This is a genomic window from Pontibacillus chungwhensis BH030062 (genome assembly GCF_000770675.1).
Taxonomy (GTDB): Bacteria; Bacillota; Bacilli; order Bacillales; family BH030062; genus Pontibacillus; species Pontibacillus chungwhensis.
The window spans coordinates 1-57,671 of record NZ_AVBG01000018.1 but is presented as its reverse complement, the minus strand read 5'-3'; the positions used below and the strand labels follow the sequence as shown (position 1 = coordinate 57,671).

The 57,671-nt window shown below is 40.7% G+C and carries 55 protein-coding genes, 2 tRNA genes, 1 rRNA gene, 1 pseudogene and 2 riboswitches (1 of these 61 running past the window's edge); of the genes and pseudogenes, 15 read left to right on the top strand and 44 right to left on the bottom strand.

Annotated features, from left to right (window positions below; translation table 11 throughout):
- The 10 genes from N780_RS17465 to N780_RS17420 all read right to left on the bottom strand — a co-directional run.
- Positions 1 to 803, bottom strand: the 5' portion of a protein-coding gene (locus N780_RS17465; protein ID WP_036787089.1) for an aldose epimerase family protein. It extends 232 nt beyond the left edge of the window; the window shows 803 of its 1,035 coding nt (coding positions 1-803); the start codon lies at positions 801 to 803; its stop codon lies beyond the left edge, outside the window.
- Positions 804 to 832: 29 nt separating this feature from the next.
- Positions 833 to 1,744 carry an ArsR/SmtB family transcription factor gene (locus N780_RS17460; RefSeq protein WP_036787086.1) on the bottom strand — a complete coding sequence of 304 codons (912 nt, stop codon included), beginning with the start codon at positions 1,742 to 1,744 and terminating at the stop codon, positions 833 to 835.
- Between the two features lie 98 nt (positions 1,745 to 1,842).
- Positions 1,843 to 3,243: an MFS transporter gene (locus N780_RS17455; protein WP_156969227.1), complete on the bottom strand. Its 1,401-nt coding sequence runs from the start codon at positions 3,241 to 3,243 to the stop codon at positions 1,843 to 1,845.
- A 17-nt stretch (positions 3,244 to 3,260) separates the two neighbouring features.
- Positions 3,261 to 5,072 carry a glycoside hydrolase family 2 protein gene (locus N780_RS17450; RefSeq protein ID WP_052115151.1) on the bottom strand — a complete coding sequence of 604 codons (1,812 nt, stop codon included), beginning with the start codon at positions 5,070 to 5,072 and terminating at the stop codon, positions 3,261 to 3,263.
- Between the two features lie 233 nt (positions 5,073 to 5,305).
- A complete protein-coding gene (locus tag N780_RS17445) occupies positions 5,306 to 6,400 on the bottom strand; it encodes a sensor histidine kinase (RefSeq protein WP_036787082.1) in 1,095 nt (364 codons plus the stop codon).
- The gene (locus N780_RS17440) at positions 6,387 to 7,070 is read right to left on the bottom strand and encodes a response regulator transcription factor (protein ID WP_036787079.1); all 684 of its coding nucleotides are present in this window, start codon (positions 7,068 to 7,070) and stop codon (positions 6,387 to 6,389) included. Before N780_RS17440 ends, N780_RS17445 begins: the two co-directional genes overlap by 14 nt.
- A gap of 37 nt (positions 7,071 to 7,107) precedes the next feature.
- A complete protein-coding gene (locus N780_RS17435) occupies positions 7,108 to 7,680 on the bottom strand; it encodes a TlpA family protein disulfide reductase (protein ID WP_332307822.1) in 573 nt (190 codons plus the stop codon).
- 10 nt (positions 7,681 to 7,690) lie between these two features.
- A complete protein-coding gene (locus N780_RS17430) occupies positions 7,691 to 8,437 on the bottom strand; it encodes a cytochrome c biogenesis CcdA family protein (protein ID WP_036787076.1) in 747 nt (248 codons plus the stop codon).
- Complete coding sequence (locus N780_RS17425) at positions 8,434 to 9,093, bottom strand: hypothetical protein (protein ID WP_198135882.1); 660 nt, start codon at positions 9,091 to 9,093, stop codon at positions 8,434 to 8,436. The genes N780_RS17430 and N780_RS17425 overlap by 4 nt, the downstream gene beginning before the upstream one ends.
- Positions 9,094 to 9,376: 283 nt before the next feature.
- Positions 9,377 to 10,027, bottom strand: coding sequence for an SDR family oxidoreductase (locus tag N780_RS17420; RefSeq protein ID WP_084599724.1), 651 nt, complete (start codon positions 10,025 to 10,027; stop codon positions 9,377 to 9,379).
- A gap of 246 nt (positions 10,028 to 10,273) precedes the next feature.
- Between N780_RS17420 and N780_RS17415 the strand changes: the two genes are divergently transcribed.
- Complete coding sequence (locus N780_RS17415) at positions 10,274 to 10,816, top strand: general stress protein (RefSeq protein WP_036787066.1); 543 nt, start codon at positions 10,274 to 10,276, stop codon at positions 10,814 to 10,816.
- 331 nt (positions 10,817 to 11,147) lie between these two features.
- Here N780_RS17415 and N780_RS17410 read toward each other — a convergent pair whose 3' ends face one another.
- From N780_RS17410 to N780_RS17390, 5 genes are all read right to left on the bottom strand, one after another.
- Positions 11,148 to 11,357: a hypothetical protein gene (locus N780_RS17410; RefSeq protein ID WP_036787063.1), complete on the bottom strand. Its 210-nt coding sequence runs from the start codon at positions 11,355 to 11,357 to the stop codon at positions 11,148 to 11,150.
- A 170-nt stretch (positions 11,358 to 11,527) separates the two neighbouring features.
- On the bottom strand, positions 11,528 to 12,037 hold the full coding sequence (locus tag N780_RS17405; RefSeq protein WP_036787057.1) for a hypothetical protein: 510 nt from the start codon (positions 12,035 to 12,037) through the stop codon (positions 11,528 to 11,530).
- A 284-nt stretch (positions 12,038 to 12,321) separates the two neighbouring features.
- The gene (locus tag N780_RS17400) at positions 12,322 to 13,146 is read right to left on the bottom strand and encodes a MetQ/NlpA family ABC transporter substrate-binding protein (protein WP_036787055.1); all 825 of its coding nucleotides are present in this window, start codon (positions 13,144 to 13,146) and stop codon (positions 12,322 to 12,324) included.
- A 17-nt stretch (positions 13,147 to 13,163) separates the two neighbouring features.
- Entirely contained in the window at positions 13,164 to 13,826 is a 663-nt protein-coding gene (locus tag N780_RS17395) for a methionine ABC transporter permease (RefSeq protein WP_036787053.1), read from the bottom strand.
- Positions 13,786 to 14,829: a methionine ABC transporter ATP-binding protein gene (locus tag N780_RS17390; protein ID WP_036787042.1), complete on the bottom strand. Its 1,044-nt coding sequence runs from the start codon at positions 14,827 to 14,829 to the stop codon at positions 13,786 to 13,788. Before N780_RS17390 ends, N780_RS17395 begins: the two co-directional genes overlap by 41 nt.
- A 112-nt stretch (positions 14,830 to 14,941) precedes the next feature.
- Positions 14,942 to 15,047: riboswitch (SAM riboswitch) on the bottom strand.
- Positions 15,048 to 15,298: 251 nt separating this feature from the next.
- Between N780_RS17390 and N780_RS17385 the strand changes: the two genes are divergently transcribed.
- Positions 15,299 to 16,060: a coiled-coil domain-containing protein gene (locus N780_RS17385; protein WP_036787040.1), complete on the top strand. Its 762-nt coding sequence runs from the start codon at positions 15,299 to 15,301 to the stop codon at positions 16,058 to 16,060.
- 74 nt (positions 16,061 to 16,134) lie between these two features.
- On the opposite strand, the gene N780_RS17380 is transcribed toward N780_RS17385, so the two are convergent.
- A complete protein-coding gene (locus N780_RS17380) occupies positions 16,135 to 16,809 on the bottom strand; it encodes a hypothetical protein (protein WP_036787038.1) in 675 nt (224 codons plus the stop codon).
- A 189-nt stretch (positions 16,810 to 16,998) separates the two neighbouring features.
- Here N780_RS17380 and N780_RS19990 point away from each other — a divergent pair, with 189 nt between their 5' ends.
- On the top strand, positions 16,999 to 17,145 hold the full coding sequence (locus N780_RS19990) for a hypothetical protein (RefSeq protein WP_156969226.1): 147 nt from the start codon (positions 16,999 to 17,001) through the stop codon (positions 17,143 to 17,145).
- A 195-nt stretch (positions 17,146 to 17,340) separates the two neighbouring features.
- Here the strand turns inward: N780_RS19990 and rlmD are convergent, their stop codons facing one another.
- Complete coding sequence (gene rlmD, locus N780_RS17375) at positions 17,341 to 18,846, bottom strand: 23S rRNA (uracil(1939)-C(5))-methyltransferase RlmD (RefSeq protein WP_036787036.1); 1,506 nt, start codon at positions 18,844 to 18,846, stop codon at positions 17,341 to 17,343.
- Between the two features lie 256 nt (positions 18,847 to 19,102).
- On the opposite strand from rlmD, the gene N780_RS17370 reads away from it, so the two are divergent.
- Entirely contained in the window at positions 19,103 to 20,020 is a 918-nt protein-coding gene (locus tag N780_RS17370) for an ABC transporter ATP-binding protein (RefSeq protein WP_036787034.1), read from the top strand.
- The gene (locus N780_RS17365; RefSeq protein WP_036787032.1) at positions 20,017 to 20,793 is read left to right on the top strand and encodes an ABC transporter permease; all 777 of its coding nucleotides are present in this window, start codon (positions 20,017 to 20,019) and stop codon (positions 20,791 to 20,793) included. The genes N780_RS17370 and N780_RS17365 overlap by 4 nt, the downstream gene beginning before the upstream one ends.
- Positions 20,794 to 20,870: 77 nt before the next feature.
- On the opposite strand, the gene adhE is transcribed toward N780_RS17365, so the two are convergent.
- Together adhE and N780_RS17355 are read right to left on the bottom strand one after the other, a co-directional pair.
- Entirely contained in the window at positions 20,871 to 23,474 is a 2,604-nt protein-coding gene (adhE, locus tag N780_RS17360; RefSeq protein WP_036787030.1) for a bifunctional acetaldehyde-CoA/alcohol dehydrogenase, read from the bottom strand.
- Between the two features lie 66 nt (positions 23,475 to 23,540).
- A complete protein-coding gene (locus tag N780_RS17355; protein ID WP_036787028.1) occupies positions 23,541 to 23,768 on the bottom strand; it encodes a hypothetical protein in 228 nt (75 codons plus the stop codon).
- 543 nt (positions 23,769 to 24,311) lie between these two features.
- Here N780_RS17355 and N780_RS20220 point away from each other — a divergent pair.
- The 4 genes and pseudogenes from N780_RS20220 to N780_RS19615 all read left to right on the top strand — a co-directional run.
- A pseudogene (locus tag N780_RS20220) lies at positions 24,312 to 24,398 on the top strand (protein YhfH); the annotation flags it as partial.
- A 68-nt stretch (positions 24,399 to 24,466) separates the two neighbouring features.
- Complete coding sequence (gene aceB, locus N780_RS17350; protein WP_438942513.1) at positions 24,467 to 26,059, top strand: malate synthase A; 1,593 nt, start codon at positions 24,467 to 24,469, stop codon at positions 26,057 to 26,059.
- A 14-nt stretch (positions 26,060 to 26,073) separates the two neighbouring features.
- A complete protein-coding gene (gene aceA / locus N780_RS17345) occupies positions 26,074 to 27,351 on the top strand; it encodes an isocitrate lyase (RefSeq protein WP_036787025.1) in 1,278 nt (425 codons plus the stop codon).
- A gap of 128 nt (positions 27,352 to 27,479) precedes the next feature.
- A complete protein-coding gene (locus N780_RS19615; protein ID WP_084599722.1) occupies positions 27,480 to 27,638 on the top strand; it encodes a DUF1540 domain-containing protein in 159 nt (52 codons plus the stop codon).
- Between the two features lie 387 nt (positions 27,639 to 28,025).
- Here the strand turns inward: N780_RS19615 and N780_RS17340 are convergent, their stop codons facing one another.
- From N780_RS17340 to N780_RS17305, 8 genes are all read right to left on the bottom strand, one after another.
- Complete coding sequence (locus N780_RS17340) at positions 28,026 to 28,394, bottom strand: hypothetical protein (RefSeq protein ID WP_036787023.1); 369 nt, start codon at positions 28,392 to 28,394, stop codon at positions 28,026 to 28,028.
- A gap of 81 nt (positions 28,395 to 28,475) precedes the next feature.
- On the bottom strand, positions 28,476 to 29,327 hold the full coding sequence (locus N780_RS17335) for a DegV family protein (protein WP_036787020.1): 852 nt from the start codon (positions 29,325 to 29,327) through the stop codon (positions 28,476 to 28,478).
- A 461-nt stretch (positions 29,328 to 29,788) separates the two neighbouring features.
- Complete coding sequence (locus N780_RS17330; RefSeq protein ID WP_036787018.1) at positions 29,789 to 30,727, bottom strand: nucleoside hydrolase; 939 nt, start codon at positions 30,725 to 30,727, stop codon at positions 29,789 to 29,791.
- A gap of 74 nt (positions 30,728 to 30,801) precedes the next feature.
- Positions 30,802 to 30,902, bottom strand: a riboswitch (purine riboswitch).
- A 136-nt stretch (positions 30,903 to 31,038) separates the two neighbouring features.
- Complete coding sequence (locus N780_RS17325) at positions 31,039 to 32,463, bottom strand: PTS transporter subunit EIIC (RefSeq protein WP_052115150.1); 1,425 nt, start codon at positions 32,461 to 32,463, stop codon at positions 31,039 to 31,041.
- 20 nt (positions 32,464 to 32,483) lie between these two features.
- Positions 32,484 to 33,371, bottom strand: coding sequence for an N-acetylmuramic acid 6-phosphate etherase (gene murQ / locus N780_RS17320; RefSeq protein WP_036787015.1), 888 nt, complete (start codon positions 33,369 to 33,371; stop codon positions 32,484 to 32,486).
- On the bottom strand, positions 33,368 to 34,234 hold the full coding sequence (locus tag N780_RS17315) for a MurR/RpiR family transcriptional regulator (protein ID WP_036787010.1): 867 nt from the start codon (positions 34,232 to 34,234) through the stop codon (positions 33,368 to 33,370). Before N780_RS17315 ends, murQ begins: the two co-directional genes overlap by 4 nt.
- A gap of 317 nt (positions 34,235 to 34,551) precedes the next feature.
- Positions 34,552 to 34,905, bottom strand: a complete 354-nt coding sequence (locus N780_RS17310; RefSeq protein ID WP_036787007.1) for a DUF488 domain-containing protein — start codon at positions 34,903 to 34,905, stop codon at positions 34,552 to 34,554.
- A gap of 92 nt (positions 34,906 to 34,997) precedes the next feature.
- Complete coding sequence (locus N780_RS17305) at positions 34,998 to 36,929, bottom strand: fructose-1,6-bisphosphatase (protein WP_036787006.1); 1,932 nt, start codon at positions 36,927 to 36,929, stop codon at positions 34,998 to 35,000.
- Between the two features lie 228 nt (positions 36,930 to 37,157).
- Here N780_RS17305 and N780_RS20375 point away from each other — a divergent pair, with 228 nt between their 5' ends.
- A complete protein-coding gene (locus N780_RS20375) occupies positions 37,158 to 37,499 on the top strand; it encodes a TIGR04104 family putative zinc finger protein (protein WP_084599720.1) in 342 nt (113 codons plus the stop codon).
- A gap of 90 nt (positions 37,500 to 37,589) precedes the next feature.
- Here N780_RS20375 and N780_RS17295 read toward each other — a convergent pair whose 3' ends face one another.
- The 3 genes from N780_RS17295 to N780_RS17285 all read right to left on the bottom strand — a co-directional run bounded on the left by N780_RS17295 (position 37,590) and on the right by N780_RS17285 (position 40,987).
- Positions 37,590 to 38,804, bottom strand: a complete 1,215-nt coding sequence (locus N780_RS17295) for a Bcr/CflA family efflux MFS transporter (RefSeq protein ID WP_036787112.1) — start codon at positions 38,802 to 38,804, stop codon at positions 37,590 to 37,592.
- A gap of 412 nt (positions 38,805 to 39,216) precedes the next feature.
- Positions 39,217 to 39,696 carry a Pycsar system effector family protein gene (locus N780_RS17290; RefSeq protein WP_036787000.1) on the bottom strand — a complete coding sequence of 160 codons (480 nt, stop codon included), beginning with the start codon at positions 39,694 to 39,696 and terminating at the stop codon, positions 39,217 to 39,219.
- A gap of 1 nt (position 39,697) precedes the next feature.
- Positions 39,698 to 40,987, bottom strand: a complete 1,290-nt coding sequence (locus N780_RS17285) for an adenylate/guanylate cyclase domain-containing protein (RefSeq protein ID WP_036786998.1) — start codon at positions 40,985 to 40,987, stop codon at positions 39,698 to 39,700.
- A gap of 646 nt (positions 40,988 to 41,633) precedes the next feature.
- Between N780_RS17285 and N780_RS17280 the strand changes: the two genes are divergently transcribed.
- A complete protein-coding gene (locus N780_RS17280) occupies positions 41,634 to 42,731 on the top strand; it encodes a beta family protein (RefSeq protein WP_036786996.1) in 1,098 nt (365 codons plus the stop codon).
- On the opposite strand, the gene N780_RS17275 is transcribed toward N780_RS17280, so the two are convergent.
- From N780_RS17275 to groES, 4 genes are all read right to left on the bottom strand, one after another.
- Positions 42,661 to 43,254, bottom strand: a complete 594-nt coding sequence (locus tag N780_RS17275; RefSeq protein WP_036786993.1) for a sce7726 family protein — start codon at positions 43,252 to 43,254, stop codon at positions 42,661 to 42,663. The genes N780_RS17280 and N780_RS17275 overlap by 71 nt on opposite strands.
- A gap of 491 nt (positions 43,255 to 43,745) precedes the next feature.
- Positions 43,746 to 45,023, bottom strand: a complete 1,278-nt coding sequence (locus tag N780_RS17270) for an AlbA family DNA-binding domain-containing protein (RefSeq protein WP_036786990.1) — start codon at positions 45,021 to 45,023, stop codon at positions 43,746 to 43,748.
- Between the two features lie 732 nt (positions 45,024 to 45,755).
- Positions 45,756 to 47,390, bottom strand: a complete 1,635-nt coding sequence (groL, locus tag N780_RS17265) for a chaperonin GroEL (RefSeq protein WP_036786987.1) — start codon at positions 47,388 to 47,390, stop codon at positions 45,756 to 45,758.
- 60 nt (positions 47,391 to 47,450) lie between these two features.
- Entirely contained in the window at positions 47,451 to 47,735 is a 285-nt protein-coding gene (gene groES, locus N780_RS17260; RefSeq protein ID WP_036786984.1) for a co-chaperone GroES, read from the bottom strand.
- Positions 47,736 to 48,014: 279 nt separating this feature from the next.
- On the opposite strand from groES, the gene N780_RS17255 reads away from it, so the two are divergent.
- The 3 genes from N780_RS17255 (at position 48,015) to N780_RS17245 (ending at position 49,435) form a co-directional block, all read left to right on the top strand.
- Complete coding sequence (locus tag N780_RS17255; protein ID WP_036786982.1) at positions 48,015 to 48,713, top strand: CPBP family intramembrane glutamic endopeptidase; 699 nt, start codon at positions 48,015 to 48,017, stop codon at positions 48,711 to 48,713.
- Between the two features lie 7 nt (positions 48,714 to 48,720).
- Positions 48,721 to 48,921: a YdiK family protein gene (locus N780_RS17250; protein ID WP_198135881.1), complete on the top strand. Its 201-nt coding sequence runs from the start codon at positions 48,721 to 48,723 to the stop codon at positions 48,919 to 48,921.
- Between the two features lie 109 nt (positions 48,922 to 49,030).
- Positions 49,031 to 49,435 carry a hypothetical protein gene (locus tag N780_RS17245; protein ID WP_036786979.1) on the top strand — a complete coding sequence of 135 codons (405 nt, stop codon included), beginning with the start codon at positions 49,031 to 49,033 and terminating at the stop codon, positions 49,433 to 49,435.
- Between the two features lie 59 nt (positions 49,436 to 49,494).
- On the opposite strand, the gene N780_RS17240 is transcribed toward N780_RS17245, so the two are convergent.
- From N780_RS17240 to N780_RS17230, 3 genes are all read right to left on the bottom strand, one after another.
- On the bottom strand, positions 49,495 to 50,907 hold the full coding sequence (locus N780_RS17240) for an MDR family MFS transporter (protein ID WP_036786976.1): 1,413 nt from the start codon (positions 50,905 to 50,907) through the stop codon (positions 49,495 to 49,497).
- A gap of 105 nt (positions 50,908 to 51,012) precedes the next feature.
- Positions 51,013 to 51,690: a redox-sensing transcriptional repressor Rex gene (locus N780_RS17235; protein WP_036786973.1), complete on the bottom strand. Its 678-nt coding sequence runs from the start codon at positions 51,688 to 51,690 to the stop codon at positions 51,013 to 51,015.
- 147 nt (positions 51,691 to 51,837) lie between these two features.
- A complete protein-coding gene (locus N780_RS17230) occupies positions 51,838 to 51,978 on the bottom strand; it encodes a hypothetical protein (protein WP_198135880.1) in 141 nt (46 codons plus the stop codon).
- A 37-nt stretch (positions 51,979 to 52,015) separates the two neighbouring features.
- On the opposite strand from N780_RS17230, the gene N780_RS17225 reads away from it, so the two are divergent.
- Complete coding sequence (locus N780_RS17225) at positions 52,016 to 53,950, top strand: ABC-F family ATP-binding cassette domain-containing protein (RefSeq protein WP_036786968.1); 1,935 nt, start codon at positions 52,016 to 52,018, stop codon at positions 53,948 to 53,950.
- A 336-nt stretch (positions 53,951 to 54,286) separates the two neighbouring features.
- Here N780_RS17225 and tsaD read toward each other — a convergent pair whose 3' ends face one another.
- The 7 genes from tsaD to rrf all read right to left on the bottom strand — a co-directional run bounded on the left by tsaD (position 54,287) and on the right by rrf (position 57,583).
- On the bottom strand, positions 54,287 to 55,321 hold the full coding sequence (tsaD, locus tag N780_RS17220; protein ID WP_036786960.1) for a tRNA (adenosine(37)-N6)-threonylcarbamoyltransferase complex transferase subunit TsaD: 1,035 nt from the start codon (positions 55,319 to 55,321) through the stop codon (positions 54,287 to 54,289).
- Positions 55,321 to 55,743: a ribosomal protein S18-alanine N-acetyltransferase gene (gene rimI, locus N780_RS17215; RefSeq protein WP_188655570.1), complete on the bottom strand. Its 423-nt coding sequence runs from the start codon at positions 55,741 to 55,743 to the stop codon at positions 55,321 to 55,323. Before rimI ends, tsaD begins: the two co-directional genes overlap by 1 nt.
- 16 nt (positions 55,744 to 55,759) lie before the next feature.
- Positions 55,760 to 56,470 carry a tRNA (adenosine(37)-N6)-threonylcarbamoyltransferase complex dimerization subunit type 1 TsaB gene (gene tsaB, locus N780_RS17210; RefSeq protein ID WP_036786953.1) on the bottom strand — a complete coding sequence of 237 codons (711 nt, stop codon included), beginning with the start codon at positions 56,468 to 56,470 and terminating at the stop codon, positions 55,760 to 55,762.
- Positions 56,467 to 56,925 carry a tRNA (adenosine(37)-N6)-threonylcarbamoyltransferase complex ATPase subunit type 1 TsaE gene (gene tsaE / locus N780_RS17205; RefSeq protein ID WP_036786949.1) on the bottom strand — a complete coding sequence of 153 codons (459 nt, stop codon included), beginning with the start codon at positions 56,923 to 56,925 and terminating at the stop codon, positions 56,467 to 56,469. Before tsaE ends, tsaB begins: the two co-directional genes overlap by 4 nt.
- Positions 56,926 to 57,147: 222 nt before the next feature.
- Positions 57,148 to 57,224 (bottom strand) — tRNA-Asp (locus tag N780_RS17200).
- A gap of 146 nt (positions 57,225 to 57,370) precedes the next feature.
- Positions 57,371 to 57,447: transfer RNA gene (locus N780_RS17195), tRNA-Met, on the bottom strand.
- A 20-nt stretch (positions 57,448 to 57,467) separates the two neighbouring features.
- Positions 57,468 to 57,583: ribosomal RNA gene (rrf, locus tag N780_RS17190) — 5S ribosomal RNA — on the bottom strand.
- Positions 57,584 to 57,671 lie beyond the last annotated feature (88 nt).

The following is a 57,671-nucleotide window of genomic DNA, read 5'->3' as shown; positions in this document are numbered from 1 at the left end:
CTCTCCTCATCTTTAACAACAACACTCTCTTCCTTGTCATGGTTAAAGAGAAACGAATGGTCAAATCCTAAATTGGCTAAATCCAACTGCGGATGAGTGGAACCAAGCCTGTCTCGTAAGAGGGTTTCCTCTCTTAAATCAAAAGGAGTCCCTTGAACTGACTCAACCTTTCCTGTTGGGATTAGGGTTGAATCTAGCTCGACAAACTGATTACTGTCGAATTGAATGGTGTGATCATGGATGGTTCTTTTGGCATCTCCACTTAAGTTAAAATAGCTATGGTTTGTTAGGGTCAGAGCCGTGTCTTGATCACTCTTTGCTCTGTACGAAATGGTAAACTGGTTATCATTATTTAATTGATAGGTTACTTGAATAGAAAGATTCCCAGGATAGCCACCTTCTAAATGAGGACTTTCATAAGTAAGATTCACCCCTACCTTATCCTCTTCCTGGAACGGAGATAGTTCCCACAGTTTCGTATGAAAGCCTTGTCCGCCTCCATGTAATGAATTCTTTCCTTCATTCTCATGTAAATAATAATCTTCGCCATTTATAGAAAACGATGCTCCATCCACTCGTCCGGCTATTCTCCCTATTAGAGCCCCAAGATAATTTGGGTCATGGATATAATCTTCATAATTCTCATAAGCCAGAACAACATTTTCTGTATGCCCATTTTGATCAGGGACGTTGATCTCTGTAATCGTTCCCCCATAGTTTAGAAAACTGACCGACATACCAGCGTCGTTCGTCAACGTAACCTCTTTCCAATCGTTTACTGTCACATGTTCTGTAATGTTCATTGATGAACACCTCCAAATCCTTGTCCTCGTTATGCGTATTTAATATTCATCTTAATTCCTTGCTCATAATGACCAAATTTCTCTCCGAATAAATTCATGCCGCCTTTATTGGTTGCGTCTTCTTTAATGCCTAGCTTAAACGCAATGTATGGAAGATCACTCAGCTCTAAATCATGAATCGTAATGTCCGAGACTTTTTCATTATCAATAAAACTACCTTCTTCATTGACTTTCCATTGTTTAAGTAAGCCGTATTGGGTTAAATTCGTACGCCACCACTGCGGGGTGAGTTTTCCTCTTTCACCACCAAAATCACCAGGCGAAGTCCACGTCCCAATTTCTTTATGATTGACTGAAGCTGTAATATCCGATGGCCAATCCAATTTGAAATTCGGCGCTTCTGAACAGAGCTCTGCACTAAACACGATTTCCTTAGCTGTATAACCATGTGGAATTCGATTCGGCAGCCTATATTCCACGTAACCATCTTTAAAATAAAGTAACTGTGCATGTTTACGCTCAGGTTCATAGAAAGAACGAGGATCATCTTGAACCCCAATGTAATCCTTCTCACCCACTACTCCGCAGTGTGGCTGGGCATAGCAGTCCAAATAATCCCCTATATTCATATCCAGTGTAATTTCATGCTCATTGAATTGCCCTTCTTTATTAAATAAGTCAATAACAATTCGATCATAGTTCATGGCACTTACTTTTTGTGTACCCCTTCCAGGTACGAGCTCGGTAATAATCAGTTCCACTTCTTCTAGTTTATTGACGTGAGAAGCCGTCGTAGAGAAAGGAAGATCAAGCTTCTCGGCTAACTCGTTCACATTATGTGGCTTTTCACTTAATAAATTTAATATCTTCACTCGTGTAGGATTGGATAATGCCTTATTAATAGGGAGCATATTTTCAAAGTTTAATGGTAGTTTCTTCATGAAAGAAGCCTCCGTGTATCCATAGTTTCCCTTAGTATAACAAAATCTTTCTTCTCAAAATAAATGCTCCCTATTATTTTCTTTAGGCTACACCTTGATTACTTCTGTGGGTAGACTTGAGGATATTTCTTTCGAACACGTAATTTCTCAACAATATCTTTGTACTCTGTTTCTGTGTAAGAATAGAAGTACATAATGATCAACCGAATAAGTGAACCAAGAGCAGGAAGCAGGGCAATGACGAAGAATAGCATGTCCATTGTAAATTCGCTCTGAGCCTGATTCGACTGATAATTTATTGCTGTTAAGATCAAACCTGTTGCACCACCAGATACGGCAACCGACAACTTCCCTGTAAATGTCTGGCCTGAGAAGACAACCGCTTCGTTTCTTTTTCCTGTCTTATACTCTGTATACTCAATCGTTTCAGCTAGCATTCCAGAGATGAGTGGTCCAGTACTTGTATACAGAAGCATCGTAACCCCTATGAAGATGAGTGATACAACAACGCTGCCATACCCAACAGAGAACCAAACAATTCGAACAAGAATGTCCACCGCTACAATCACCATCAGAATATGCTTTTTCTTATACTGTTTCGTTAGCTTAGGGATAATGAAGAACCCGATACAGCTGGCGAAACTAATAATACCAAACATTGTCATAAGTGAAGCGCTTCCAAGATTGTACGTAAAAAAGTAAATATTTAAAGCTTGCGTGATATTCATAAACACATTGCAGAAGAACACAACTAAGATCGCAAACATCGGTTTATTCGCTTTTAGCGCGCGCAGTCCATCCGAGAATTTCACTTTCGACTTAGGCGGCTCCACACGTTCTTTTGTATTTTTGAAACCATTTAACATAATAGGTAACGCAATGGCCATTAAAGCAATCGTAGCCAGAAGGTAACCCTGACCTGTATCTCCTCCACCGAGCCATTTTGTAAGAGGAATGAAGATTGTTGGTGATAAAGCAATCCCTGTGAATACTCCCATATTGGCAAACGTAATTAATTTAGTACGCTGCTGCGTATCCTGACTCATTACCGAGGACAGTGACCAAAATGGTACGTCAGATGCTGTATACACCATCCCCCACAAAATATACGTACCTCCAGCGTAAATCAGCTTAGCTGTCATACTTAAGCCATCTAATGGCAAGAAACAAGCAATGGTAGATAGAACAATTAAATAAGGCATGTATTTTAGATACGGTCTAAATTTCCCGTGCTTTGATTTTAGCGTATCCATAAGGGAAGCCATCATCGGGTCATTAATGGCGTCCCATGTTCTTGCGATTAGAAAGATGACACTCGCTGCTGCTGCCGAGATCCCTAAAATATCTGTATAGAAGAACAGAATGTACGTACCAATTAATCCAAAGCTTATACACTGAGCAAATCCATACCCAAAGTAAGAAGCGATCTCCTTGGTACGAATATCTTCTTTTAATTCCCCATCCGTCGGTTCTACATGTTGCTCTTTAGCAGTCTCCACTTTGTACTCCCCCTTAGTTATTCAAAGATAAACCCATCCGCTTTCATACCAGCTACGATTTGATAAATGCGTTTTGTATCGAATTTCTCTTCATGATTATGATCTAACAAACCATTAACCTCTTGTTCAACATCCGTAAGTTGTGTATAACAAAAGCCTTGGATTGATGGTGAATCCATAATTGATTTCATTAACTGTTTAAAGCGGTCTAGTGCTTCTTCCTCGTTCTGTGGTCTTGTACCATAACCCCAATCGTCTTCAGTCCCAGAACCATATGCAATCCCGCCGAACTCACTCATCACAATGGGCTGCCCACTATATTCATATCCATTAGCAAAGTTTTGTTTTCGACTTGTTTTAGAAGGGCTTCCATTTACGTAATCCTCTTTGTTACGATAAGCCAAAGCTAAGTCTTCTGCATTTGAGTTGTAGTCGTGAATCGTCAAGATATCAGTCAGCGTATGTTCCCACCCATCATTTCCGACAACAAGTCGTGAAGAGTCTAACGCTTTTGTCTGATAATAGAGAGCGTTTACAAAAGATTGCTGATCCTTACGGTGATAGATTTCATTTACTCCCCATGACTCATTCATTACGGTATAGACGATAACTGAAGGATGGTTACGATGTTTCATCACCATTTCTCGAGTTTCGTTCATCATCGCTTCCATAGAACGATCAGTAAATTTAAAGAAGCTTGGCATCTCAGCCCACACGACTAGCCCGAGTTGATCACATAAATACATGTATCGCCTGTCCCCAATCGTTTGATGTCGCCTCACTCCGTTAAATCCCATTTCCTTTACTTTCGTTAAATCCGCTTTCATATCTTCGTAACTAGCGGTCATCAAAGAATCTTTGTAGTATCCCTGATCTAAAATGAGTTTCTGATAAAACGCCTCATCATTTAATAGAATGGCATCTCCCTTAGCTTCAATGCTACGCATACCAAAATAGCTGTTAACTACATCTAAGACATGCTCATCACTCTTAAGTGTAAACGTAATATCGTACAACTGCGGATTGCTCGGACTCCAATAAAATACGCGAAAGTCTGCTTCATCTGATTCAACATTAACGGTCATGCTGATGTTCTGTTGATTGGGCTTCACCCATGCCCCTGTTGTATTGATCCATTCCCCTTTGAAATACACGTTCGCTTCCAAGTAAGCGATCTTTCTATGCCGAGGAAGCTTTACGCCTAATTGAAGACTTGATTGTGTTAAATTTGGCGTCATGTTCACATCTTGGATATAGACTGGTGAAACCTCTTCCATCCATACCGGTTGCCAGATACCAGTTGTGCGGGTATACCAGCATAAGAAGTTCGTTGATTTCCAGGACTGTTTCCCGAGCACCTGCTCAACGCTGTTGCGATCTTCTACACGAACCGTAATTGTATTCTCACCCGATTGAACCGCTGTCCCAATAGAAAAGCTAAAAGGAGTGTGCCCCCCCGTATGCTCGCCTACAAATTGGCCGTTCACCCATACTTTCGTATAGTAGTCCACTGCCTCAAAGTGCAGAAGAAGCTCATTTTGATTATCCTTTTCCCAATGAAATGTGCGTTTGTACCACACTACTTCATAAGGTTCCTTCGAATGGATACCAGACTTTTTACTTTGATAAGCATAAGGCACTTGAATCTGTTGAGAGAACGGCTGTGCGGAACCTTCCCAACCTTCCATTTCTCCAACTTCCTCAGCATCAAATGCAAATTCCCACTCTCCATTTAAGTCGTACCATTGATCCCTCTTAAATTGTGGTCTTGGATACTCCGTTCCTGTACTATTCTTCTGTTCGATGCGAGATAAAGAGCTCACAACCATAACCACCGCTCCCGTTCTGTTTTTAGTAAGGGCTTTCATTTGTTATGAATTATTATTACATATAAACACGTTTTATTACAACTAAAAATGTAATAAAAATAAAAGTTTTCTTAACAATCGAACGAATAAAGAAACAAAAAGAGCCCCCAACCATTGATGCTAGTGGTGAGAACTCTCCTTGATCAAACGTTTGATTAAATTATTCAGACCTTTAAATAAAAAAGAGCATTGGTTTATTCCAGTGCTCCTTTAACAGGTAAATGAAACCAAAAAGTATGTTCGCTTCCTTCTGATTCCACTCCGATTTGACCTCCATGACGTTCTACTATTTCTCTTGCAATGGCAAGACCAAGACCGGTGCCACCAGTTTCCCTGCTTCTTGAAGGATCTGCGCGATAGAACCGCTCAAAAATTTTCTCCCGATCCTCTTCTGCTATCCCCGTTCCAGGTCCCTTAATAGATACTTGATAGGTATCTTGGTTCAGCTTTCCCTTTACTAAGAGAGGCGCACCTCCCACGTAATAGCGTAGTGCGTTATCTAGTAGGTTATTAAGAACTTGCTGGATACCTTCTTGATCCATATACAGTTCTTGAGCTTCCACCTCTACATCACACTCTACACCACGCTGCTCCATTGTTCTTTGAAAAATCGAGATACAAGATCGGATCACGGTTTCAATATTTACTCTCTCCGCCTTAGCCAGGCGTTGATGGGATACGTGATCCCACTCCTTCAATTGATCCAACTGTTGAACCATATTGGTAAGGCGATTTGACTCTTCATATAGACTTTCATATAATTCCTGGTTCCCTTCTAACACACCGGACTTAAGAGCATTTAAATAGCCACTTATATTCGATAAAGGAGTACGAAGTTCATGAGAGAGGTCCGTGACAATTTTCTTTCTCTCTCTTTCATTCTCTTCTAATTGATTGACCAACTCATTGTAATGACCTATAAATTCATCCAGTTCATGGCGGTTACCCGATGAAACGGGTTTAGGGTACTTCCCTTCTTTCAGGGCTTTCGTCGTTTCAATTAAATCTCTTATAGGTTGAAGCAATTTTCTGGTGAATACATAATTTAAAAGGCTTCCTAGAATAATGGCACACAAGCTAAAGATCAATAGATACTGAAATAGAGTTTGCCTAAATTGCGACTGGCGAACAGCACCCGTGTCCATATTGGCAACAAGAAAACAAGCAGTATTATAAATAGACCACCCACTAATCCCTACGAAAATGGCAATAATGATTACATTTATAATTGTCATACGCAGGAGGAAACCTTTTTGTAAACGAGATAAAATCCATTTACTCAGTGACAAATTTATACCCCATTCCCCGTACAGTTTGAATCCGCTTGGGATCTGTTGGGTCTGTTTCAATCTTCTCCCGCAGCTTCTTAACGTGAGCATCTATCGTGCGATCTAAAACGTTCTGCTCTGCTAGAGGATATAGATTCTGTAAGAGCTGATCTCTTGATAACACCATATCGGGATTAACCATAAAGTAATACAATAAGTTAAATTCGTATTTAGTAAGACTTATCGCTTTCTCATATAAGAGCACTTCTCCCTTTCGAGGCTTTATACACAGCCCGTCATACACGACCTTGTGGCAAAATTGACCTGTCCGACGAAGAACCGCTTCAACATGAGCAACTAACTCATCCGGATCAAAGGGCTTTGTGATATAATCATCTGCTCCCATACGAAGACCTGTGATCTTATCACTTGTTTTGGCTTTAGCCGAAAGCATCACAATCGATACTTCATTTCTCTCTTGTTCGCGAATCCATTCACAAAATTCCTCTCCACTCACCCCTGGAAGCATTAAATCTAAGATGACCAAGCAAGGATGATGCGTTAAGAAAACTTGTTTAGCCTCTTCTCCATCAGAGGCTTCAACGGTTTCATAGCCTTCCTTATGCAAATAGAGCGCCACAAGTTGTCGGATCATTTTATCGTCTTCTACTATTAAAATCGTCCGTTTCATATTCATCACCACTTCATAGTATATATCACGGGATTCTTTAGTTCATGCTCTCGAATTGCTGTACCATTCTCTCATAATTCATAGCCCCTAACGACTTGTGGCGAATAATTCCTTTTGAATCAATCATATAGGTAGTCGGTATGGGTCTGATTTGATACAAAGTAGAAATATCATTTTCTCTGTCTAATAAAATAGGGAAACTTAATTCATATTCATTTTTAAAGGCATTTACATCGTCCACTTTTGCTTCTGTTGCCGTTAAGTTAACAGCAAGAATTGTAATATCTTTATTTTCATGAAACTTCTGCATATCCGGCATTTCAGCTCTACATGGAGGGCACCATGTAGCCCAGAAATTTAACATCACCCGCTCACCTTTATAGTTCGATAAAGATGTCTTCTCTCCTTGCAATGTTTCTACTTCAAAATCAGGAGCTTGTTGACCTACTTCTAATCCTTCTTCTACACTTTCTACTGATTCGCCTTGTATTTCTGTACTTTGACCTTCATCCTTGGAAACTGGCGACTGTTCCTTACTTGTAAAGTCATAAATAGCCCAACCAAACATTCCTACAACGATCGCAACGATCATAATTCGCTTTATATTCATACGCTCACTCCTAACCTAAGTTTGAAAACCAAGTTCCATCTAAGAGTTGCAACAAGTAGTTTGAGAGGCTCGCCATTTTACCAGAGAACAGCAAGGCCCCCATACTAATCATCACACTGCCTCCAATCTTCATTAAACGCCCACTGTACTTCACGAGCCACTTTGTTGAACCTAGGAAGAAAGACAGCACAAGAAACGGAACAGAAAATCCGATTACGTACATAAACGTATACAGAGCCCCCTGTGTAGGATCTGATCCGGCCACAACTAATATAGAGGCGAAAATCGGTCCTATACACGGTGTCCACCCAGCCGCAAATCCAATCCCTACAAATACAGTACCTAAGTAACCTGCAGGCTTTTTAGCAATTTGCAATCTCTTCTCATTCATAAATAAAGGGATTTTGATCCATCCTGTAATCAGGAAACCCATTAGAATAATGAAAATCCCCGCCAACCGTTGTAACAAAAGGCCTGAATTTCCAGTTAACAATCCTTGAATCCATTGGCCTAACAACGATACACCAATACCAAGTCCCATAAAGATTAACGACACACCCAGCAAAAAGAATAACGAATGAAGAAGTAAAGTTTTCCTTACAGCAAGGGAAGAAGAATCCTTCAATTCTTTCACACTAACCCCTGTAATGTATGACAAATAAGCTGGAAATAATGGCAGCGTACACGGAGACAAGAAAGAGAGTACCCCTGCCGCAAAGGCTAGCCAAACCGTAAGTTCTGATACAGAAGCCGTCATGTTCTCACCTTCTTTCCATAAAGTAATGAAACAAAAATAAAACTCATAAGAATCCAAACCCACAGATCTACTTTGTAATGGAAGAGAAACGTTTCACCCAAGATCAAAGTCAGCATAAACTTCCCTGCAATAAACGCTCCGAACATCCCATACCACCAACTTTGCTGCGATCTTGCAGTAAGTGAAACCACCTGCCAAATAACAAGCACGCCTGCTAATACTAATTCTCCTACATAAACCGTTCCAGAAGACGTCCATATGACCGCCATAAAGTAATAGACAAACAGAGAATAATTCACAATCAGAACCAGAGATTTACTAATTGCCAACTCTCCTACTCGGTGACGATACCTCCACATACTTAAGATAAAAGTTAACAATAAACCAATATATAACGCTTGATGATTACTAGGATATATAAGAATAGAAATCGGGTCTTTCCAAAATGCTTCCCATTTTAAAAGGACCTTTCCAACCCATATGAAGATTAGTAACCATACGAAAAGATCGCTAATCCCACTAAGAGCTTTGCGCGTCTCTGATTTAGAAAATGGGCTAGTCATCATGAACAGTAAAACACCACTTACAAGAGAAATCGCAAGAGCAAAAAGGTAAAACGAAATGACAAACGGACCTACTACCATCGCATGGATCATCCTCCTTCCTTTTTAAACCAGAATTATTAAAAACAGAATACAAGATGAATATGAAAATTTGATGAAAGTGAGGGTACTATTTAGGAAGGATAAATGAATTTCTCTCAAGTCTTGATCAAACGTTTGATCAAGACTCAAAAAGCTTATTAAAAGGCCACTACAATGGATGAGCAGTTGAAGTAGGTCAAAAAAAATAAACCTCTCAAGGAATCGACCTTGAAAGGTTTATAAAGGGATCTCTTCATTTGTTTTACACTTAAACATTTTGCCCAATAAAAGGTTATTACAGATCCTTCACTGCATCATGAACTGACTTAGGTCCGCCGACAATTTGAAATTCCTTGCCGATTGTGGACTCCTGTTGCAGACTCGCCAAAATAACGCTCGCTACGTCTTCACGTGGAATCTCGCCTCTTTCCACTTTCTCAGAAGCTTCAATTTGTCCAGTTCCTTCATCATTTGTCAGCATGCCTGGGTGGATAATTGTATAATCAAGATCCGTTCTTCTTAACCAGTCATCCGCATAGTGCTTCGCGGCTACATAAGGGGAGAAGGAAGATGGAGCTTCCTGGATCGCCTCACGCGTTGTATCGAATGAGCTAATCATCACGTAACGCTTCACTCCTGCTGATTTAGCCGCTTCAATTGTTTTCACAGCACCGTCTAAATCAATCAGCATCGTTTTATCAGGTCCTGTATTTGGCCCAGAACCAGCAGTGAACACAACTGCGTCTACACCTTCTGTTGCTTTTGTAATTTCGTCAGGACTTCCTTCTAAATCGACAACAACCGGTTCAGCACCTAGATCCTTAAAGTAAGATGCTTGCTCTTCTTTTCGAATCATAGCCTTCGCTTGAAGACCTTCTGTATCTTGAATTTTCTTTACAAGATGTTTCCCAACTTGTCCATTTGCACCAACTACTAGTACTTTCACTATGTTTCATCCTTTCTTGACTAACTCTTTTATTTATACCCTAATTGCTTCAATTGGCTCACACTTTTATATAACCGAAACGATGAGAAAGGAAACGAATGAATGTTCTTTCCGCTTTCCTCTCTCTATATGTAGAATCTTTTTTTATGTTTACCTATATGTTTTATTTTGCTCATTTAAGGGGTCATCTACCAATTTTTCGGGTATAGAATATTATCAGAAGACAAACTAGGAGGATGATCTCGTATGGATACTAAGATTATAGGCGGCGTTTTCTCAGAACTAAACCATGCCGAGAACGCCATATCAGAGTTGCAACACCTTGGGTATGATTCAAACGACATTTCTGTTTTCGCAAAAGAAAAGGAAAATGTGAAGAGATTGGAAGAGGAAAAAAATTCACCATCCTCATCTAGTCATGATGAAATAGCGGATGGCGCCGGAAGTGCAACTGAACTAGGAGCTATTTCAGGAAGGTCTTTAGGTGGGATCGGGGGACTGCTTACAAATATAGGACTGGTGCCGGTACCTGGTAAAGGAACATTAACTTCAGCGGGGCCGATTGCATTCAATTCTGGCGAAGAATCAGATGCAGGCGGGGAAGGAGTTACACATTCCCTTCATAAAGCTGGCATACCTAAAGAAGATGCTCAGCAGTACGAATCTTATGTAAAGGATGGTAAAATCATTGTACTTGTAGAAGCGATTGGGAATATGCAGCATGATGTCTATCGAACCTTCTTGACGAACCATTCTGAAAATCGAGCCATGTATCCTGATTCTTATTAAGTCATTGCTTTAGCACAGTTCTGCAATCTTTTGGATATGGGGGGCGATATATGGTCAACACCCATGCCTATTCCCTCACATTACGTCTATTCCGGTAATATTTCCCCGGAAATTGTTGGACTTACTCTCCTCATTCGACATCTTGCTTGTTTTCGGGAAGCACTAGTTATGAACAGCTATACCAACAATCTTGCCTAACTCATTATAGAGGACGAAGAAAAAGCGTCATTCCATTTAATGGCGCTTTTTCTACTATGTATATTTAATTGTACTCCCTCTTTCATAGGTGTAGCTTCTGTTCTAACCAACTTAAATGCCCCCCTTAACTTCTTTAATTCATTTCACAGCTCTTACACTTTGTTTCTTCTTCCATAGCGGCATTAAATAACACCTTATATACTTTTTGCTTATCCTTTTCAATCTCCTCCCCGCATAAAACGCAGTTATTTCGATCTTTCCAACCAGGTCCAATAAAACGCAGAAATAAAACGAGTCCCACAGCTAACATCGTCCCACCATATAGTAGGAAAACCCACAACATCTTCGCCTCACCACTCTATAGTTTAGGAGCAAAATGAATTTTGCACTTCATTCAACGGAGCTTTACTTTTTGTATATCTGCCAAAAGCCCCAAACAATCCCTGATAAAATGCCACCAAACAGGATAAACATCCCTACAAAAGCTATTACGTCAAGCAAGCCTCCACCTCCTTATATTATAAAGATCGTCACAACAAGGAAAAGCATAGTTCCAAAGAAAGACATTCCAATCTTCTTCTCACCACTAATGGTATTCCCTTTAACTTTTTGAACAGTAGCTAACACCAAAAGGTTTACTAACAAGAGAAAGTAATAAAGGATAAGGTAGAGACTTAGGCGATAACGTTGCAGTAAATCCCTAAAAGGGTCCATCATGAATCCGGTTATGTATAAAACCAGAGATAAAACCAAGAAAATTATCAAAATTAATGGAGCCTTATCCCAAAAGCGTGATGTAAAAATGGTCGGATTCTTCTTTAATTCCAGACGTATTATAAGACTGAATATCCCTACTATTAGAGCAAGGAATAGAATCGTTAGGATAGCGGGAAGCAAGCTATGAGCATGTGAGGAAATCATAGGCACAGCAATCACCTGGTTGAATTGTTCCGCTACGAATGCCAGCATTCCTAACATGCCAATGAGAATGGTTTGCCACAGCGTCCAGCGTGAGAACAGCAATCTTTCTTCCCCCTTACGTAAATGAATTGGTCTCCCTTCTTATATACGTTCATACACCTCATTCTGTTTCATAGATTTACCATATAAGTAGAGAGAATCCTCATAACTACCAAACGACTTGAAAAGAAGACCACCTTCCCTTTGCAGATAAGAATCTTGTTATTCCTCACAGAAACATCCCACATATTGCCTACCGACCACTCATCAACCGTAACGAACCCAACACTTTAACAAAGCCTATAAAAAAGACTACTCTCCATCTGGAAAGTAGTCTTCTAAAGCCTTTACTCTTCTTTCATCCACGCTGGCTTACCAAACCCTTGAAACTCTTCATCAATAATCTTCTCGAACTCATCAGATTCAATGACTTCTTTAATATCCTTCACAAATTGAGAATCTAAATCTTCCGTTTTAACCGCTACCCGGTTCCGATACTGATCAGGCATGTCTTCAAGAGCGAGTGCGTTTAATAAATCCATCTCCGCTGCAAGGGCATAGTTACCAGGGACAAGTGATAAGTCTTCACTATCGACAAGGCGTGGAAGCTGAGCCGCTTCTACTTCTACAAATTCAAGTTCTTTAGGATTTTCTTTAATATCTCTTAAAGAGGCACGAAGAGGATCAACATCTTCTTTAATCTTCACTAATCCCTCATCCTCTAAGATAATTAAGGCACGTGCTAAGTTAGTCGGATCATTTGGAAGCGCCATGGTACTTCCCTTCTCAATACTCTCAATATCTTCAAACTTATTCGAATAGATCCCCATTGGAGCTGTAGGAACAATAATCACTTCAGATAAATCCAAATCATGTTCTTTTGCAAAAGATTCTAAGTAAATGCCGTGCTGAAAAAGGTTCGCATCAAGATCTCCACTGGCTAATGCTTTATTAGGCTGTACATAGTCTGTGAATTCTTTGTTTTTCACTTCATACCCTTTCTCTTCAAGAAGTGGAGCGATGGCTTTTGTTACCATATCGCTGTATGGACCAGAAGTTGCCCCGAATTGAATCGTCTCTTTTCCAGAGGCATCTGCATTTTCATCTCCTCCACAAGCTGCTAACACGGTAAGGGTTAATAGGGCTATACCTAGTGTGAATAATTTTTTCATTGTAATCGTCTCCTTTATTAGCTCTTTTTCACTGACTTTGCTGTAAAATCTCCAACGTACTGAATAACCTGGACCATAACAATTAAGAGAATGACGGTTGTGAACATGACAAAGTTGTCATAACGATAGTATCCATATCGGATCGCTAAATCACCAATACCACCGCCTCCGATTGTTCCAGCCATGGCTGAATAGCCTACAAGACTAATAGCAGTAATCGTCAAACCACTGATTAGACCTGACTTAATCTCAGGGAAAATAATATCTTTAATAATGAGCCATGGCGATGCCCCGCAAGAAATAGCCGCTTCGATCACACCCCGGTCAATATCTCTAGCTGATGACTCTACAATTCGCGCATAAAAAGGGATCGCAGCTACGGATAAAGAAACAGATGCTGCCACTGGCCCTGTTGTCGTTCCTAATAATAGATCGGTAAACGGAAACAAAAAGACTAATAGAATGATAAACGGAACAGAACGGACAAGGTTTACAATGACACCAGTTATACTCTTCACCCATTTATTCTCAAGGAACAAATCGCGATCCGTTACAAATAAAAGCAACCCAAGCGGTAATCCTACTACAAATGAAACCACTAACCCGATTCCTACCATAATTAACGTATCGAGAAAGGACTTACTCAGCTCTGGCCATAGTGTAATCAGTTGATCGATCATTCTCTATCACCTCCACTTCTCCTAATGTTGCTCGCAGGCTTGCTAGTGCCCGGTTAATTTCCTGGTTATCCCCCTTTAATTCCATGACAAAGGTTCCAAGGGGCTTCTCCTGAATATAGTCGATCTTTCCATGAAGAATATTGCCTCGTATCCTGTGCTCTTGAAGCAAGTCAGATACAACCGCTTCTCCAGCCAAATCCCCAGTAAATTTTAAAAGAACGATGGTTCCCTCGCTCTTCTTAAGGAGTGCCTCAGGAATCGTAAAATCGATGACCGTCTTAATGAACCGTTCTGTTAACTCATTCTTTGGGTTTGCAAAGATATCGTATGTATCGCCTTCTTCGACCACCCTGCCCTGCTCCATAACTGCACATCGGTCACAGATTTCTTTAACGACTTCCATCTCATGTGTAATCAACACGATCGTTAACCCAAGTTCCTGGTTAATTTTCTTCAGCAGCTGAAGAATGGATTGTGTTGTGTTTGGATCAAGAGCGGAAGTAGCCTCATCACATAACAGCACTTTCGGATTATTGGCGAGGGCTCTTGCAATACTCACGCGTTGTTTTTGCCCTCCACTTAGTTGAGCGGGATACTGGTTCGCTTTATCAGATAATCCCACAAGTTCGAGCAATTCTTCCGCCCGTTGCTTACGCTCTATGCGCCCCACTCCTGCAGCTTTTAATGCAAAGCCTACATTTTCTACAACAGTTTTAGCCATTGTAAGGTGGAACCCTTGAAAGATCATACCGATAGATTGGCGTGCCTTTCGTAATTCTTTTGATGACAGAGACATGAGATCGATTCCATCTATCGTCACCTTCCCGCTTGTAGGGCGCTCAAGAATGTTCAGGCAACGCAAAAGCGTGCTCTTTCCCGCTCCGCTATACCCAACGATCCCAAACACCTCTCCTTGATTGATATCTAAGGATACATCGTCTACACCGATAACTGTTCCTTCTTTCGATGCGTATGTCTTACTCAACTGTTGTATGGAAATCATCGATCTCCCCCCGTTTCTAAACTGTTGTTCGTTACGTGCCAAAAACTCTTGTAAAAATAAAAAAACCCTTTTCCATTCGGAAGAGAGTTTCGCCAAATTAAGACCTGCAAAACCCTTATCTCCCAGAATGTGTTTCATTCTGCCGGAATTAGCACCACTCCATCAGGAAGGTTGCTGTGACGTCAACGGGCCTCTCCCTCGGTCACTCTTGATAAGAATTGAAATCGGTTATTCAGTTATACTTTATCACTTTAACGCATGTTATTGCTTTTGTAAACAATATTCTGAACTTTCCTTTAAAGAACTTTCCTTCAAACTAGAATGTTTAAGAACAGCTGCTTCTAACTCACTCTTACAAGCACTATGCATTCCTTCATTGAATACTGCCGTAACAAATTAAAGTTATATACATAAGATGTGTTAGGGATAATAGGCTAGTGCTTGAAGTGAGGGGAAGGGGAACTTCAGAATGAATAAAAAACCCGGAAATACGAACATGCCGTCCAAAGGGATACCTACACATGAGCAAATAGAGACAACAAGGTGTTCTAAAGACATAGCAGACACTAAGAACGCTCTATCAAATGAATTGAACCTTTCGGAAGATGCGCTTGTCTTTCAGCAAATCGCCTTTTACTACGAACAGCAATTAGATGACTTAGGTGGCCAACAAATTCAACTCACAGAAGCTATTACTCATATTAGGGATAACCTTGAATTGATCGAAAAGCAAATAGGTGCAATAAATGATGCATTAAGAATAAATAACGAAACCTCCATTCTAGAAAGCACCCAACAACAAAAGGTCGAAATTACAAATCAAATAGAACGCTTAGGAACTTCATTAATTAATGTTATTAAGCAAGAAAGCGAGAATATGGCTCAATTTATGATAACAGCTCTCGAACAATTAACAGCCAGAGTGGAAGAACAATCGAGAGACAGTCAAGTGCTCGTACAAAGTACTACTCAAAAAAAAGAAAATTTAGAAATAGCATCAACGAAATATGAAGAAAGTAATATGAACATAGAAGATTTGTATAAAGAGATTATACTTGCAGGTAATGAGTTAAAAAAGCATAACGAAACCTTTCTGGAAATGAAAGAAGCAATAAAAGAACAATCACAGCAACTTATTGAGATTCTAACCGAATCCAATCAAAAAAGAGAGCAAAAAAAAGCCACCAGGCAACTCCCTATACACCAGAAAATTTATAAAGGGAACATGTAATCTAGTAAAAGCCATAATAATTTATGTAGGGATCCCATAGTTCTATAAGAGCTATGGGATCGTTTTTTAAATTCTTAACGTGCAGGGATGCATTTTTGAATTACTGAATCATTGATTTCGAAAGTAGCTTTAAAGCGCACAAATCTGTCTTTACAACGGCCTTCATCTGAGCTGAAAGTAGTAATCTTTTCGAAGTTCTTACATTTGTGAAGAGTCGCTTTTTCACTTCCACCCTTTACTCTGATTAGGTCACAAACATCACTACTATTTACAGTACCACCGTTAAACAAACCGTTTAAACAGTCACAGATATCTTGCAAGCGATCGACATCATTGTTTGGATCAAAGTAGACGGCATTGTCGAAACATACAGTGTCATTGCATACGATGGCTGTTGAATTTGTAGTTCCTGTATTTTCAGAACATACAGCCGGATCATTGAAACGCGTTTCGATTTGATATGGCATACAGCCTTTTATAACTAGAGCAGGTGTTACAATCGTTCGGTCTGCAGCACCACTACAGGATAGAACAACTTCACATTGTTCGACGACACAACATAAACATGTTGGATCATAAGAAATGCGTGGGTCATCAGTGCTGAAATCATTGTTAAAGAACGATGGCACTTGTTTCACACAACATGCATCTACTTCCATACTACAGTCACACGGGTCGCTAAGAGGGGTTAGGTTGTTCCCCTTAACCTCCGCATCACTAACCTCTTTTGTTACTTTTTCTTCACTCACTATTATCATCCTTTCTATTTGAATTCTCTATAACCTATTCAAATGGGCAGGAAAGAGTTTGAGCCAACAACCTAAAGTTAGAAAAAAAGAGGTTTTCCCCTAATAAATGGGTTGTATCATTAAGAAAGAACTTATTAAGAAGCATATACAATTGGAAACTGACTTAACGAAGAAAAGGAGAATGATATAGTGGTTAAAAGAAGGAAATTACCAAAAAGAAAGTGCAGCAAATGTTCTAAAAAGAATAAAATCATTGGAAGCAAGCAGACAGAAGACCAAGCACCAAAAGCTCAAAAGACAGATCAAATACATGATCAGAAGCATGATAAAGAGTAATCATCCCAAAAACTGTGATTTATGCTTTAATGATCTAATCCACCACTCTTTCTCACTAATTGCCCCCCTCATAGTGCATAGCCTCTAAATTCTATCCACAAAAAACTACCTCCATTCAAAACAAGGAGGTAGTCTTCTTATAATATCTTGAAATTATAGCTTACCTAAAAAAATGAAATCTCATCGGTTTCCTGCTTAATCTTTCCGTACTAATTTCACAACTGACTCTACATGGTAAGTTTGTGGAAACATATCTACTGGCTGAATGCCATCAACCTGATACCCGTTCTTCACCAAGTACTTCAAATCACGAGCCTGCGTCTCCGGATTACACGATACATACACAACGCGCTTTGGCTTAAGCTTCGCCACACTTGATAAGAATGCTTCGTCACTGCCGCTTCTTGGCGGGTCCATAATAACGACATCTGCTTTCTCACCCTTTGAAGCCATGTTCACCATAAACTCACCAGCATCTCCTTGGTAGAAACGGGCATTCTTCACTCCGTTACGTTTAGAGTTGCGGATCGCGTCACGAACGGCATCTTTATTAAGCTCAACGCCAATAACGTTTCCAGCTTTCTGACTGGCAATAAGGCCGATTGTACCAATTCCGCAGTAGGCGTCGATTACAGTTTCATTTCCTGTAAGCTCTGCCATTTCTATGGCTTTCCCATACAATTTCTCCGTTTGAACCGGGTTGATTTGATAGAACGATTTAGCCGAGATCTCGAACTCCATTCCACCAAGTGTATCCGTAATCGTTCCTTTACCAAACAGAACTTTCTCCTGATCACCAAGAACCATAGACGTTTTCTTGTTGTTTACGTTCATAAGAAGAGTTGTAATTTCAGGATGAGCTTTTCGTAAAGCTTTCACGAAATTGTTCTTCCCCTTAAATTCAGATGAAGCCGTAACAAGGACAACCATAATTTCACCGCTGACCTTGCCGACCTTAATGAGCACGTGACGAAGAAAGCCTTGTCCCGTGTCTTCATTATAAGGCTGCATCTTCGAATGTTTGAGATAGTCTTTTATCGTATTCACAATCTCGTCCGCTTTTGGATCATGAATCAAACAACGATCCATTGGAATAATCTCATGGCTATTCTGAGCATACAGGCCACCAATCACCTGTCGATTCTGGTTAAGACCAAATGTCGTATGACTCTTGTTTCGATAATCATACGGGTGATCCATTGTCATAATCGGAAGTGGCTTGCCAAATGGTTTCATGAGCTTATCGATCGTTTTTTGCTTGAAGCGATCTTGAGCGTTATTGGTCATATGTTGGAGCTGACAGCCTCCACACTGATAGTAATACGGGCATGGTGGCTCCACGCGTTCTTTCGCCGCGCTGATGACCCGCTTTACTTCCGCATTTACATAGGGACCTTGTCTTGTTACAAGGACTTCAGCCTTCTCACCAGGTAAAAGATGCGGAACTTCAAGCTCTTTCCCTTCCCACTGGGCAATACCTTTGCCCTCTGAAGTCAGACCAGAACAGGTCACTTCAGCCGTTACAGCCTTGCTGCCGCCTCGTTGACGTTTATCAGATGCATGACGCTTGCCTTTTGATTTGCTGTCTCCACGATTTCCTCGCGTTGCTTGTTTCTTTCCGTACGGTTTCTCAGAACTATTGGGTTTATTTCTGGTTTTATTACCAGACTTCTTATATCCGTTATTCTTTCGTTTATTCATAGGCACTTCCCAACTTTTCTTCTTCTTCTTTGACACTCCATTATATACTACAGAGGGTGAACAGTAAAACTAGTAAAACTCTCCCCTTTGGGAATGGTTCCCCTACCACGCCAGTATTTTCTTTTCATCCACCATCCCCTATTCCATATAATGTGAGATTGTGGTACGGTAAGTTCTGTGTTCCTATAAATGGAATGAAACCTTTTATTTACCATAAACGTAAAGGGATACAGTATCTAACAAAGGAGCTGATTGTTTGTCATCTAAACCACTTGTAGTTAAAAATCTATCAAAATCGTTTAAGAAAAAAACGATTATTGATGACCTTTCCTTCGAACTTGATAAAGGAAAAATTTATGGATTCCTCGGACCAAACGGTGCCGGAAAAACAACGACAATTCGCATGCTTGTAAGTCTTCTTCACGCTGACAAAGGAGAAATTATCGTTAATGGTCATAACTTAAAAACAGAGCGGAGCAAAGCTCTCTCAAGTATTGGAGCTGTAGTTGAAAATCCAGAGATGTATAACCTAATGTCAGGCACACAGAACATGCAACATTTCAGCCGTATGCACACGCCAAAGATTTCACAAGACCGAATTAACGAGCTAGTGAATTTTGTAGAGTTGTCAGGAGCTATTGATGATAAAGTGAAGACATATTCACTGGGTATGAAGCAAAGGCTCGGGATTGCACAGGCCCTGCTTCATAAACCATCTATCCTTATTCTTGATGAGCCAACAAATGGGCTGGATCCAAAAGGCATTCGGGAGTTGCGTAGTTATCTAAGAACCTTGGCAGATGACGAAGGAGTCACTGTACTTGTTTCTACTCACCTTTTGTCAGAAGCGGAAATGATGTGTGATGAAGTGTTGATCATCCAAGACGGGAAGTTCGTAAAACAATTCTCTATGAATGAAAAGACTGAATCGGAAGAACAAAGAGTAAAGGCTTTATTCCGTGCTACTTCCAACAAGGAACTCATCCCTGTGCTCGAGAAATACGGTACAGTAGAAGAAGATAAGAAGTACATAACTCTTTCAGAAATTGAACAAGATCAAATTCCGACCATTATTAAAGAAGCTTCAGACCAAGGAATTCTTTTGTACGAAGTCATCCTAAAAGATACCCTTGAAGACCAATTCCTAGAACTGACAGGAGGCGAAAAAGCATGAGCTCTTTAATGTATAACGAACTGTTAAAGACCTGGTATCGAAACGGCGTCAAATGGTTTCTTATCATTGTGTTGGGATTATACCTTATTATATCGGTTTCCCTACGCATCTTTTTGAACGAAGGGGCGCTTCCATCAGCTGAGTCGTTCCTGATTACTTCTCAGATGCTTATAAATGGAACATTTCTGTTATTTTACGGTGTCATTATAACAACCTCGTCTATTACGAGCGAATTTCATAAGGGGACAATTAAGCAACTGGCGATCCGACCTATCTCAAGGCTGTCTCTCCTTGGATCTAAACTAGTGAGCGGCTTTCTGGCTACCCTTATGCTAATGGTAGTCTTTAACATTATCATTTACCTTGTGTCTGTACTGCTATTTGATGCATCATCTGCTTCTGAGAACCTTTTAGTAACAGCTGCTTTAGCTTGTTTATATCAAATTCCTGTTTACGTGTTTTACCTCTGTTTATCCGTCATTATCGGGACTTTGTTTAAAAGCACAACTGTGGCGGTTGTCCTGTTCTTTGTAATCGATACAGCGGGTGGCATGGTGACGGGTCTCTTCCAATTACTAGATTGGAATGCAAGCTACTTTATCTACCCGAACCTAACGCTTGAGGTTTACAGCGACAATGAAATTATTAGCAATCAGGCCATGGTAATGGGCGGTGGAGAAGGACTCTTGTTTTCTCTTACCATCATTGCCGTTTACTCTCTCATATTAGCCGTTATCGGTTTTTATAGATTTCAAAAGCAAGATATCGCTTGATTTAGATAGGAAAGCAAAGAACCTTAAGGTTAAACACCTTAAGGTTCTTTTTTTAATAGATTTATCAAATTTACTAGCTATACTCCTTTGTACGCCTTACGATAAACCTCAGCTAATTCTGTCACAAGCGGTAATTTAGGGTTCGCTGTTGTACATTGATCTTCAAACGCACGGTCTGCTAACAAATCCAGTTTAGCTTCGAATTCTTTGGCATCGACTCCGTTCTCAGCTATGCTCATTGGAATATTTAATTCCTGTGCCAAACGAATAATGGCTTGAACTAAACTCTCAACACCCTCTTCTGTTGTGCGTGCTGGCAACCCTAGCATGCGAGCGATTTCGGCATAACGGATATCAGCTTTGAAGTGCTCATACTTAGGAAATGCTGTGAATTTATTTGGTTTTGTTGCATTGTAACGGATTACGTGTGGCATAAGGATGGCATTAGAACGACCGTGAGCAATGTGGAACTCAGCGCCTAATTTATGTGCCAAACTGTGGTTAATACCTAAGAATGCATTGGCAAAAGCCATGCCGGCAATCGTTGACGCGTTATGCATTTTCTCACGAGCTTCTTCATCCTTATCGCCGTTGCGATAAGCTCTTGGTAGATACTCAAACACCAGTTGGATCGCTTTCATCGCAAGACCGTCTGTATAATCATTGGCCATATTAGACACGTAAGCTTCAATGGCATGAGTCAGGACATCCATACCTGTATCTGCTGTAACGACTTTTGGTACGGTCATGACAAACTGTGGGTCGATAATCGCTACATCAGGTGTTAACTCATAATCAGCTAATGGATATTTCACATTCTCTTCTTTATCTGTAATAACAGAGAAGGATGTCACCTCTGAACCTGTTCCAGAAGTCGTGGGAATGGCTACAAATTGAGCTTGCAATCCTAGTTCAGGGTATTTGAACACACGTTTACGAATGTCTAAGAATTTCTGTTTCAATCCGTTGAAATCTGTATCAGGTCGTTCGTAGAATAGCCACATTCCTTTAGCAGCATCCATTGCGGATCCTCCACCTAACGCGATAATCACGTCTGGCTGGAACTGCTTCATCATTTCAGCCCCGCGCATCACGGTTTCACTGGATGGATCCGGTTCTACATCAGAGAAGATTTCACAGTGTACGTAATCTGGGCGTTTCCGTAAGTAGTGCAAAATTTTATCAACATACCCAAGCTTCACCATGCCCTCATCCGTAACGATAAAGGCTCTTGAAATCTTAGGCATTTTCGCTAAATACTGAATGGAGTTCTTCTCAAAATAGATTTTCGGCGGAATTTTAAACCACTGCATGTTATTTGTTCGTTTCGCCATTTTCTTAACGTTGATTAAGTGAACAGATCCTACATTCGTAGACACTGAGTTCCCACCATATGTTCCGCATCCTAGTGTCAGGGAAGGCATGTAAGCATTATAAATATCCCCAATAGCACCTTGAGAAGATGGCGCATTTACAATGAGGCGGCCTGCTTTCATGCGTAGACCAAAGGCATCAATGACCTGCTGATCTTCTGTATGGATCACGGCAGAGTGACCTAATCCACCAAACTCAAGCATTTCTTCTGCTCGTTTGAATCCTTCTTCAGCAGAGTTCGCTCTATAACAAGCAAGCACTGGGCTAAGCTTTTCCCTAGATAGTGGATAATTAGGGCCGACACCTTTTAACTCGGCTACTAGAATTTTAGTATCTTTCGGAACGGTGATCCCTGCCATTTGAGCGATTTCAAAGGCTGGCTTCCCTACAATATCTGCGTTAACGGCACAAGAATGCTCATTGATCACAAGCTTTTCGACTTTTGCTCGCTCTTCTGGGTTTAAGAAGTAGCATTTGTTATCGATCATTTCTCGTTTAACGTCTTCATAGATTTCTTTATCAATTATCACCGCTTGTTCAGAGGCACAAATCATTCCATTATCAAACGTTTTAGATAGGATTAAATCGTTCACAGACCGTTTTAGATTCGCTGTCTTTTCAATATAACAAGGAACGTTACCAGGACCCACTCCAAGAGCTGGCTTCCCTGAGCTGTAGGCTGACTTCACCATACCTGCTCCACCCGTTGCTAGAATAAGAGAAATGCCGTCATGAGTCATCAGTTTCTGAGTTGCTTCTAATGAAGGAGTCTCAATCCATTGAACACAGTGTTCTGGCGCCCCCGCGCGAACTGCTGCATCTCTTACTACTCTGGCTGCTTCTGTACTACATTTCTGAGCAGACGGATGGAAAGCGAAGATAATCGGATTCCCCGTTTTAATCGACGTAATCGCTTTAAACATTGTTGTAGAAGTTGGATTGGTAACAGGTGTAACCCCCGCGATGACTCCAACTGGTTCTGCAATTTCCACCATACCTTCTTCGCTTAAATCATTGATAACGCCGACCGTTTTATCGTACTTAATATTGTGATAGATATATTCCGTTGAGAACAAGTTCTTGATGATTTTATCTTCATAAACGCCACGCTTCGTTTCTTCTACCGCTAACTTAGCAAGAGGCATATGCTGATCCAATCCAGCAAGAGCCATTTCCTTCACAATAAAATCAATCTGTTCCTGATTTAGTTCCTTCATTCCCACTAAAGCCTTTTTCCCATTAGCCACTAACGCATCAACCATCTTTGAAGCCTTTTCGAGTTTTAATTGCTTTTCCTCAACTGCCATTATAAACCCTCCCATAACTTTGTGAAGTATTTCACATAATTATTTATAAAAAGCTAGGCTATTTTCTTAAGCACAAACTGGGTTACGCGGAATTTTAACAAAAGAAATATCTTTATACATACGTGCGTTTTGTTTAATCATCACAACATTATTTGTGGTCCAGATAAATGATGGTATATCTTGCCCATCCTCCAACATCATTGCTTTAAACTCATCGCCTAAACTTTCTTCAAACAACTCAAGCGTATAGGTCTCTGTATCAGTGGTGAAGTCTTGCCATTTGCAGAGGATCATGGTTATCACTCCTTGTTTTCTTTGGTTGAGTACATCATATCACCTGACAACGCTTACAGTTTGTGAAATATTTCACAAATTTGTGAACATATGCAACTTGGGAGTTTAAGGCCGTTACGTTTGTAAGAACTTGGGGTGTCTGGGGAACGACTCGCTTTCCGCGGCCCCACACGACGTGGGGTCGTTCGACGTTGTCACAGGACGTGACGGTTTTAGTCGAACTTCCTCTTTCTTTTTAGAGCCTCCTCGGGAAACCCACCCTGCGGGGTCTCGTCAACCTCTTTCTCCCGCAGGAGTCTCCCCGTTCCCCAGACACCCCTGGCTATAGTTTTACGAACGGCCTCGCATTTTAAGAGTTGCGAAAGTCGCATAGTTTCCGCATCGGGCAAAGAGAACGAGACCTTTTAAAAAAAATAAAAATAAAAGTTACACAACCAAGCCCTCTTGCGTAAACTGTACCATAACAGTTAACAAAATTAATTTTTGTTATATAAAAGGAGCGAAAAAATAATGAAAAAGTCAGATCAAAAAGCTACAGTTTCGTGCCCCCAGTGTGGAACAGAGGTTAAATCACAGGTTTATACGTACATGATGGAATGCGATCGTTGTTTATCTAAAAAAGATGAGTAGCAGAATACAGCACCTGTTTTATATCAGTAATTAGGCTATTTTCATCCTATAAAAAAGGTGGCGTTTACGTGGAAATGAAAACGAATAACTGGGTGGTGGAAGGAGACGTTTCTCCTTCCTTCGCTGAAGTTTTGACCCCAGATGCTTTAGCTTTCTTAGAACAGCTTCATCATCGCTTTAACACGAGAAGATTGGAGTTGTTAACAGAGCGGAAAAAGCTTCAACAACAATTAGACCAAGGAGCGAAACCATCTTTCCTTAAAGATTCTGCCTCTATCAGAGAAACAGAGTGGCGCATCGCTCCCCTCCCTCATGATTTGCAGGATCGTCGAGTTGAAATAACAGGACCAGTTGATCGAAAAATGGTCATTAACGGACTGAATTCTGGTGCCAAGGTCTTTATGGCGGATTTTGAAGATGCCAATTCGCCAACTTGGGCCAATACAATACAAGGACAAATTAACTTAAGAGACGCCATTCGAGGAACGATCTCTTTCCAAAATGACAAAGGCAAAGTCTATGAATTAAAAGAAGACACGGCCACACTAATGGTTCGCCCAAGAGGCTGGCATCTTGAAGAGAAGAATATGACCTTAAATGGTGAAGCCGCTTCAGCTAGCTTAGTCGATTTTGGACTTTATTTCTTTCATAATGCGAAGCAGCTCATAGAGAAGGGTTCTGGACCTTACTTTTACTTGCCGAAACTTGAGAACCATCTAGAAGCAAGACTTTGGAATGATGTCTTCTTATTTTCGCAAAAGGCATTAAATATTCCGGCCGGAACCATTAAGGCAACCGTCTTATTAGAAACGATTCTGGCCGCCTTTGAAATGGATGAAATTCTGTATGAACTGAAAGAGCATTCGGCTGGTTTGAACTGCGGAAGATGGGACTACATTTTTAGTTATCTGAAGAAATTTCGAAATGACCCAGCCGTTATCCTCCCTGACCGCTCTGAAGTGACGATGACGAGTCCGTTTATGAGAGCCTACTCTCTCCTAACGATCCAGACTTGCCACAGAAGAGGTGCGCCAGCGATTGGAGGAATGGCAGCCCAAATTCCAGTTAAGAACGACGACCTGCGAAACAAGGAAGCTTTTGAAAAAGTGAGAGCTGATAAACAAAGAGAAGTAACGGACGGCCATGATGGTACATGGGTAGCTCACCCCGCGATGGTGAAAACCGCTATGGATGTCTTTAACGAGCACATGCGAACACCGAATCAAATCAACCGATTAATTACGGATCTCGAGATTACAGAAGAGGACTTACTCGAAATACCTGAAGGAACGATAACAGAAGCAGGCGTGCGAACGAATATTAACGTCGGTATTCAATACTTGGCATCTTGGCTAGACGGCCGAGGCGCAGCACCCATTCATAACCTGATGGAAGACGCTGCAACTGCAGAGATTTCCCGTGCTCAGGTGTGGCAGTGGATTCGTCACCCTAAAGGAATTTTAGACGACGGAAGAAAGGTCACGTTTCAATTAGTGGAGCAATGGAAGCAGGAAGAATTACTAGCTATTCAACAAGAGGTTGGACCAGAAGCTTTTAAGAACGGTTCGTATAAGCTGGCCGAAACCTTATTTGAGACATTTATACGTGATGACGATTTTGCGGAGTTCTTAACACTTCAAGCTTATAAACACTTATCTTAAGGGGGATTTCGGAGATGACAAACGAACGTATAGAAAAACTATTGAAAGATTGGAAAGATGAAAGCCGCTACCGTCATGTGACACGTCCATATGAAGCTGAGGACGTCATTAAGTTAAGAGGGTCAATGGATATTGAGTACACGCTCGCTGATCAAGGGGCGAAGAAACTTTGGCGTCTATTACATGAAGAAAACTACGTTCACGCACTAGGTGCTCTGACTGGTAATCAAGCGATGCAGCAAGTGAAAGCTGGACTGAAGGCCATCTATCTGAGCGGTTGGCAAGTGGCCGCGGATGCGAATCTATCCGGCCATATGTACCCAGATCAGAGCCTTTATCCGGCCAATAGTGTGCCTCAAGTGGTGAAGCGCATTAACCAGGCGCTTCAACGAGCGGATCAAATTCATCATATGGAAGGCAACCATGATATTGACTGGTTCGCTCCGATTGTGGCAGATGCAGAAGCGGGCTTTGGAGGCCAGCTCAATGTATTTGAACTCATGAAAGGCATGATTGAAGCTGGTGCCTCAGCTGTTCATTTCGAAGATCAGCTTTCTTCTGAGAAGAAATGCGGGCATCTAGGCGGAAAAGTATTGCTCCCTACTCAGACAGCTGTCAGGAACTTAATTTCAGCACGCTTTGCCGCAGATGTGATGGGGGTTCCGACGGTCATTATCGCCCGCACAGACGCTAATGCCGCCGACTTAATAACAAGCGATATCGACCCAGCCGATGCACCTTTCCTTACGGGTGAACGAACAGCTGAAGGATTTTATAAGACACGTGCCGGCCTCGATCAAGCCATTGCACGCGGACTTTCCTATGCGCCTTATGCTGATTTAGTATGGTGTGAAACCTCTGAACCTAATCTAGAAGAAGCGAAGCAATTTGCAGAAGCTATTCATGAAAAGTATCCTGGTAAAATACTTGCTTACAACTGCTCCCCTTCTTTCAACTGGAAGAAGAAATTAAGTGATGAAACGATCGCTCACTTTCAACAAGAGCTAAGCAAAATGGGCTACAAGTTCCAATTCGTCACACTAGCCGGTTTCCACGCCCTCAATCACAGCATGTTCGAGCTATCAAGACAATACAAAGAGAGAGGTATGGAAGCATACTCTGAACTGCAGGAAGCTGAATTCGCGAGCGAGAAAGACGGCTACTCCGCAACGCGCCACCAGCGTGAAGTGGGCACAGGGTATTTTGATGAAGTGGCTCAGGTGATTTCTGGGGGGACGTCTTCTACTGTGGCATTAAAAGGGTCTACGGAGGAAGAACAGTTCAAAAATTAGAACATAAATGTAAAGCAATTTTCTATACCAAAAGCCTCCCTTACTTAAGGAAGGCTTTTTTAAGTACATATATTAACACGTGTAAAAGCATCTTTATGAAGAAAACTACGGTTTAGGAGGTGATTGAATTGGCTTTAGACGTACTATGTGAAGTGAAGAACTGTGTCCATAATGAAGGTGGAGAAAAATGTGGTGCAACCTCCATTTTCATCATTAGTGAAACCGGCAAAACCGCTTCTTCTCAACAAGAAACGGATTGCAAAACTTTTGAACCGATAGAAGCATAATTAAGCACCCGGGCCATGGGGACAGGTCCATCGTCCCTCTTTGACATTTCGCTAGACTAAATCTTAAAAAGGTAAGAGATCAAGGCAATCGATGACATTTTGCTAGTGTTTTGGTCTCAAACAGTCAGAAACAAGCCCCATCTGGGACGTTTTCTTTGATTATAGGAGACAAAACGTAAGGGAAACACTTGATCTATTACCTTTCGACCTCCCCACACCTAAAAAAGGTCACACAAGCCTTAAACAAAATAGATCCCTCTCTTGTTAAGGAACTCTGTAACGCAATAAACCCTTACTTGATCAAACATTTAATCAAGTAAGGGTTTTTGTAATAAGGCACTACAGGACAAGGAGCAAAGCCCCCCCTCTTCCTAGAAGCTTGAAAAGTTATATAACAGTCAGCCATTCAAGTATGATTATGATTAGAAAAATGAGAAGTTGAGGAATTACAGCTTTGATTAATTCTTGGTGTTTAATGAAAGAAACGATAAAAACTGATAGTACATTCAAACAAAGAATTCCTAATGGTATAAAGGCTGCAATACCCGTTAAGACAACTAAATTGTAAAAAGTTAAAACTTCTACTACACCCACAGCCAATAGAATCATCCCACCTTGTAAGGACATGACTCTAAAAGATCCTATTAACAGAGGGCTAGCCTTTAATGTCTTTAATTCATCCACCTGCATTTTTTCGCCATAAATGACATGAACTATACTCATCATAATAAGGATCACACCTACGACCAGCTTCATCACAACTCCCCCAAGCATTTAAAAAAGAGGATCGTCTCTTCTTGGTATATACACCGTCGTGTTTATGACGTCTCCCTCATACTATTTCTCTAACCCTGCTACTCCAAATCCCCCGGGTCCTGAATGAGTCGAAATCATACCGCCCGCTTGGATCCATCTTATATTCTGGAAGCCGTTTTCTTTAGCCACCTCATCCATCCGCTCTTTGATCTTTTCATCAAGTCCTACAGAGTAGATAAAATAAAGCTGCTCTCGATCGATGTTGAATTCCTTTAAATAATCCCTTAAGAGCTTTTCAGTAGCTCCACTCATCTTCCCGCGATACTTCTTTGTAGACATAAGCTTTCCATCCTTCAACTCTATGCATGGCTTTATCTTCAAAAGGGTTCCAATCAAAGAAGCCATATTGCTGACTCGTCCTCCCGCTTTAAGAAACTCAAGACTGCCTGGTATGAAAGCGAGCCTTGATTTAGGAACAATTGTCTCTATTCTTTCAACTAACTGTTCCGCTTCAATGTCAGGTTCTTTCTCTAAAACGTTAGCGGCATACATTACAATCGCAGCTAAACCTCCCGTAACGTTCAAGGCATCAATGAGATAAATGTCTTCAAATTCTTCCGCAGCAATGACCGCATTTTGGAAAGAGGAAGACGCTTTTGAAGTATAACCAACATGCACAATGATGCAATCCGGATATTCCTCTCTTATACGATTAAAGAACTCTTGGTATTCATGAGCATTTGTTGAGGTCGTAGAGGGGATCTTCTTCGTGCGTTCGTAATAGTCGTAAATATCCTGGACCGGCAGATGACCGTCTAAATAATCGTTGCCATCCATTATGATATGCATGGGAACGACTTGAACATTGTACTTTTCAGCTAAATCCCCTGGTAAGTCGGCACCACTTTCGGTTGATAAGATGATCCTTCTCATTCTTTGTCCCCCTTGGAGTTAAGTACTGGTTCACTTTTCCTACGTTATGTATTTATTATACATGAGATAACCCAATCCGTGGGCCAGGGGTGTGGGCCATAGGGACAGGTACATCGTCCCTCTCTGACATTACGCTAGATTTAAAGCTTAAAAAGGTAAGAGATCAAGGTAATCGATGACATTTTGCTAATGTTTTGGTCTCAAACAGTCACAGACATGCCCCTTCTGTGACGTTTTCTTTGATCACACGAATCAAAACGTAAGAGAAACACGTGATCTATGACCTTTTAACCTCTCCACACCTCCAAAAGGTCGCAGAAGCCTTAAACAGAATAAATCCCTCCTGTTAAAGACCTCCTTAACGCAAAAAACCCTTACTTGATCAAACGTTTGATCAAGTAAGGGTTTTATAAATGACACTATGGAACAAGAAGCACAGCACCTCTCTTCCTGCTTTTTAATTAACCTTGTCTTGATAACTCTGTCACGTAATCAAAGAACGAATCACGGTTCACTTCATACACAAGATTCACCTCGCGGCCGTCCTCAGACAACTCCGTTCTTCCCTGGCTCACCCCAGAGTCGTGGACGATGCTCTTCACCGTTTTTTTCTTCACGAGCCCTTCATTGCCGACCGTCGCTGTCGTCAACACGTCCCACAAAAAGTAAGTTGAGTTTGTCTGATTATGGACAAGCGGTGGAACCATCGCATAGCACTGACCGAGAAAATCAATTCCCAGATCTTCACGCTGTGATGCCCAGTTTTGACGAACGTCTAGCGTCAACGGAACCATGTTCGTGCTCTCGAGAGCGACCAAGTCGATAACGATCGAGCTGTCCCAGACGCGCTTCGCCGCTTCAGGATCCCAGAAAGCGTTCCATTCCGCTGTTCCATCGTGCTCGGGTTCTTCAACGTTTCCAACCTCAAGGAAGGTCCCGCCCATCCAGATGAGCTTCTCGATCTTATCTTCAATATCCGGTGCTTTAGTCAGTGCGCGGGCAAGATCCGTAAGCGGTCCGATAAATACAAGCGTCGTCGGGTCATCCGTTTTACGGAGCGTCTCGATCAAATGCTCGTGAGACGGAACTGAGGCAAGCGGTGCATCAATGCTCCCTTTTTCATTCAAAAGCGGCAGCGCGTCCACATAGAACGCATGCATGCGCCAGTCCTTCGGAAACGCGTTGACCCCGCGCGAGTTCGATGCCGCGACCTCGACCGACTTCCCATGTCCGAACCGGTCGATGATCTTACGGCTCGCATAAGCAGCAGGCTCCAAATAGCAATCGGCAGGAATAACGCCCACCCCTGTCAGGTTCACATCATCCATCTGTAATAAAAGGAAAAGCGACACAAGATCATCGACTCCACCATCATGGTTTAAATATACATTCTTCATCATCGATCTCCACCTCTCGTTTGTATGCACGATAAAAAAAAGACCTCTTTCCCATAATAAAAAAGGAAAGAGGTCGCCCCGCGCGATTCTCTCCTTATAGTCCAGCTTTCTCGGCAGCTGGGTAGAAACGTGTGGGCCATCTTTCCACATATATATAAGGAATGCTGATTTAGTTGCCTTCATTCTAGCATAGGGGGTAACTGGAGGCAACACAATTCGACAAAAAGCGCGCGGGGGAAGGAGGATAAAGATCATAGTTCTATCCAGACAAAAAAATGACCTCACCTAATCAGGCAAGATCATTTTTTATCTCATTATGCTGCTTTTTCTTGATTATAAAGCTTGTTGACCATTTCTTTCTTAAATCCGAATAGATAGGTTAGCCCGAAGCCACCGATGTAAGAAATCAACAATCCAATAATGTAAGTTACATACTTCCCGTCAGATATAAGAGGGAGTAACGCTACACCAGATGGACCCACAGTTATAGCTCCAATATTCGTAAGGGCTAAAAATGCTCCGCCAAAGCCTGCTCCGAGACAAGCTGTCAGGAATGGACGCCCAAGTGGTAGGGATACACCGTAAATGAGTGGCTCCCCTATCCCAAGAACTCCTACAGGCAAGGCATTTGCAATGGTTTTGCGTAAGCGTTCATCTTTTGTCTTAAGATAGATGGCTACAGCCGCTCCGACTTGTCCACCACCAGCCATAGCTAGAACCGGAAGCAATGTAGTTGCGCCGATACTTTCTATTAATTCAAGATGCACGGGGATTAATCCCTGGTGTAAGCCAAGAGTAACAAGTGGCAAGAAGGTCGCTGCTAGTACAAAGCCACCAACAACTCCACCTACTTCAAGCATAACGTCTACCAAGAACCATGTAATACCACTCATGACAAATCCTGCGATTGGCTGAATAACAGCAACAGTAATTAAGGAACCAACCAGAATCGTTATGAGAGGCGTAACAAGTAAATCGAGACTATCATGGATGCGTCTTCTAATAAACAATTCTATTTTTACGAAAATATAAGCTGAAATGATAACACCTAGTAGACCACCTAGTCCGGTACTAACCTTTAAATCTAGTCCTAATAATTGCAACGTGCCAATATCACTTAAGACTGGGGCATAAATAATGAGACCAGCTATCCCGCCAAGAACGAGGGTACCCCGAAACTCTCTAGCTGTATTAATACCCACAAATATTCCTAAGCTTCCGAATAGTAATCCACCAATTGATTGTAATAGAATGTACCAATCAGATTCTAGAATAGCAGGGTTTAAGACTCCTGCTTCAGGATTGGCGAGGTTCAAAATTAAATTGGCTATACCTAAAATGAGTCCAGAAGCAACAAAACCAGGGATAAGCGGAATAAAGATATTACCGATGTGACGAAGTACTTGCTGCACTTTCGTCGTTTGCTTCGCCTTGTACGAAGCCTTTGTATCCGATGCTACATCAAATTCATCTTGATCGACTTCTCCGCCATCAATCCCTGTTAAATCACCAAACTCATACGCAACTTTGGTTACCTTACCTGGGCCAAGCACAATCTGGATGGTCTCATCTTCCACAACACCCATGACTCCATCCAACTGTTTAAGCTGTTCGGTGTTGATGCGGGAATGATCTTTCGCATTCACACGTAGTCTGGTTATACAATTTGCAAAACTAGTAACATTGTCTTTTCCGCCTAAATGCTCAAGTATTTTACCGGCAAGCTCACGATTGTTCATATCCTTCCCCTACCTTTCTATTAGTTGATTGCGTGGCGCACAAACCCTTTTGCAGCTTCTAAGCTAGCTTCTGCCTCAACTTTATCGCATTGCTTCTCGATCATCACAATCGCGACTTTCGGCTTGCTGCCGGAGCGTTTCAAGTATTCCTCGGCTGTTTCATAAGGGACCCCTGTTGCTAATGCGATGATGTTCTTCGCACGCTCTACTAATTTATGATTGGTTAATTGCACATCTACCATGAGGTTGCCGTACACCTTGCCGATGCCGACCATTGCCCCCGTTGAAATCATATTCACTACTAACTTCTGGGCAGTTCCTGACTTCAATCGAGTCGACCCCGTAATCACCTCAGGCCCGACCATCACTTCAATAGAAACATCTGCATATTGACTAATTTCTGCACCTTTATTACAACTAACAGCTACTGAATGAGCACCGATGGCTTTTGCATAAGCAAGCCCCCCTTTTACATAAGGAGTTCTGCCACTTGCTGCTAATCCAACTACCGTATCGTTTTCAGTCAAACCAAGCTCCTTTAAATCTTCTGCAGCAAGTTCGTCGTTATCCTCCGCTCCTTCTACAGCTTTCATAATGGCGCGTTCACCACCAGCAATTAATCCCCGTACTTTTTCAAAGCTTGTCCCAAAGGTTGGTGGACATTCCACTGCATCTAGAATACCTAGACGCCCACTAGTTCCAGCCCCTATATAGATAAGGCGACCTCCTGACTGAAAGGAGTTCACCACAAGGTTAACGGCCTGTTCAATAGAGCTTATTTCTTGTTCAACAGCTTGAGGGACTTTATGGTCTTCTTCGTTCATTACTTTCAAGAAATCGTGGGTATTCATATCATCTAAATTCATCGTGTGTTGGTTACGTGTCTCTGTGGTAAGATTCTGTATCAAGAGTTTCTTCCTCCTTTTTCACCGCTCTGTTGGATGATTTCATGGGTTCTTCTTAAATGGAGTAGCGCCTCATCATATTCTTCATGGGCACAGGCGGTATATAAAATATCAATGACATTAAGCGTTGCCATCCTCGATGTCATAGCAGCACTACGAAACTCGTCTTCCTTCGCCGCTACAAACAACACCGCATCTGCCAATGAACTAATCGCCGTGTCAGCGTACTTCGTAATCGCAATGACCTTTGCTCCTTGACTTTTAGCTACTTTAATACAGTCAATGACCTGCTTCGTTTCACCTGAGTAGGAGATGGCTACTGCTACATCGTTCGCTCTCAGATTCACAGCCGATACCCGCTGCATGTGAAAGTCACTATAGGCTGTACACACCTTGTTTATGCGCATAAATTTTTGCACGGCGTCTGAGGCAATGAGATAACTAGAGCCTACTCCGTATAAATCAATTTTTTCTGCGTCGACCAGGAGTCGGTATGCTTTGGTCAGCTCTTCTTTATCAAGTAGCTGTAAGCTCTCATACAACGATTGAACATTGTTGTTTGTAATAACCGACATGATATTTTCAAGAGAAGCTCCTGGTTCTAATGGCTCTTTCTCTAAATCATGTAAGCTAATGATCGACAAATCACCGGCTAATTTCAGCTTAAAATCCTTAAATCCTTCGTATCCGATCGACTTACAATACCTCAGCACAGCTGCAGGACTCGAATAACAATTAGCTGCAACTTGCTGAACCGACATCGATACAATTTCTTCAGGATGTTGTAATATGTACTGGGCTACGACTTTCTCTGTTTGCTTTACCGCTCCAATGGACTCTCTGACTCTATATAAAACTCCATTCAAAATGCTACACCTCAATTGAGATCAGATTGTTTAAGCGCTTACATAAAGTATAACGCTATTGAAATATTAAATCGATAATATCACAATTTCTGAAATAAAATTTCAGATTTAGAAATAACATGAAGCGCGGGGACGGTTTTAACGCTTCCTATTCGTAACGGGATGCAGGAAAAGCTTGTACGCGTAAACGGTTTTAATTACAAGGGTCAAAAAGAACAAAAAGAGGGACCTCAACAGGTTGTTCACCTATTGAGATCCCTCTTTTATAACTCCTATTGTTGAACGTTTAGTAGAAGAGCAAGATCCGTCCGCTTCCTTTACTTCTCGATCATTTCTTTCAAAACTACTGCGTGATTATGCTCTTTATCTTTAGCACCGAACAGTAAAACGACCCTACTATCAGAGGCTATTTCCTTTAGCTCATTCAACTTATGGCTCGCCTCGGAATTCTCATTGATCTCTCTCTGATAGGATTCTTTAAATGTTTGGAACTTATCAGGATCATGATTAAACCATTTGCGTAAAGAAGAACTAGGCGCGATCTCTTTGATCCATTCATCTAAATGTGCCGCTTCTTTAGATATCCCTCTCGGCCATACTCGATCTATGAGCACCCGGTGGCCACCTAAGATTTCGTCTTCTTCATAGATCCTTCTCAATACTACAGACATGCCCATCACCTCAGCTTTAAGTTTTGAGAATACATTATGATCGTCTACTACCTATTTCCCCTTCCCCATGGCACTAGCAAACCTTAAGAACATTAACTCATATAACGATACTCCAAAAGACTCTTTAAAATCGAAATTTCCTGCTGTAATTCTTCCCCAACATTCGTTTCGAGCACCTTCTTCCGCTCTAGTTCTTTATCAACTAACCTTCTTACAGACAATACATCTGTCCCATTTTCTAAGACATCTTCTTTGGAGGTGAACTGTTTATGAGCAACAATCTGCATACCGTATGAATTGAAAAGTAAGGTATAACCGGCGATCCCTGTCGTGGACTGATAAGCCTTTGAGAACCCACCATCAATGACAATCATTTTCCCATCTGCCTTCACAGGATTTTCCCCTTCAATTTCCTTAACAGGGGTATGTCCATTAATGATATGGCCTTGATCAGGGTCTAATCCGAAGTCTGTTAAGATGTCGCGGCAAACTTCTTGCTTCTCACGTAAATAGTAGTAAGGATTTTTGATCTCTTTATGGGTTTGTTTGTCCTTAATAAAGTACCTTTCAAAGGTGGTCATTTCTTTTTTACCGAAGAGGGAAGAATATTTCCCAGCCCACAAATACCATATGATATCGGTTGCCAGGTCATCTGTTTCTTCAACATGGGCGAAAGCATGCCTGACATACCCCTCAAAGACATCTAATAACTCTCGACCCGCATAGGTTTTATCCCCGATTTTCATTCCGACCATATTCCCTTTTTCATCTAACGGAATGCAGCCGTGAATGAGTAAATTGCCGTTATACTTCAAATACAGACTGCCTTTTTTCATGAGGAAGTTCATATGTCTTGCCAACTTTTCTGAATGCTGGACAGAAAACAGAAGCTTATCGATCACTTCGATCTCTTCCTCTAACAACGCTGCAGGCTGTTTTGGATCAACGGTTGCAAAACACGTATTCTCGAGAGGGTACGTTTGGCCACGGAGCGTAATTTCATCAGAATCATAATCAACCTTCTCAAGTAAAAGCCTGTCTTCCATTTGAAAATCTGGTCGTCTCTTAATAATCGGGCTTTCTAGTTTAAATTGAATGATCGCAATGGCTTGATGGATTTTTGTAATTTGGATTTGTTCAAAATTAGACATGTCTTCATCATGTTGTAGTTTAGGTCTAAAAGCCGGATTATCTTCGTAATATTTCTCTGCAAGATTAACAAGAGGCCTAAGATTGATGCCGTACGCGTCCTCAATAATATCCAGGTTCGCGTATCGGGCACAAATACGAATGATGTTAGCAAGGCACACCTTTGACCCAGCAAAAGCACCAATCCACAGTACATCGTGGTTTCCCCACTGAATATCAACGGAATGATTATCAATGAGTGTATCCATAATCTTATCCGGCTCAGGACCGCGATCATAGATATCCCCCACTACATGAAGGTGGTCAACAACAAGTCTTTGAACCGTATACGCAAGGCCAACGATCAACTTCTCCGCTTGTCCAAGAGAAATAATCTGTTGAACCATTTTCGTATAGTATTGTTCCTTATTGAAATGATCCCCCGTTTTATACAACAACTCTTCAATAATAAAGGCAAATTGCTTTGGTAATGCATTATGTAATTTCGTACGTGTGTACTTGGAGGAAACGTAGGGGAGCAGGCGAATCATATAGTCGATGATTTCGGTGTACCATTGATTTAACTCTTGTGCATTGTTCATACGAACCTTGATTAACTTCACTTTATCTTCCGGATAATAGACTAATGAGGAGAATTCATTGATTTCTTGATCCGATAACTCATCCCCGAACATATCCATGATCTTTTCTTTCACCTTCCCAGCACCATTTCGTAACACATGCTGAAAGGCGTGGTATTCCCCGTGCAAGTCACTAACAAAATGCTCTGTCCCCTTTGGTAGATGTAAAATCGCTTCACGGTTTGTGATCGCTGTTACTATTTCTTCCTCGCTATCATACCGTTGCGCTAATAAATCTAATAGTTTCGAATCCAAATTACCCAATCCCCCTTCAGTCCTGTTCTATTTCGATCAATCACCAAAAATTCCGTTAATTGATTCTATTATAAACCAGGATTCATGTTTCCTGATAGATTCTATAGTTACAGTTTCAATCACTTATAAGTGCGGGGATGGTCTAGCGCTTTCTATTTACCAGAGAACAACCGCTTCCTAGCGAATGTAAAGGAACAAGACCTTGAAACTTATTCCATATTCAATCGTATGTATAGTGAGAAAGAAAATTTCGATAAGGAGTACATGTATATGCCGATATGTAATAATTGCGGAAATAAATGGTCATGGAGCACTTCCCTAAAGATGGGATTCCAATTTCAAAGAGGGGTTACTTGTAAATTCTGTGGTGAAAAGCAGTACCAAACTCAAGCTAGTATGTGGAAGACTTCCCTTTATAGCATGATCCCTATATTACTATTACCCGTTGTTATCTTACTGAATTTGTCGGTCTTGCTATCTCTCACTATTTTCCTTATACCACAATTAATTGTTATCGCAATGTATCCTTATACACTTGAGTTATCCACTGAGCAAGAGCCTCTTTGGTAAGCTTAATGAACGTGAAGCGCGGGGACGGTTCTAGTGCTCCCTATTTACAAAAGCCCCGCTTCATCCAACCGGACGAGCAGAGCTTTCATGTTATCCCGCGTATGCTTTTCGTGCGTCTTTCTTCGTCAACGTTAAGAACAACGTAGCACCGATCGATGCCGTCGTAAATAGAATAGCTCCCATTGGGACAGCCGTCGTCTCATCAAGACCGACCAGTGGCGAAACAACCGCGCCAAACAATAGTGGCAGCATGCCGAGCACAGCACTGGCACTCCCTGCTCGGTGGCCTTGATGCTCCATTGCTAAAGTGAACGTACTGGTCAACACCATCCCCATCGCTGTCATATAGATGAAGATCGGCACGACAATGGAATACAGTGGTCCTTCGAGAATCGTCATCACTAATAGAACCCCCGTCGCACTAACCGCAATCAGTACAGCACTTCTTAGCAAGCTTCTCTCGTGAAAAATGCCGCCAAGACGGCCGACTAGAAAACTACCCGTAATAATCGCAAGGCCGTTCACTCCAAACAAGAAACTGAACGCCTGAGGAGATACGTCATAGATTCCCTGATAAACAAATGGCGTTCCAGAAACGTAAGCGAAACTCCCGCCGTGGACAAACCCGATCGTTAAGGCGTATCCGATGAAAGATCGGTCCTTCACCAGACGACCAATGGTCCGAACCGATTCCTTCACGGAGCTCGGGATCCTGTTTTCTACCGGAAGCGTCTCAGGTAATTTGCCTACTACGGTGAACACGATGGCGAACCCTACGATACTTAGGAAGAGGAAGATCGTCTCCCATGTGGCGAACGGTAACAGCAAAATCGCCCCACCTGTGATCGGGGCAATCATCGGAGCCGTCGCATTGATCACCATCAGTAAGGCGAAGAACTTCGTCAATTCCCTTCCTGTAAATACGTCTCGTACGACCGCCTTGGAAAGGACGACACCAGCAGAAGCCGTAAACCCTTGGATAAAACGAGCGATGACGAGTACATAGATATTCGGCGCAAGCGCACAAGCAAAGGACGCCACCGCGAAGAGGGATAGGAAGATGATTAACGGTTTCTTTCTCCCTTTGGAATCACTGATGGGGCCAACGACAATTTGACCGACAGCTAGTCCGATCAGACAGGTCGTTAAGCTGAGCTGCACGAGTGACGCACTCGTTTCTAAATCGGATGCAATCCCCGGAAAGCTGGGGAGATACATATCGATGTTGAGTGGTCCTAGTATTCCAAGCATTCCTAGTAAAAACGCTAGCCCTATTCTTTCTTTCCCTGTTGGATTATGTAAAATGATGAACACCTTCTTCTTCTGGTTGTTGAACTATGAGTTTAACTTCATTCATTCTGGAAGTCTACCCCTGGGCTTTTCTATCAATCAGAAAGTAATCTTTAGTAGAAAAGACAACGTGCCTGCCCCCACTACGCTAACGCAGAGGGACAGGCACCAAGGTAAATTCAATAAATCATAGCATGATATTCTATGGGCTTTTGTAGAAGCGCGGGGACGGTTCGAGTGCTTCCTATTTACAAAAGCGACTCCAACTTGTAACTAAAAAATCCAACATAAGTCTAATAGTAAAAAAAAGAGAGTTCTCATATTGTTAGAACTTTAGAGGAAGCACAGGAACCGTCCCCGTGCTTCCGCCGGAAAACTTGTTTTCAAGATAACAGTAAATATTTATAAAATCTCTTTTAATAAAATACTAGCAATTTAATACTAACCATAACACTCCAGAAACCACTAGGCCAGATAAACCAATAAAAGTTATAATAAATGCTTGGCGTAAAACATTATATTTACTTGTTGCTGTCTTAGCAAGAAAATAGTTTTGTTCTATTAGCTTTTGTAACAGGTTCTTCTCGTGGATTTCTATTACTTCATTAACATAAGCATCCTTTTCCCATGAACTAACATTCCCCCAAAATATTAAACCTTTTTCATTTTTGTTAGAAGTTCTAGGGAGGATTACCCTCGCCGCAAAAATAACCCCCAATATTAATAAGCCACATGATATTAAAGTTGATATATATACTGGCATTAATGAAATATTACCTATATTAGTAAATAGAACCCTAATAATAAGACCATTAATTGTGACAATGGCAAGAGACTTAGCATCAGCAAATTTTATATAATCACTGATGTAAGTATTATGATGTTTTGCAAAATCAACCTTATCCATTCTAAGCTTTCTCCTTTACCCCTATTATTTTCATACTATTCTTGTCATCATTAACATATATACCGAATTGACTTCTTCCTATAAGACTTCCATGTGAATTATAAAGCCTACATTCCATTAAGTGATGGACATTGAAACCAATAGGTCTATAACATGTGTATTGATCTTCATATTCATCAACATAGTATTCTAATACATTTGCTTTAGTTGCCTCATAACCTCGATTAATGACTTTCCATTTAATTTTACTAGGTTTTATGAACTTTAAGTTACCTTTCAGTACTAATTGAAATCCTGCATATAATTCTTTTTTTATAGCATAAGAGTTTTGTTTGTAATCATTTACAGGACCATTTTCTTCACCATACTTACAGATTATTTCGAAGTCGTCAGGAGCACTGAAAGATAATTTACTATCATTATAATAGGAATTAAACGTTTTAAGATACGTTTCCCATTTAAATATCTTCATTTTATAATAAGTATTTAGTCTAGAATCTTCCAAAATATATCTCTTCGTAACATCTTGTCCATCTTGTTGAATCACTTTGTCTTTCAAAAACTCATCAGGCAAATCTAAGTATTTGAAAATATTTTCTCCAAGTAGTATCTGGTTTTTTGGTGCCTTATTCTGCAATTTTGCTGCTAAGTCCGTATGTAAGCTAGTTGTAGTTACCTCACCAGCACCATCTAAACCATACGTTGACCACAACACCTGATTATCGTCCCCAATATCTATTCCTATTCGAATCTTCAAGGGTGGCAAATCATTCTCTTCAAAAAAACCCGATAGAGAATTTTTATTATATGCTTGCATAACTGCTGAAGCATTTAAAGCATTAATTATTGCATCACTTTTTTGCATCTGCTGATGACCAAAAAATGCAAAAACTGCATCACCTTGTAACCTATGGATGTGACCGTCAAATGCTTGAAATATTTCTGAGGCAGTAGTTAAAATTGCATTCTTATATAGCCTTACTTTTTCTAATGGAAACTTAAGCCCTAATTTAGTTGAACCAGAAATGTCTAAAAAGACAGAGCAAATGTATTGATGGGACGGAAGCTTTTCCATATCTAAGAAGTCGGGATGAGTACCAATGTGCGTAGAAAACATCTCCCCTTCTTTACCAAACAAACTCCTCAATTTATAAACTTGAGGTCTTACACTTTCTAACTCACCGCTTTCCGCTAATTTCTCGAATTTGGAATAAAAAGACTTTTGCATATAATCTTTTGATAATACTTCAGTAGCAAACAGATTATCGAAAATTTGTGTTAGTTGACTCATGATACCCCTCCATAATTGCTTTTCACTATCTCTTTCTTTTTTTACTTGCCACAACTTCTTCACTATTAGTTGTTATTTCCAAATATTAGATACATTTATTGTACGACAAATACTAGAACTAACCAAAGAAAATAGTCCAAGAAGCGCAGGGAAGGTTCTATCGCTTCCTATTCACAAAAAACAACCGCTTATTGAAAATATGAAAAATACCTCACACGGAAACGTTTTATATCTAGTAGATATAACGAAAAAATACCACGGGGACGGGTTCACTGGCACTTCTAATCATGTGTCAAGGGACCAGTCCCCCGTGGTACTTTCAACTCCACCTTGTAACTAAATAGCTCATTCTAATTCGAATAGGAAAGAAAAAAAGGGTTCTGAATAGCTTGCCCAACTATTGAGAACCCTCTTCTATCACTCATATTGTCAGAAATTTAGAGGAAGCACAAGAACCGTCCCGGCGCTTCCTTCTTAAACCTACACTTCTTGCCCACTTTGGTAGACGGCCATCAAATCCTGTACCGATGAAATATTTTCTAATGGATTTTCAGTAAGCACTAGAAAATCTATTATTACTTTTTGAAACTTTTTCCAAATATAAACGTATACACTAGTGATTACAATATAGAATAGGAGGAGTAACATGCAAAAATCAGAATATGTTCCTGTAATTAGATGGAAAAGGGGGGAACAATCCGCAATAAAAGAACTAGAGAAAAATATCAAAGATAATATTTCACCTATTATTGAGATACCACCTATTGATTGGGACTTTGATAAAGAAGAATTTAAGAAATCAATAGACCAACATTTATCTAATTTCGCAAAACAAATTGAAGAATGTTGGAATGAAAATACTCTATACATTGATGCTTTGCAAATTTGTTTAGATGATGAAGAAACAATGGAAAGTGGTACACATCCATTAAAATTTATTTTCGATCATTTGGAGGGCATTAATATAAAAGCCATTCCGGTTACTAGTCCTTCTAGAGGAGAAAATTATCAAAGTGCCATCCATGAGATTATTAATGAATATAAAACTGGTGTCTGTTTAAGACTTAGAGATGAAGATTTCGATGAAATTGAGGACTTGCTTTTAACAACCAGAGGGTTTCCGTGTGATACTAATGAAATAGACTTAATTATAGATTATGAATTTATTGAACCTAAGCATGAAAAAAGAACAAGTAAGTTAGTCCTCGGTTCTCTTCAATCAATTCCTGACATTAATAGTTGGAGAAATCTTATTTTTATTGCTACCTCAATGCCTGATAACCTCTCAGCAATCAGCACTGGGACGGATGGATCTATTCCAAGAATTGAATGGTCAATTTATAATAAACTACTAAAAGCTTCGCTACCAAGATACCCTACATTCGGAGATTACATCATCCAAAATCCAAATTATAATCAAATAGATCCTAGAGTTATTCAAATGGCGGCTAGTATTAGATATACATCCAAAAGTGAATTTTTAATTTTTAGAGGTTTTTCTGTCAGAAGCCCAAAGCATGGGAAATGGGGACAAGCAAAAACACTTTGCGAAAGAGTAATTAAGTCACCTCAATTCTCAGGTGAAAATTTTTCTTATGGTGATAAATATATTCACGAATGCGCTCTAGGAAATACTTCCACTGGGAACGCTAAGACCTGGAGGAAAATAGGTACTAATCATCACTTAACGCTAGTTTTTCAACAGTTCGCCAATTCTCCCGGTGTTTTAGCTTCTGACAAATAATATCTTTTAACTCCTTATCATCTAAAGACTCACATAACTTTATATATATTTCTTCTCTAGGCTTGCTAAGATAACCCTTTTGCAAGCCTTTATTTTTTAATATATCTAAAGCTTCTTCCCTCCACAAAAAATAACAAATAGATTCTGTACTTAATGAAGGGTTTTGTTTACCTTTTCTAATAGTCCTTAAATGATATTTATTATTAAAATAAGTAACTAGCTTAATGCCCCACCACTTTGGAATAATACCTCGAATTTTGTTTAAATGAGTTCGCTGAATTACTAGAGTAACAGTGTCAAAAACTTTATTATAGTCTTCCATTTGTGAGATTAATCTATCTAGCGTATCGCTCTCGCTCTTAATTTCATAACCGTGTAAATTTCCGTTTACAACTGCAACATCAACCCTTGACTGCCCATGTAGTACACCCAGTTCATTGATAATACGACTATCATCAGAATGCTTTTCATGCAAATAATTAAATAGTATTTTTCGGATATCCTGATCTTTTAACTTCTTCAATCGCTGCCACCCTCTTTAGTAACATATTACCTAGTAAATTAGATAATAATAAAAATGTTAGCATTTTGCTTCGCTATAAAATGCATGCCCCAGTACTGTAAGGGGCACGGGGAAAGGTTCACTGTCCCTAATTCGAGAAGCAAAGGGACGATGTACCTTTCCCAAGAAAATTTTATTATCAAGGTTATATAATGAAGAAAATGAAAGTTTCTAATCATATTCATATTACTATTTGAAATAAAACTATTCAATAACACTTTACAAAGCAACAGGTTACCTTATATACCTTCCCTAATACAGAAATATTATTTGATCGTGCATGAAGCGCGGGGACGGTTCTAGCGCTTCTTCAAAAAAATAAATCCAACTAAAAAAGAAGCACGGGAACTAGTGTTAATATTGCTAACAAAAAGAGGAGATTACATAAAAATGGATCTCTTCTTTTATATTCGGTTTATTCAACTAACGCTCCCTTTTCTTGAATATAGAGGTTATTTTACTCTCTCTGAAAAATACAAGTAGTCAATTAATGTTAGAGTATAGCGAAATAGATAATTATATGCAGACTTCTTAAAAGGGTAAGTCTTATTAAAAATATTAACTAGTGATTCTTGCACTTGCTCAAATTCAATATTATTTGGATTTATATTAGATAAAGCTTCAAGAAGTGTTCTTGCTTCCTCTTCATCATAATAATTAATTTCTTGCTTATTATAGAATTTTTCCAAAACATCGCTTCGTAAGTGAGCACGGGAACCCGTAGTAAGACTATACTTCCCCTTATATTTCCGAGCTGTATTGTCCTCTTCTACTCGCTGCAGCATCATCTTATATCCAATCGTATGAGACCTAAGTTGGTCTAGTCGTTTTTTTACCGCTTTTTTTGTACTCCCTAGCTTACTTATTAAGAACCAAATTGGAAAAGTATCTGTTCTCCCATATACAATCGTTTTAATAAATTGGATTGGGTCAGCTATATCAGTTAAGTTTAAAAAAGCTTTAAATATATCCTCAGTTTGAATTACATAGGGCTGTTTTATTATTTGTGCACTTGAGTCAATTTCACCTTTTAACTTTAAAGCTGGTGCTCCACCTTTCTCTAAAGAATACTCATCAACTATTTTTAATTCAGACAATAACTCTTCATCTATTAGAACCTTATTACCGGTAAATTGAATTTCACCATCATCAAGATTCATAAAGCCTACTTTGTCTATTCCAACCTCTGCTATATTATTAAGAAGAGTTATCCACTTCTCTCTTTCGCTTTTAACTCTTTCATCTATTATTTGTCTTAGTTCACCCGCTCCGATTTTTGCTGATTTTGAATTATATCTATAATAAACATCATTTTCCTTCATTGAATGGCTGTCCTTGATGCAAACGACAGGTTTATAAGCTGATTCAAAAATTTGTATAATCCCTAAAGTCTTTCCGCTTGTTTCATAAGTTCTTCTTGTAAACTTTATCTGCTGATTAAAATTATCATTTATCCCATTACTAATATCTGCATCGTCTATTGATTCAAAATTTCTAACTCCTACTATAGTACGCGGTGAATCACTTACACCAAATATTAATAAGCCTCCATTATTGTTAGCGAATGAAGCCATAGTTCTGAGGTACTTAGATTTAACTTTTTTATCGTTCCACTCAAATGTTTCTTTAAATTCAACCTTATAGCTCTCGCGTCTATTTAATACATCATCTTCAACATGTGAAAAAAATTCATCCAAAAACTCTTCTGAGATTCCTTCATGAAGAATCAAAAGCCCCCACCTCCCTACAATTTATCTTGCTTAGTGAATTACCTCCGCACCTCAAAAATTATGTAATAACCTTACTCTTCCATTATTCTACAAAAAAGGGTATAGTCCCTTTATTTTAGCATTGTCTAAGTCCAATATCTCAAAACCGAGTATTCCACAAACATAATCCTTACTTAATTACTCGTTATTTAGATAAAATATCCTCCCAAGGATCAGGATTGGATGGCTATTTCGTGAGATTAGATAATCTATGAGGGCATAGATTTCGGAGCGTCAGTGAATTTCATCAACTACCTGACCTAGTTTCAGGTAATAAAGAGCATCCACCATTAGAGAAGACATTCATCTGTACATCAGTGCCATTGTCTTTCGGTAGCCTAATGAATTTCTACCATAATACTTTTTAAATCCATCGCTTCTAGTACAAGGCAGAATGTTTAAGGGCTAGTTTCGCGTATTGACCAATTGAATTCTTGATATTGTCTTTGTATAGAAGCTCGGGGATGTTTCGGGTGCTTCCTATTTACAATAGAAACACCGCTTCGTGACAATATGAAGGAAACACCCACACTCAAACGTCTTGTAGCTAGAGAATAATCGAGATTAATAAATACAAAAGAGGCTCCTCAAAAGTTTATTCAACTAATGAGAAGCCTCTTTGCATATCATAATGTTAGTATTTTGTTAGGAAAATCATTCAAAGCCCTTATCTACCAAGGCGTTGAGCGGTTATTACATCATGCCGCCCATTCCACCCATGCCACCCATATCTGGCATACCGCCACCAGAGTTATCTTCTTCAGGGTGATCGGCTACAACCGCTTCTGTAGTCAGGAACATAGCCGCTACAGATGCTGCGTTTTGTAGTGCGGAGCGTGTAACTTTTGTTGGGTCCACGATACCTGTGTCGACCATGTTTACCCACTCGCCTGTTGCTGCGTTGAAACCAACGCCAACGGCTTCGCCTTTAAGACGCTCGATGATAACAGAGCCTTCAAGACCTGCGTTGTGAGCGATTTGGCGTACTGGCTCTTCAAGTGCACGAAGTAAGATCTTCGCACCTGTTTCTTCGTCTCCAGTAAGGTCAAGTGCAGCTACTTTCTTGTAGATGTTTACAAGTGCTGTACCACCACCGGCTACGATGCCTTCTTCTACTGCTGCGCGTGTAGAGTTTAGGGCGTCTTCAATACGAAGTTTACGCTCTTTAAGCTCTGTTTCTGTAGCGGCACCAACTTTGATGACTGCTACACCGCCAGCTAGTTTCGCAAGGCGCTCTTGAAGTTTCTCTTTATCGAATTCAGAAGTTGTTTCTTCTAATTGAGAACGGATTTGGCTTACGCGGCCTGAGATTTGTTCAGGGTTGCCAGCACCTTCAACGATTGTTGTGTTCTCTTTCGTAACAACAACTTTGTTCGCACGACCTAATTGATCGATTGTTGTGTTCTTAAGATCTAGACCTAGGTCCTCTGTAATAACCTGTCCGCCTGTAATGGTTGCGATGTCTTCAAGCATTGCTTTACGACGATCACCGAAACCAGGTGCTTTAACAGATACAGCGTTGAATGTACCACGAAGTTTGTTCACAACAAGTGTTGCAAGTGCTTCGCCTTCAACGTCTTCAGAGATCATTAGAAGTGGACGGCTTTGTTGGACCACTTGCTCAAGTACAGGAAGAACTTCCTGAATGTTTGTGATCTTCTTATCTGTGATTAGGATGTAAGGATTCTCAAGAACCGCTTCCATCTTGTCTTGGTCAGAGACCATGTAAGGAGATGCATATCCGCGGTCGAACTGCATACCTTCAACAACTTCCATCTCTGTGTTGAAGCCTTTAGATTCTTCAATTGTGATAACACCATCGTTACCAACGCGCTCCATAGCTTCTGCGATTAGTTGACCTACTTCTTCGTCCGCTGAAGAAATCGCCGCTACTTGTGCGATGGAATCTTTACCTTCAATTGGTTTAGAGATTTGTTGAAGTTCTTTAACGGCTAATTCTGTCGCTTTCTCGATACCGCGACGAACGCCAACTGGATTCGCACCAGAAGCTACGTTTTTAAGACCTTCACGGATCATCGCTTGTGCTAGAACCGTTGCCGTTGTTGTACCGTCACCAGCGATTTCGTTTGTTTTAGAAGCTACTTCAGATACAAGCTGCGCGCCCATATTCTCGAAGTGATCTTCTAATTCAATTTCTTTCGCGATTGTTACACCGTCATTTGTAATAAGTGGAGAACCGAACTTTTTCTCAAGAACCACGTTACGTCCTTTTGGTCCAAGAGTTACTTTAACTGCATCAGCAAGGCGGTCTACACCGCGAAGCATCGAACGACGTGCATCTTCACTAAACTTAATATCTTTAGCCATGAATAAATACCCTCCTAAAAGATTCTTGTAAGCGTTTATGATTGTCCAACATTAATTGTATTAGTTAACGACTGCTAAAATGTCACTCTCACGTAAAATTAAGTATTCTTTACCTTCGTACTTCACTTCAGTACCAGCAAATTTTGAGAAGATGATGTGGTCGCTAGTGGCTACCTCTAGTGCAACCTTTTCACCATTATCCGTCACACGACCAGAACCTACCGCAACAACTTTACCTTCTTGAGGCTTCTCCTTCGCAGAGTCAGGAAGAACAATACCGCTCGCGGTCTTTTCTTCTTGTTGTACTACCTCAATTACAATACGATCACCTAATGGCTTTAACAAATCAGACACCCTCCTCAAATGGTTTAAAACTATGCTTGTTTTGATTTATTAGCACTCTCTTAACTTGAGTGCTAACACAATTATTATAATAATGAATCTCCAGGTATTTTGCAAGCGAAAACATTTAATTTCTTCATAAAAATTTCCTCACAGAAACTCGCTCACTCCCCCAGCCCATTATGACTCATCTTTTCCGATTTAAACGTTTCTTTCCACTTCTTTAAATGTGTTACAATACGTAAGATAAAGGTATAAATTCTCAAAAGGAGTCGTTGCCGAATGCCAAGGCGCTATTGGTATGTCATCTTAACATATACGCTTGTCCAATTATCAGGTGGGTTGGTAGGCCAGTTCATTCTTTCACTGGACCTTGAGAACCCTCAAACCTGGCTGATCACCTGGACGATCTCTTCCTTTATTGCCGGCCTTCTCATTATTACATGGCTCTTAAAGCCAGATATACAGAAGGACCTGCGTCAGGATTACGATATGGGTATCGGGTCTTACATCAAGTGGGGGCTACTTGGAATCTTACTTGCTTTCCTAAGTCAGTACGCAGCTACTGTCATTGAGTCTCTTGTCTTTGGTGTTGATCCTATATCAGAGAACACGCAAAACTTATCGGCTCTTGCGAAAGCAACACCGATCTTCATTCTCATCATTGCCATTGTGGCACCGATCTTAGAGGAGATTATATTCCGAAAGATTCTATTCGGAACATTACGTAAATATACGAACTTCCTCATTTCTGCGCTCGTATCTGGCAGTATCTTTGGAATCGTGCACGGCGAACCAGAGCACTTACTGAAATATGCCATGATGGGCTTAGTCTTTGCCTACTTATATGAGAAAACAAAGCGCATTATCGTACCGATCATTACGCACGCAACTATGAATTCCCTCGTCATTATTGCCCAGATGACAATAGACGTAGAACAACTGGAGCAAAACGTACAGACAATCCTGTTTGGAGGTTAATCCTATTATGAAAACTTCGCCATTCTTTATGGCATTCCTCTATTTTATTATGGGGATTTTATTTACGTATATCGCCATACTTAGTGTAGAAGAGACAATTTGGAACTTGATTACGCTCGTTTGCTCTTTCGTTGCGACAGTAAATTTCGCCGTCGCGATTCGACTTTTTATGCTGTTTCTAAAAATGAACAAAAGCAACAAAAAATAAGCGGCTCCCCATACGGGGATAGCCGCTTATTTTTATGTCACCATGTTCAGATCATCCATTATCTGCTATTATATGTTAAGGTATAATTTGTAAAAAAGGTGATGATGATATGAAAAATCTATTACGTAGCACCCTGAGCTCTTTACTTATAGGGCTTGGATTCCTTACAGGCATCTTTGCATTCGCGTATAAAATGTTAATACTATCTGATATTCCAGTTTCCTTTTCTAATTCGGAAGCCTTCGTCGCCCAGGTATTATTTTTTACCTCTACTACTTTCATAAGTTTTGGCATACTAGCTGTTAAAAGCGATTTAGGCCGTGTCATAGCAGCAGGCTTCATCATGCTAGCTTTATTATTCAATCTTCCAGTTTTTCATACACCCCTATTCGATCACATGGCATCCGTTGCCTTTTTGCAAATCACCCCTATTTTGCATCTAAGTTTCCTTACACTACTAAGCCTTTACCTGCTTATTCGGAACTGGAAACAACCACTATATTCGTATAACTAGAATCACCCACATACCACATACAAAAAGGCCATCTCCTTGATGGCCTTTTTGTATAGCAATTACGCCCCTTCTTCCTCCTCAGAAGAGCTCCCCGCTCCTTTCATAATAAAGGAAAACGGTATCGCTAAGACAATAACGACAGCTGATACCAGAAACGCCTCATTTAATGTTTGAAGCGTCGCCTCTGTCATATTTGCCTCTCCGGCTGCAATCACTGCTCGCCTTGTTTCATAGTAGATCGAGAAGAAGACAATGCCGAATGATGACGTCATTTGTCTAAGGACGTTGTTCATCGCCGATCCTTGAGCGACCAGCTCATCCGATATGGCGTTCATTCCAGCTGTTGTGGCTGGCATATTACTAAGCCCCATTCCAGCACCACGTACTGCGTTTAACGCGAGGATCACCCAGTAAGGAGTGGACAACTCTAGAAAACCAAGGGCTGTTGTGGCAGCAGCCATTACGAACAATCCAATAGGGATAACCGCTTTCGGGCCTTTCTTGTCCAAAATTCTTCCCCCAATGGACATGGATACACCGCTTAATGCCGCTGCCGGTAAGAAAAGAAGTCCTGTCATAACCTCATTCAGACCATATACATTCTGAATCAAGAGTGGCAGCAAGAAGATTCCTGAGAAAAGACCAATCGATGCCGCGCCTGTTACGACAACAGATACGGCATACGTCGGAACTTTAAAGACAGATAAGTTCAATAAAGGCTGCGTCTTCCGATTTTCCACAAAGACAAAGGCCACGATCGACAAGATACCAACAACAATCAGACTTATGTTACTGGCTGTAAGAAGGGTCTCAAGTTCCTTCCCTCGTCCAAGGGCAAATAAGATTCCTCCGACACCAATCGTCACAAGAATAAAGCCGATTGTGTCGAATTTAAGAGAAGGATTTTTTTCCGTTTCGACTAAATATTTAGTAGATAGGATAATTCCAATCAGTCCAAATGGAATATTAAATAAAAACAGAAAAGGCCAATCAAAGAACTGAATGATTACCCCGCCGATTGTCGGTCCAATCGCAGGTGCTACCATGGCAGCGACCCCGTATACACCTACAGCTAGACCACGCTCGTGCTTCGGGAAAGCGTTAAAGATTAACGCCATCGCAATCGGCATCATCAAACCACCCGCAATCCCCTGCACGGCCCTAGAGAGAATAACAAGGCTCAAGGTAGGAGAAATGGAGCCTGACACAGAGCCAACTAAAAAGATGATAAGCCCCGTCACATACACTTTCTTCTTCCCGAAACGATCTCCGAGAAAGCCTGTTAACGGCATTGTCATCCCCATTGCCACCATAAAGATCGTCAGCATCCAGCCTACACTTACAGCATCAGCATCGAAGATTTCCATAAAGCGCGGAAGCGTCGGGTTTAACATGCTGTTATTTAATATGACTGTAAATGTACCAAATAAGACGGATACAACGACAAGCCACTTACTTGATAATTTGCTCATGTTGCGTCCCTTCTTTCGTTTCTAATTATTTCGTTTTTCGAATCGTTTTCTACTATATCACATAATCCACTAGCCAAAACCAATTCCTACACACAAAAAAGAGGCTTATTCAGCCTCTTTTGGTTCTTCCTCGTTGCCCTCTTCATGTTCGAGAGGATAATGTTTTAAAAAGTATGCCAGTGCTTGCAGCTCTACTGCTAGATCGATATGATGTACCCGTATACCTTCTGGGACAGATATTCGAGCTGGTGTGAAGTTTAATACACCAAGAATTCCTGCCTCTACTAACCGATCAGCTATTCTTTGCGCTTCGTTGGCTGGGACCGTTAAGATCGCAACCGATATCTCTTCTGATAAGTACTCCTCTAAACGATCAATATGATAAACAGGCACACCGCCTATATGACTACCGACTTTCTCTTCCTGTGCATCAAAAGCCATCTCAATCTTCGTGTTGTTATTCTTTGTAAAGTTATAGTGTAAGAAAGCTGTTCCAAGATTCCCTACTCCTATTAAAGCAACCCGCGTAACTTCATCTTGATCAAGAGTTTTACGGAAAAAGGTAAGTAAATAATTCACATTATAACCGTATCCCTTCTTACCAAGGGCACCAAAGTAAGAAAAGTCCCTCCGGATTGTAGCTGAATCGACCTTCACTGCCTCACTCAATTCTTTTGATGAGACACGTTGCTTACCTTGGCTATGCAGATTATTTATAAAACGATAATATAAGGGCAGTCGCTTGGCTGTCGCTTGTGGTATTTTTGCCTGATCTAGCTCCATCTCTTATCCCCCTCACTTCATACCGTAACAGTACACTAATCGAATCCTTAAAGGACCTTTCGCTGATACCGTTAACGCTTCCAATTTCTATAACCACGAATTCAGGAAGATCATAAAGATCATCCTCGTTCTGTTATGAATGAAATTCTACGTTTCTATTTGTTGTTCTATATGATGGATTGTCCTTACAGCATAATTGTAAAGAAATGTTTCTAATTTCACAAACATCTCGACCATGGATAAGAACCCTGAGTTCACTTCAACGTGTGAACCTTGCTTCACACGCATTTCTTGAGATACACTTAACTCATTGAGGTGAACGACCATGATTCTTATGCAAATGAATAATATTACAAAACGCTTCGGCGCTGATCTTATTCTATCGAATATTAAATTAGAAGTACACACCAATGACAGAATTGCCATTGTTGGACGTAATGGAGCAGGAAAATCGACCTTGCTCAAAATTATGGCCGGTGAGCTTTCGCATGAGGAAGGTGAGCTCCACAAACCTAAAGAAGCTACATTAGGGTATTTAGAGCAGCACACCGGACTCGAATCAGATAAAAGCATCTGGGATGAAATGATTGCCGTATTTGATCATTTAAAAGCTATGGAGAACCAACTCCGTCAAATGGAAGAAAAAATGGCGGATCCTGATCTTATAGCTAAAGAGGAACAATACCAGAAGCTTTTAAAAGACTACGATGAATTGCAACTGCGCTTCAAGAATGACGGCGGATACCGTTATGAAGCCGACGTTAAAGCTGTATTAAACGGGTTGAACTTTGGAGATTTCGATTTAACCACACCAATCGCTACCCTTAGTGGTGGCCAAAAAACCAGACTAGCACTCGGTAAGCTCTTACTTTCCAAACCAGATATCCTGGTTCTAGATGAGCCGACCAACCATTTAGACATCGATACGCTTAATTGGTTAGAGCAATATTTGCAAGGATACCCAGGAGCAGTAGTCATCGTCTCTCACGACCGCTACTTCCTTGATAAGGTCGTAAATGTCGTTTACGAAATCTCTTATCGCTCTTCTGAGAAATTCCACGGAAACTACAGCAAATATCTAGATCAAAAAGCCGCGAATTACGAACGCGATTTGAAGCAATTTGAGAAACAGCAATCTGAAATGAAACGAATGGAAGACTTCATTCAGAAAAATATGGCTCGAGCTTCTACAAGCAAACGAGCTCAAAGTAAACAGAAACAACTTGAGAAGATGGAAAAGGTTGATAAGCCTAAAGGAGATCAAAAGTCCGCTAAATTCACATTTGATATCAACAGAAGAAGCGGAAACGATGTGCTAAAAGCGCGTGATCTTTCGTTCCAATATGAAGACAGTAAAAAACCAGTTTTCGAGAACGTCTCCTTTGATGTAAACCGAACAGAACGCTTAGCACTCGTTGGACCTAATGGCGTCGGGAAAACCACCCTTCTCAAAAACATTATTGATAAACTCTCCCCTAGCGGAGGCACGATTCAATATGGAACGAACCTTCAAATCGGGTATTACGACCAGGAACAAGCACAATTAAATTCTTCCAAAACCGTTCTTCACGAACTATGGGATGAATACCCGTTTATGGATGAGAAAGATGTTCGAACTGTACTTGGTAACTTCCTATTTACCGGAGATGATGTCTTAAAGAGTGTGAACTCTCTAAGCGGTGGTGAGAAAGCAAGAATTGCCCTGGCGAAATTAATGCTTGAGAAATCCAATTTCCTTGTATTGGACGAGCCGACTAACCACTTAGACTTAGATAGCAAAGAAGTACTAGAATCCGCCTTAATGGATTATCCAGGTACCATTCTATTTGTCTCCCACGACCGTTACTTTATTAACCGGATTGCCACACAGATCCTGGAGTTAGATGGGACAGACACACATCTTTATCTCGGTGATTACGACTACTATTTAGAGAAGAAGCAAGAAGAGAAGGATATCGCTGAATACGAAGCGCAGCAAAACCCTACTGTTCAAAAAGAGACAAAGGATTCTAAGAATCAATTTGAACAAAATAAAGCGGAACAACGCGAAGCCAGGAAGCGAAAGCGTCGCATTGAAGAAATTGAACAAGAAATCGTAGAATTAGAGGAAGTCATTGAAAAAAATGATGCCTTACTATGTGAACCAGAGGTTTATCAGGATCATGAGAAGTCCTTAGAACTCACAGAAACAAATGAACAATCTCAATCAAAAATCGAATCACTAATGGAAGAATGGGAACAACTCCATGAAGAAAACTAAAAAAGAGGGGATATCCACAAGATATCCCCTCTTTTTTTAACGCTTTCATAGGTTTTGTCGAACTTTGTAACTATCCCCAATGATATCCACACCATTTTTCCTTACAAATACAGTTTTTCACAGATTTATACACATAATCCACAGAATTACATTAGGTTATCCACAATTTTTATTCACAAACGATCGTTTACTGTGACAGCATTCTACAATATTTATGCACATCTTAATTTCTGGCTGTGGAAAAGACTGTATATGTACACACTAATTGAAACATTCAGACGTGTTTTCCACATCAAAAAGCGAAACCAATAAATGATTTCGCTTTATCCCTGTGTATTATTTTGTTACAGAACGCTTCGCATATCGCTCTAACGATAAAGACGGATTTCCGTTCAGGTCCCAACCAGCACGGTGCCCCTGATTAAAAGCAACGGTTCCTGCTGCAGCAATCATCGCTGCGTTATCTGTGCATAAGTGTAGTGGCGGAATTAATAGCTCAAGTTCTTGATCTGAACCAAACTTCTCTTCAAGACGAGCTCGTAATCCTTTATTAGCAGCTACACCACCTGCTACAATAACTTGCTTCACACCATACTGTTTCGCCGCTTTATACGCTTTTGTGGATAATACGTCAACAACACTTTCCTGAAAGCTCGCCGCAATATCCTCCTGCTTCAATTCAATCCCTTTTTGCTTAGCATTGTGGAGCGTGTTAATAACCGAAGACTTTAATCCACTAAAACTAAAGTCAAAGGAATCATTCTCAAGCCAAGCTCTAGGAAAATCAATCGTCACTTCTCCCTCATGAGCCAGTCGATCAATATGAGGACCACCTGGATAAGGAAGTTTTAGCGTTCTCGCCACTTTATCATAGGCTTCACCGGCTGCATCGTCTCTCGTTTCTCCAATCACTTCAAATGAGCCATGTTCTTTCATAAGAATAAGCTCTGTATGTCCTCCTGAAACAACTAGAGATAACAATGGAAACTGAAACTCTTTCATCAGACGATTCGCATAGATATGCCCCGCTATATGCTGTACGCCCACCAGAGGCTTCTGATAAGCAAAAGCTAATGCCTTAGCCGCATTAACCCCTACTAATAAGGCTCCGACTAAGCCAGGGCCTTCTGTAACCGCAATGGCATCGATCTCTTCCATATTCATATCAGCTTGTTCTAATGCTTCTTCTAAAACAAGTGTCACCTGCTCCACATGATGACGTGAAGCAATTTCAGGGACAACGCCCCCAAAGCGCTTATGGCTTTCAATTTGAGAAGCAACGACATTCGCTATAAGTTCTGTCCCATTTTTCACAATCGCAACAGCTGTTTCATCACAGCTCGTTTCAATTCCTAGAATGTATTGATCCATTATAATTTCACCCACATAACTACAGCATCCTCTTGATTATCTGTATAATAATTTTTACGTATTCCACCTGGTACCAGACCATACTTACGGTACAGACGCTGGGCTACGATATTCGATACCCTTACTTCTAGAGATAGTTGGATGGCTCCCACCAAACGTGCCTTTTCCATCACCACTTCAAACAAGGCTTGACCAAGCTTCATGCCTCGGTACTCAGGTAGAATCGCGATATTTGTAATATGAGCTTCATCAATAATAACCCATAACCCACAATACCCTACTAATACGCCTTCAAATTCAAGAACGTAATAAACCGCATAGGGGTTATCCTGAAGCTCATGTTCAAACGCATCTCGGGTCCATGGAGTGGCAAAGCATGCCTCTTCTAATTGAAGAACCCGATCTATATCCTCTTCTGTCATTTGGCGAACGATCGCTTTACTCACTTTGCTGATGCCCCTTTTGGCTCTCCAGCCATTTGGCCTCAGCCTCAGCAAGACGAAGATAGTTTGGCGTTAGTTCATGAAGAGATGTTGGTTCCTTCGTAAGTGCAATACTCGCAAGCATCCCCGCACTTGGCAAATGAACCGGTAAGGAAGAGAAAACAGCTTTCTCGCCTAATACTTCTTGGATCTTCTCTTGATGAATAACAGCTTGAGAGCTAATAAATAAAACAGGTTCCCCTGTAGCACGTAGCACATCTAGCCAATCTGTCATAAGCACGTTAACTTCATCTTTTACAGGAACCATTTCCTCGAATCCTTCAGCTCGGTATAACCCTGTATAAACTTGTCCTCTTCTTGCATCAAAAAATGGGCAAACTAGACCATTAAAGAAAATCCCATTGTAAGAAAGCACCTCTAGGCTTGATACGGCCACAATAGGAATGGATAATGACCAAGCCAATGTCTTAGCCGTCGTTAGTCCAATTCGCACGCCCGTAAACGATCCTGGGCCATGGCCAACGGCAATCAACTCTAAATCTTGTGGCGTCATCTTACAATCCGTTAATAGTTGATTAATGGCCGGCATGAGCTGTACTGAATGGTTTTTCTTTATATCTGTCGTATATTCTGCTAAGAGCTGTTCTTCTTTCATTAAGGCGATCGTCATCGGTTGATTCGACGTATCGATGGCTAACACATTCATTTGACTAACTCCTTACATAATCGTTCATATCGTTCCCCATGAGGGGTTAATTGTATAGTGCGGTGGTCTTCCTCATTATAGAAAAGGTGAAGATCTAACCGATCATCCGGAAGATAATCTTCAATAAATTGGGCCCACTCGACCACACACACGCCTTCACCTTCGAAATACTCATCAAATCCAATATCCTCATCACTATCTTCAAGACGATAGACATCTAAGTGGTAAAGAGGCATACGACCTTCATATTCTTTAACAATTGTAAATGTGGGACTGCTAATGGTCCTTGTCACACCAAGTCCAACGCCTAGCCCTTTTGTAAAAGTCGTTTTGCCTGCTCCAAGATCCCCTTCAAGTGTAAGAAGATCATTCGGTTCTAAAAGAGCACCTAAACGTTTAGCTACTTCTTTAGTCTCCTCAGCAGAATGGGTATGAATGGTATAGATTTCATTCATGCGAAACACCTACTTCCTAATCCAGTCTAACTAATCGGTTCTTATCTAATTCCCATCATAGCAAAAAAGGGGGCAAAAAGAAAAAAACCTATCTATATCAGTATATAGCACAAGGTCTGAGTAAGAGCGATCTGTTTGCTCACCTAAAAAAATGCATTAGAAAAGCCTTAGGAGGTTTTCCTAAGGCTTGTATAAACAATCATATGTAATCAAAAATAAAAATGGCGGTCCGGACGGGACTCGAACCCGCGACCTCCTGCGTGACAGGCAGGCATTCTAACCAACTGAACTACCGGACCATTTTTTAATTTGATTAATCTAAGCACAACAATTTGTGATTCGAAGAAGTGTATTCGACGTAACACAAATATAAATTGGTTGCACCTAAAGGTACACAATCATTTGTAATTCAACGAAGTAAAATCGACGTTGAACAAATTTAATTTGGTTGCGGGGACAGGATTTGAACCTGCGACCTTCGGGTTATGAGCCCGACGAGCTACCAGACTGCTCCACCCCGCGACGATAATAATATAAACAAAGCATGGCGGCGTCCTACTCTTGCGGGGGTGAAACCCCGACTACCATCGGCGCTGAAGAGCTTAACTTCTGTGTTCGGCATGGGAACAGGTGTGACCTCTTCGCCAAAACCGCCATACTATTGTTTTTTGAAGGAGTACCTTCAAAACTAGATAAAAATGTAGACATAACCGTTTTTCACTTTAGTTAGATAAGCCCTCGATTTA

What these genes read in the sequence shown, in the direction of transcription:
- N780_RS17430 (WP_036787076.1), bottom strand. Translation starts at nt 8,437, where the DNA reads ATGACGGCTTCTGTATCAGAACTTACGGTTTGGCTAGCCTTTGCGGCA.
- N780_RS17255 (WP_036786982.1), top strand. Translation starts at nt 48,015, where the DNA reads ATGCCAAGGCGCTATTGGTATGTCATCTTAACATATACGCTTGTCCAA.
- N780_RS17330 (WP_036787018.1), bottom strand. Translation starts at nt 30,727, where the DNA reads ATGATGAAGAATGTATATTTAAACCATGATGGTGGAGTCGATGATCTT.
- N780_RS17450 (WP_052115151.1), bottom strand. Translation starts at nt 5,072, where the DNA reads ATGGTTGTGAGCTCTTTATCTCGCATCGAACAGAAGAATAGTACAGGA.
- N780_RS17230 (WP_198135880.1), bottom strand. Translation starts at nt 51,978, where the DNA reads ATGCGTGTGAAGCAAGGTTCACACGTTGAAGTGAACTCAGGGTTCTTA.
- aceA (WP_036787025.1), top strand. Translation starts at nt 26,074, where the DNA reads ATGACAAACGAACGTATAGAAAAACTATTGAAAGATTGGAAAGATGAA.
- N780_RS17395 (WP_036787053.1), bottom strand. Translation starts at nt 13,826, where the DNA reads ATGATCGATCAACTGATTACACTATGGCCAGAGCTGAGTAAGTCCTTT.
- N780_RS17425 (WP_198135882.1), bottom strand. Translation starts at nt 9,093, where the DNA reads ATGATCCATGCGATGGTAGTAGGTCCGTTTGTCATTTCGTTTTACCTT.
- N780_RS17280 (WP_036786996.1), top strand. Translation starts at nt 41,634, where the DNA reads ATGCAAAAATCAGAATATGTTCCTGTAATTAGATGGAAAAGGGGGGAA.
- N780_RS17390 (WP_036787042.1), bottom strand. Translation starts at nt 14,829, where the DNA reads ATGATTTCCATACAACAGTTGAGTAAGACATACGCATCGAAAGAAGGA.
- N780_RS17400 (WP_036787055.1), bottom strand. Translation starts at nt 13,146, where the DNA reads ATGAAAAAATTATTCACACTAGGTATAGCCCTATTAACCCTTACCGTG.
- N780_RS17225 (WP_036786968.1), top strand. Translation starts at nt 52,016, where the DNA reads ATGATTCTTATGCAAATGAATAATATTACAAAACGCTTCGGCGCTGAT.
- N780_RS17355 (WP_036787028.1), bottom strand. Translation starts at nt 23,768, where the DNA reads ATGATCCTCTGCAAATGGCAAGACTTCACCACTGATACAGAGACCTAT.
- N780_RS17335 (WP_036787020.1), bottom strand. Translation starts at nt 29,327, where the DNA reads ATGAGAAGGATCATCTTATCAACCGAAAGTGGTGCCGACTTACCAGGG.
- N780_RS17310 (WP_036787007.1), bottom strand. Translation starts at nt 34,905, where the DNA reads ATGTCTGTAGTATTGAGAAGGATCTATGAAGAAGACGAAATCTTAGGT.
- N780_RS17385 (WP_036787040.1), top strand. Translation starts at nt 15,299, where the DNA reads ATGAATAAAAAACCCGGAAATACGAACATGCCGTCCAAAGGGATACCT.
- N780_RS17460 (WP_036787086.1), bottom strand. Translation starts at nt 1,744, where the DNA reads ATGAAGAAACTACCATTAAACTTTGAAAATATGCTCCCTATTAATAAG.
- tsaE (WP_036786949.1), bottom strand. Translation starts at nt 56,925, where the DNA reads ATGAATGAAATCTATACCATTCATACCCATTCTGCTGAGGAGACTAAA.
- N780_RS20375 (WP_084599720.1), top strand. Translation starts at nt 37,158, where the DNA reads ATGTATAGTGAGAAAGAAAATTTCGATAAGGAGTACATGTATATGCCG.
- groL (WP_036786987.1), bottom strand. Translation starts at nt 47,390, where the DNA reads ATGGCTAAAGATATTAAGTTTAGTGAAGATGCACGTCGTTCGATGCTT.
- tsaB (WP_036786953.1), bottom strand. Translation starts at nt 56,470, where the DNA reads ATGAATGTGTTAGCCATCGATACGTCGAATCAACCGATGACGATCGCC.
- N780_RS17365 (WP_036787032.1), top strand. Translation starts at nt 20,017, where the DNA reads ATGAGCTCTTTAATGTATAACGAACTGTTAAAGACCTGGTATCGAAAC.
- N780_RS17325 (WP_052115150.1), bottom strand. Translation starts at nt 32,463, where the DNA reads ATGAACAATCGTGAGCTTGCCGGTAAAATACTTGAGCATTTAGGCGGA.
- adhE (WP_036787030.1), bottom strand. Translation starts at nt 23,474, where the DNA reads ATGGCAGTTGAGGAAAAGCAATTAAAACTCGAAAAGGCTTCAAAGATG.
- rimI (WP_188655570.1), bottom strand. Translation starts at nt 55,743, where the DNA reads ATGACAGAAGAGGATATAGATCGGGTTCTTCAATTAGAAGAGGCATGC.
- N780_RS17340 (WP_036787023.1), bottom strand. Translation starts at nt 28,394, where the DNA reads ATGAAGCTGGTCGTAGGTGTGATCCTTATTATGATGAGTATAGTTCAT.
- N780_RS17235 (WP_036786973.1), bottom strand. Translation starts at nt 51,690, where the DNA reads ATGGAGCTAGATCAGGCAAAAATACCACAAGCGACAGCCAAGCGACTG.
- N780_RS17435 (WP_332307822.1), bottom strand. Translation starts at nt 7,680, where the DNA reads ATGAATATAAAGCGAATTATGATCGTTGCGATCGTTGTAGGAATGTTT.
- N780_RS17250 (WP_198135881.1), top strand. Translation starts at nt 48,721, where the DNA reads ATGAAAACTTCGCCATTCTTTATGGCATTCCTCTATTTTATTATGGGG.
- N780_RS17290 (WP_036787000.1), bottom strand. Translation starts at nt 39,696, where the DNA reads ATGGATAAGGTTGATTTTGCAAAACATCATAATACTTACATCAGTGAT.
- N780_RS17240 (WP_036786976.1), bottom strand. Translation starts at nt 50,907, where the DNA reads ATGAGCAAATTATCAAGTAAGTGGCTTGTCGTTGTATCCGTCTTATTT.
- N780_RS17285 (WP_036786998.1), bottom strand. Translation starts at nt 40,987, where the DNA reads ATGAGTCAACTAACACAAATTTTCGATAATCTGTTTGCTACTGAAGTA.
- N780_RS17410 (WP_036787063.1), bottom strand. Translation starts at nt 11,357, where the DNA reads ATGTTGTGGGTTTTCCTACTATATGGTGGGACGATGTTAGCTGTGGGA.
- N780_RS17415 (WP_036787066.1), top strand. Translation starts at nt 10,274, where the DNA reads ATGGATACTAAGATTATAGGCGGCGTTTTCTCAGAACTAAACCATGCC.
- N780_RS17440 (WP_036787079.1), bottom strand. Translation starts at nt 7,070, where the DNA reads ATGAAACGGACGATTTTAATAGTAGAAGACGATAAAATGATCCGACAA.
- tsaD (WP_036786960.1), bottom strand. Translation starts at nt 55,321, where the DNA reads ATGGATCAATACATTCTAGGAATTGAAACGAGCTGTGATGAAACAGCT.
- N780_RS17245 (WP_036786979.1), top strand. Translation starts at nt 49,031, where the DNA reads ATGAAAAATCTATTACGTAGCACCCTGAGCTCTTTACTTATAGGGCTT.
- rlmD (WP_036787036.1), bottom strand. Translation starts at nt 18,846, where the DNA reads ATGAATAAACGAAAGAATAACGGATATAAGAAGTCTGGTAATAAAACC.